This is a genomic window from Nocardia sp. NPDC050435, assembly GCF_040655395.1.
In the GTDB taxonomy this organism is placed as follows: domain Bacteria; phylum Actinomycetota; class Actinomycetes; order Mycobacteriales; family Mycobacteriaceae; genus Nocardia.
This window is the reverse complement of record NZ_JBFAJW010000010.1, coordinates 112,859-169,519: the sequence shown is the minus strand read 5'-3', so window position 1 is coordinate 169,519 and position 56,661 is coordinate 112,859. Positions and strand designations below refer to the sequence as shown.

54 protein-coding genes, 2 pseudogenes and 1 riboswitch (2 of these 57 only partly in view) are annotated in these 56,661 nt (G+C 68.8%); of the genes and pseudogenes, 30 read left to right on the top strand and 26 right to left on the bottom strand.

The genetic code is table 11. The annotated features are described in order from the left end of the window. Both AB0I43_RS29045 and AB0I43_RS29040 read left to right on the top strand, forming a co-directional pair. On the top strand, positions 1-309 hold the 3' end of the coding sequence (locus AB0I43_RS29045) for an NAD(P)/FAD-dependent oxidoreductase (protein ID WP_357432951.1). 1,149 nt of this gene lie to the left of the window's left edge; the window shows 309 of its 1,458 coding nt (coding positions 1,150-1,458); its start codon lies beyond the left edge, outside the window; it ends in the stop codon at positions 307-309. A gap of 219 nt (positions 310-528) precedes the next feature. Then, positions 529-2,109, top strand: a complete 1,581-nt coding sequence (locus AB0I43_RS29040) for an ATP-binding cassette domain-containing protein (protein ID WP_357433041.1) — start codon at positions 529-531, stop codon at positions 2,107-2,109. A gap of 22 nt (positions 2,110-2,131) precedes the next feature. Here AB0I43_RS29040 and AB0I43_RS29035 read toward each other — a convergent pair whose 3' ends face one another. Both AB0I43_RS29035 and AB0I43_RS29030 read right to left on the bottom strand, forming a co-directional pair. Continuing rightward, positions 2,132-3,025, bottom strand: coding sequence for an alpha/beta fold hydrolase (locus AB0I43_RS29035; RefSeq protein WP_357432950.1), 894 nt, complete (start codon positions 3,023-3,025; stop codon positions 2,132-2,134). Positions 3,026-3,129: 104 nt separating this feature from the next. Further along, positions 3,130-4,917 carry a hypothetical protein gene (locus AB0I43_RS29030; protein ID WP_357433040.1) on the bottom strand — a complete coding sequence of 596 codons (1,788 nt, stop codon included), beginning with the start codon at positions 4,915-4,917 and terminating at the stop codon, positions 3,130-3,132. 235 nt (positions 4,918-5,152) lie between these two features. Between AB0I43_RS29030 and AB0I43_RS29025 the strand changes: the two genes are divergently transcribed. From AB0I43_RS29025 to AB0I43_RS29010, 4 genes are all read left to right on the top strand, one after another. Continuing rightward, a complete protein-coding gene (locus AB0I43_RS29025; protein WP_357432949.1) occupies positions 5,153-6,532 on the top strand; it encodes an alpha/beta fold hydrolase in 1,380 nt (459 codons plus the stop codon). A gap of 107 nt (positions 6,533-6,639) precedes the next feature. Beyond that, a complete protein-coding gene (locus tag AB0I43_RS29020; protein WP_357433039.1) occupies positions 6,640-7,617 on the top strand; it encodes a hypothetical protein in 978 nt (325 codons plus the stop codon). A 410-nt stretch (positions 7,618-8,027) separates the two neighbouring features. Next, complete coding sequence (locus AB0I43_RS29015) at positions 8,028-8,684, top strand: HemK2/MTQ2 family protein methyltransferase (RefSeq protein WP_356981099.1); 657 nt, start codon at positions 8,028-8,030, stop codon at positions 8,682-8,684. Beyond that, positions 8,662-8,910, top strand: a complete 249-nt coding sequence (locus tag AB0I43_RS29010) for a CDGSH iron-sulfur domain-containing protein (RefSeq protein ID WP_356981097.1) — start codon at positions 8,662-8,664, stop codon at positions 8,908-8,910. Before AB0I43_RS29015 ends, AB0I43_RS29010 begins: the two co-directional genes overlap by 23 nt. Before the next feature lies 1 nt (position 8,911). On the opposite strand, the gene AB0I43_RS29005 is transcribed toward AB0I43_RS29010, so the two are convergent. Continuing rightward, positions 8,912-9,919 (bottom strand): iron-containing redox enzyme family protein, encoded by a 1,008-nt coding sequence (locus AB0I43_RS29005; RefSeq protein ID WP_357432948.1) that lies wholly within the window; start codon positions 9,917-9,919, stop codon positions 8,912-8,914. A 49-nt stretch (positions 9,920-9,968) separates the two neighbouring features. Continuing rightward, positions 9,969-10,205, bottom strand: a complete 237-nt coding sequence (locus tag AB0I43_RS29000) for a hypothetical protein (RefSeq protein ID WP_357432947.1) — start codon at positions 10,203-10,205, stop codon at positions 9,969-9,971. Positions 10,206-10,223: 18 nt separating this feature from the next. Between AB0I43_RS29000 and AB0I43_RS28995 the strand changes: the two genes are divergently transcribed. Then, on the top strand, positions 10,224-10,880 hold the full coding sequence (locus AB0I43_RS28995) for a hypothetical protein (protein WP_356981092.1): 657 nt from the start codon (positions 10,224-10,226) through the stop codon (positions 10,878-10,880). Positions 10,881-10,923: 43 nt separating this feature from the next. Here AB0I43_RS28995 and AB0I43_RS28990 read toward each other — a convergent pair whose 3' ends face one another. Continuing rightward, complete coding sequence (locus AB0I43_RS28990) at positions 10,924-12,855, bottom strand: acyl-CoA dehydrogenase (protein ID WP_357432946.1); 1,932 nt, start codon at positions 12,853-12,855, stop codon at positions 10,924-10,926. A 127-nt stretch (positions 12,856-12,982) separates the two neighbouring features. Here AB0I43_RS28990 and AB0I43_RS28985 point away from each other — a divergent pair, with 127 nt between their 5' ends. The 3 genes from AB0I43_RS28985 to AB0I43_RS28975 are packed head-to-tail and all read left to right on the top strand — an operon-like array spanning position 12,983 to position 16,193. After that, positions 12,983-13,618 (top strand): TetR family transcriptional regulator, encoded by a 636-nt coding sequence (locus tag AB0I43_RS28985; protein WP_357432945.1) that lies wholly within the window; start codon positions 12,983-12,985, stop codon positions 13,616-13,618. Positions 13,619-13,626: 8 nt separating this feature from the next. After that, a complete protein-coding gene (locus tag AB0I43_RS28980) occupies positions 13,627-14,556 on the top strand; it encodes an ABC transporter ATP-binding protein (RefSeq protein ID WP_357432944.1) in 930 nt (309 codons plus the stop codon). Continuing rightward, positions 14,553-16,193 (top strand): ABC transporter permease, encoded by a 1,641-nt coding sequence (locus tag AB0I43_RS28975; RefSeq protein ID WP_357432943.1) that lies wholly within the window; start codon positions 14,553-14,555, stop codon positions 16,191-16,193. Before AB0I43_RS28980 ends, AB0I43_RS28975 begins: the two co-directional genes overlap by 4 nt. A gap of 51 nt (positions 16,194-16,244) precedes the next feature. Here AB0I43_RS28975 and AB0I43_RS28970 read toward each other — a convergent pair whose 3' ends face one another. Beyond that, entirely contained in the window at positions 16,245-17,093 is an 849-nt protein-coding gene (locus tag AB0I43_RS28970; RefSeq protein WP_357432942.1) for a TIGR03619 family F420-dependent LLM class oxidoreductase, read from the bottom strand. 177 nt (positions 17,094-17,270) lie between these two features. Between AB0I43_RS28970 and AB0I43_RS28965 the strand changes: the two genes are divergently transcribed. Beyond that, positions 17,271-18,716, top strand: a complete 1,446-nt coding sequence (locus tag AB0I43_RS28965; protein WP_357433038.1) for a threonine/serine exporter family protein — start codon at positions 17,271-17,273, stop codon at positions 18,714-18,716. Positions 18,717-18,835: 119 nt separating this feature from the next. After that, positions 18,836-19,510 carry a biliverdin-producing heme oxygenase gene (locus AB0I43_RS28960; RefSeq protein WP_357432941.1) on the top strand — a complete coding sequence of 225 codons (675 nt, stop codon included), beginning with the start codon at positions 18,836-18,838 and terminating at the stop codon, positions 19,508-19,510. 1 nt (position 19,511) lies between these two features. Here AB0I43_RS28960 and AB0I43_RS28955 read toward each other — a convergent pair whose 3' ends face one another. The 4 genes from AB0I43_RS28955 to AB0I43_RS28940 all read right to left on the bottom strand — a co-directional run bounded on the left by AB0I43_RS28955 (position 19,512) and on the right by AB0I43_RS28940 (position 24,114). Continuing rightward, a complete protein-coding gene (locus tag AB0I43_RS28955) occupies positions 19,512-19,847 on the bottom strand; it encodes a hypothetical protein (protein ID WP_356981080.1) in 336 nt (111 codons plus the stop codon). An 85-nt stretch (positions 19,848-19,932) separates the two neighbouring features. Further along, positions 19,933-20,826, bottom strand: a complete 894-nt coding sequence (locus AB0I43_RS28950) for a nuclease-related domain-containing protein (RefSeq protein WP_357432940.1) — start codon at positions 20,824-20,826, stop codon at positions 19,933-19,935. Between the two features lie 100 nt (positions 20,827-20,926). After that, the gene (locus AB0I43_RS28945) at positions 20,927-22,363 is read right to left on the bottom strand and encodes a DUF2252 domain-containing protein (protein WP_357432939.1); all 1,437 of its coding nucleotides are present in this window, start codon (positions 22,361-22,363) and stop codon (positions 20,927-20,929) included. A gap of 77 nt (positions 22,364-22,440) precedes the next feature. After that, complete coding sequence (locus AB0I43_RS28940; RefSeq protein WP_357433037.1) at positions 22,441-24,114, bottom strand: GMC family oxidoreductase; 1,674 nt, start codon at positions 24,112-24,114, stop codon at positions 22,441-22,443. Between the two features lie 127 nt (positions 24,115-24,241). Here AB0I43_RS28940 and AB0I43_RS28935 point away from each other — a divergent pair, with 127 nt between their 5' ends. The 7 genes from AB0I43_RS28935 to gcvP all read left to right on the top strand — a co-directional run bounded on the left by AB0I43_RS28935 (position 24,242) and on the right by gcvP (position 31,347). Then, entirely contained in the window at positions 24,242-24,856 is a 615-nt protein-coding gene (locus AB0I43_RS28935) for a CDP-alcohol phosphatidyltransferase family protein (protein WP_357432938.1), read from the top strand. A gap of 87 nt (positions 24,857-24,943) precedes the next feature. After that, positions 24,944-25,342: a glycine cleavage system protein GcvH gene (gcvH, locus tag AB0I43_RS28930; RefSeq protein ID WP_356981073.1), complete on the top strand. Its 399-nt coding sequence runs from the start codon at positions 24,944-24,946 to the stop codon at positions 25,340-25,342. 171 nt (positions 25,343-25,513) lie between these two features. Beyond that, positions 25,514-25,999, top strand: coding sequence for a glycogen accumulation regulator GarA (gene garA, locus AB0I43_RS28925; RefSeq protein WP_356981071.1), 486 nt, complete (start codon positions 25,514-25,516; stop codon positions 25,997-25,999). Between the two features lie 70 nt (positions 26,000-26,069). Beyond that, entirely contained in the window at positions 26,070-26,813 is a 744-nt protein-coding gene (locus tag AB0I43_RS28920) for a MerR family transcriptional regulator (RefSeq protein WP_356981159.1), read from the top strand. 164 nt (positions 26,814-26,977) lie between these two features. Next, on the top strand, positions 26,978-27,451 hold the full coding sequence (locus AB0I43_RS28915; RefSeq protein ID WP_356981069.1) for a bifunctional nuclease family protein: 474 nt from the start codon (positions 26,978-26,980) through the stop codon (positions 27,449-27,451). Positions 27,452-27,622: 171 nt separating this feature from the next. After that, positions 27,623-28,183, top strand: coding sequence for a MerR family transcriptional regulator (locus AB0I43_RS28910; protein WP_356981067.1), 561 nt, complete (start codon positions 27,623-27,625; stop codon positions 28,181-28,183). Between the two features lie 76 nt (positions 28,184-28,259). Then, positions 28,260-28,360: riboswitch (glycine riboswitch) on the top strand. Positions 28,361-28,506: 146 nt separating this feature from the next. Next, a complete protein-coding gene (gcvP, locus tag AB0I43_RS28905; RefSeq protein WP_357432937.1) occupies positions 28,507-31,347 on the top strand; it encodes an aminomethyl-transferring glycine dehydrogenase in 2,841 nt (946 codons plus the stop codon). Positions 31,348-31,387: 40 nt separating this feature from the next. Here gcvP and AB0I43_RS28900 read toward each other — a convergent pair whose 3' ends face one another. The 10 genes from AB0I43_RS28900 to AB0I43_RS28855 all read right to left on the bottom strand — a co-directional run bounded on the left by AB0I43_RS28900 (position 31,388) and on the right by AB0I43_RS28855 (position 40,575). After that, positions 31,388-31,906 (bottom strand): TetR/AcrR family transcriptional regulator, encoded by a 519-nt coding sequence (locus tag AB0I43_RS28900; protein ID WP_357432936.1) that lies wholly within the window; start codon positions 31,904-31,906, stop codon positions 31,388-31,390. Positions 31,907-32,086: 180 nt separating this feature from the next. After that, entirely contained in the window at positions 32,087-33,694 is a 1,608-nt protein-coding gene (locus AB0I43_RS28895) for a VWA domain-containing protein (RefSeq protein ID WP_357432935.1), read from the bottom strand. A gap of 174 nt (positions 33,695-33,868) precedes the next feature. Then, on the bottom strand, positions 33,869-34,156 hold the full coding sequence (locus AB0I43_RS28890; protein WP_357432934.1) for a WhiB family transcriptional regulator: 288 nt from the start codon (positions 34,154-34,156) through the stop codon (positions 33,869-33,871). A gap of 15 nt (positions 34,157-34,171) precedes the next feature. Further along, positions 34,172-34,717 (bottom strand): HNH endonuclease, encoded by a 546-nt coding sequence (locus AB0I43_RS28885; RefSeq protein ID WP_357432933.1) that lies wholly within the window; start codon positions 34,715-34,717, stop codon positions 34,172-34,174. 306 nt (positions 34,718-35,023) lie between these two features. Further along, complete coding sequence (locus tag AB0I43_RS28880) at positions 35,024-35,560, bottom strand: DM13 domain-containing protein (protein WP_357432932.1); 537 nt, start codon at positions 35,558-35,560, stop codon at positions 35,024-35,026. Positions 35,561-35,601: 41 nt separating this feature from the next. After that, positions 35,602-36,738: an acyl-CoA dehydrogenase family protein gene (locus tag AB0I43_RS28875; protein WP_357432931.1), complete on the bottom strand. Its 1,137-nt coding sequence runs from the start codon at positions 36,736-36,738 to the stop codon at positions 35,602-35,604. 102 nt (positions 36,739-36,840) lie between these two features. After that, positions 36,841-38,130: an acyl-CoA dehydrogenase family protein gene (locus AB0I43_RS28870; RefSeq protein WP_357432930.1), complete on the bottom strand. Its 1,290-nt coding sequence runs from the start codon at positions 38,128-38,130 to the stop codon at positions 36,841-36,843. A gap of 2 nt (positions 38,131-38,132) precedes the next feature. Continuing rightward, positions 38,133-38,783, bottom strand: coding sequence for a TetR/AcrR family transcriptional regulator (locus AB0I43_RS28865; protein WP_356981050.1), 651 nt, complete (start codon positions 38,781-38,783; stop codon positions 38,133-38,135). Continuing rightward, a complete protein-coding gene (locus AB0I43_RS28860; RefSeq protein WP_357432929.1) occupies positions 38,780-39,829 on the bottom strand; it encodes an alcohol dehydrogenase catalytic domain-containing protein in 1,050 nt (349 codons plus the stop codon). The genes AB0I43_RS28865 and AB0I43_RS28860 overlap by 4 nt, the downstream gene beginning before the upstream one ends. Continuing rightward, on the bottom strand, positions 39,826-40,575 hold the full coding sequence (locus AB0I43_RS28855) for a glucose 1-dehydrogenase (protein WP_357432928.1): 750 nt from the start codon (positions 40,573-40,575) through the stop codon (positions 39,826-39,828). The genes AB0I43_RS28860 and AB0I43_RS28855 overlap by 4 nt, the downstream gene beginning before the upstream one ends. Positions 40,576-40,836: 261 nt before the next feature. Here AB0I43_RS28855 and AB0I43_RS28850 point away from each other — a divergent pair, with 261 nt between their 5' ends. The 3 genes and pseudogenes from AB0I43_RS28850 to AB0I43_RS28840 all read left to right on the top strand — a co-directional run bounded on the left by AB0I43_RS28850 (position 40,837) and on the right by AB0I43_RS28840 (position 47,014). After that, the gene (locus AB0I43_RS28850; RefSeq protein ID WP_357432927.1) at positions 40,837-43,014 is read left to right on the top strand and encodes a malate synthase G; all 2,178 of its coding nucleotides are present in this window, start codon (positions 40,837-40,839) and stop codon (positions 43,012-43,014) included. 301 nt (positions 43,015-43,315) lie between these two features. Next, positions 43,316-44,160: pseudogene (locus tag AB0I43_RS28845) on the top strand (IS5 family transposase). A gap of 709 nt (positions 44,161-44,869) precedes the next feature. Continuing rightward, the gene (locus AB0I43_RS28840; protein ID WP_357432926.1) at positions 44,870-47,014 is read left to right on the top strand and encodes a hypothetical protein; all 2,145 of its coding nucleotides are present in this window, start codon (positions 44,870-44,872) and stop codon (positions 47,012-47,014) included. Here the strand turns inward: AB0I43_RS28840 and AB0I43_RS28835 are convergent. Further along, positions 46,996-47,271, bottom strand: a complete 276-nt coding sequence (locus AB0I43_RS28835; RefSeq protein WP_357432925.1) for a hypothetical protein — start codon at positions 47,269-47,271, stop codon at positions 46,996-46,998. The genes AB0I43_RS28840 and AB0I43_RS28835 overlap by 19 nt on opposite strands. On the opposite strand from AB0I43_RS28835, the gene AB0I43_RS28830 reads away from it, so the two are divergent. After that, a complete protein-coding gene (locus AB0I43_RS28830) occupies positions 47,230-48,093 on the top strand; it encodes a hypothetical protein (protein WP_357432924.1) in 864 nt (287 codons plus the stop codon). The two genes, AB0I43_RS28835 and AB0I43_RS28830, sit on opposite strands and share 42 nt — an antisense overlap. Here the strand turns inward: AB0I43_RS28830 and AB0I43_RS28825 are convergent. Beyond that, positions 48,080-49,225, bottom strand: coding sequence for an MFS transporter (locus AB0I43_RS28825; RefSeq protein ID WP_357432923.1), 1,146 nt, complete (start codon positions 49,223-49,225; stop codon positions 48,080-48,082). The genes AB0I43_RS28830 and AB0I43_RS28825 overlap by 14 nt on opposite strands. Positions 49,226-49,409: 184 nt before the next feature. Here AB0I43_RS28825 and AB0I43_RS28820 point away from each other — a divergent pair, with 184 nt between their 5' ends. Next, a complete protein-coding gene (locus AB0I43_RS28820) occupies positions 49,410-49,559 on the top strand; it encodes a hypothetical protein (protein WP_357432922.1) in 150 nt (49 codons plus the stop codon). A gap of 201 nt (positions 49,560-49,760) precedes the next feature. After that, positions 49,761-51,020 carry a lipase family protein gene (locus tag AB0I43_RS28815; protein WP_357432921.1) on the top strand — a complete coding sequence of 420 codons (1,260 nt, stop codon included), beginning with the start codon at positions 49,761-49,763 and terminating at the stop codon, positions 51,018-51,020. 54 nt (positions 51,021-51,074) lie between these two features. Here AB0I43_RS28815 and AB0I43_RS28810 read toward each other — a convergent pair whose 3' ends face one another. The 3 genes from AB0I43_RS28810 to AB0I43_RS28800 all read right to left on the bottom strand — a co-directional run bounded on the left by AB0I43_RS28810 (position 51,075) and on the right by AB0I43_RS28800 (position 53,169). Further along, the gene (locus AB0I43_RS28810) at positions 51,075-52,268 is read right to left on the bottom strand and encodes a Cmx/CmrA family chloramphenicol efflux MFS transporter (protein ID WP_357432920.1); all 1,194 of its coding nucleotides are present in this window, start codon (positions 52,266-52,268) and stop codon (positions 51,075-51,077) included. An 81-nt stretch (positions 52,269-52,349) separates the two neighbouring features. Further along, the gene (locus AB0I43_RS28805; RefSeq protein WP_357432919.1) at positions 52,350-52,922 is read right to left on the bottom strand and encodes a TetR/AcrR family transcriptional regulator; all 573 of its coding nucleotides are present in this window, start codon (positions 52,920-52,922) and stop codon (positions 52,350-52,352) included. Positions 52,923-52,932: 10 nt separating this feature from the next. After that, the gene (locus AB0I43_RS28800; protein ID WP_357432918.1) at positions 52,933-53,169 is read right to left on the bottom strand and encodes a hypothetical protein; all 237 of its coding nucleotides are present in this window, start codon (positions 53,167-53,169) and stop codon (positions 52,933-52,935) included. A 25-nt stretch (positions 53,170-53,194) separates the two neighbouring features. Between AB0I43_RS28800 and AB0I43_RS28795 the strand changes: the two genes are divergently transcribed. After that, entirely contained in the window at positions 53,195-53,944 is a 750-nt protein-coding gene (locus tag AB0I43_RS28795) for a neutral zinc metallopeptidase (protein ID WP_357432917.1), read from the top strand. A gap of 77 nt (positions 53,945-54,021) precedes the next feature. On the opposite strand, the gene AB0I43_RS28790 is transcribed toward AB0I43_RS28795, so the two are convergent. Continuing rightward, positions 54,022-54,240: a hypothetical protein gene (locus AB0I43_RS28790; RefSeq protein WP_357432916.1), complete on the bottom strand. Its 219-nt coding sequence runs from the start codon at positions 54,238-54,240 to the stop codon at positions 54,022-54,024. A gap of 210 nt (positions 54,241-54,450) precedes the next feature. On the opposite strand from AB0I43_RS28790, the gene AB0I43_RS28785 reads away from it, so the two are divergent. The 4 genes and pseudogenes from AB0I43_RS28785 to AB0I43_RS28770 all read left to right on the top strand — a co-directional run. Further along, positions 54,451-55,074 carry an RDD family protein gene (locus tag AB0I43_RS28785; RefSeq protein WP_357432915.1) on the top strand — a complete coding sequence of 208 codons (624 nt, stop codon included), beginning with the start codon at positions 54,451-54,453 and terminating at the stop codon, positions 55,072-55,074. Next, a pseudogene (locus AB0I43_RS28780) lies at positions 54,965-55,528 on the top strand (ATP-binding cassette domain-containing protein); the annotation flags it as partial. The gene AB0I43_RS28785 and the pseudogene AB0I43_RS28780, both read left to right, overlap by 110 nt. Positions 55,529-55,601: 73 nt before the next feature. Further along, positions 55,602-56,051, top strand: a complete 450-nt coding sequence (locus tag AB0I43_RS28775; RefSeq protein WP_357433044.1) for a hypothetical protein — start codon at positions 55,602-55,604, stop codon at positions 56,049-56,051. Beyond that, positions 56,048-56,661, top strand: the 5' portion of a protein-coding gene (locus tag AB0I43_RS28770) for an ABC transporter permease (protein WP_357432914.1). The gene runs 130 nt beyond the window's last position; 614 of the gene's 744 nt are visible here — the first part of the coding sequence; it begins with the start codon at positions 56,048-56,050; the stop codon falls past the right edge of the window. The genes AB0I43_RS28775 and AB0I43_RS28770 overlap by 4 nt, the downstream gene beginning before the upstream one ends.

Sequence of the window (56,661 nt, the reverse complement as noted above, 5' to 3'; positions counted from 1 at the left end):
GACGCGGCGCGCGCGGGCCGGGAGGTGCACGTGGTCGACTACGAGATCGGCCAGGTCGCCGGCGCGAGTCAGTACGACCCGGACTATCGCGGTCGGGCCCGGGTGCTGATCGATCCGAGCCGCCAGGTGATCGTGGGCGCCACCTTCGCCGGACGCGGCGTGGCGGAGTTGCTGCACTCGGCGACCATCGCGGTCACCGGCGAGGTGCCGATCGATCGCCTCTGGCACGCCGTCCCGTCGTTCCCGACCATCAGCGAGGTCTGGCTGCGGCTCCTGGAAACCTATCGTGACCAGCGGCACTCGTCGTGAGCCGGTGCGCCGGTGCTACGGTGGTGCGGTGATCATGGAGGAAGTCGACAGACTCTAGCCGCCCAGTCGAAGGCGGCCTATCGATCATTCATCGAGTTATCCGAGGCTTTTTCGCGCCTTCGTCTGGCTCCGCACAGTTGCTGATCCTCGCGCCCGTCCGTGGCGCGGTACTTGCGGCCCGCTCGTTCGCGAGCAGGAAAGAGTCGACGAACCATGTCCATGAACGCTGCCATCACCCTGCGGAACCTGTCTTTCGAATGGCCGGACGGGAGCCCGGTGCTCACCGCGGTCGACGGCACCCTGAACACCGGGCGCACCGGCCTGATCGGCCACAACGGCGCCGGGAAATCCACGCTGCTACGGCTGATCGCCGGGCTGCTGACCCCCACCGCGGGCCGGATCGAGACCGCCGGCGAGGTGGGCTACCTGCCGCAGACGCTGACCCTGCGGCAGGACGAGACCGTGGCCCAATTGCTCGGTATCGCAGCAAAGCTCGCGGCGCTGCGCGCGATCGAAGTCGGTGCGACCGACCCGGCGCACTTCGAGACGATCGGCGACGACTGGGACATCGAAGCCCGCGCCGCCGAGGCGCTGCACGAAATCGGTTTCGGCGCAGCCGATCTCGACCGTCGCGTCGCCGAACTCTCCGGCGGGGAGGCGATGCTCGTCGCCACCACCGGGCTGCGGCTCGCGCGGCGGCCGATCACCCTGCTGGACGAGCCCACCAACAACCTCGATCGCGACACCCGGGCCGAGCTGGCCCGGCTGGTGGACTCCTGGCCCGGCACGCTGGTCGTGGTGAGTCACGATCTGGAAGTGCTCGAGCACATGGACGCCACCGCGGACCTGCACGGCGGCGCGCTGGAGGTGTTCGGCGGTCCCTACAGCGCGTGGCGCGCGCACGTCGACCGGGAGCAGGCGGCCGCCGCTCAGGCGGCGCGCACCGCCGAGCAGGCGTTGAAGGTCGAGAAGCGCCAGCGGATCGAGGCCGAGACCAAGCTCGCCCGGCGCGAACGCACGGCCCGCGCCACCCAGCAGCACGGCGGCATCCCGCGGATTCTGGCGGGCAACCGAGCCAGCCGGGCGCAGGCGTCGGCCGGGGCGATGCGCTCCACACTCGACGCGAAAGTCGGTGCGGCCCAGGAGATGTTGTCCGCAGCGGAGGCGCGGATGCGCCGCGAGGAACACATCCGCCTGGAGCTGCCGGACCCGCAGGTGCCCAGCGGTCGCCGCATCGCGGAACTGCGCTCCGGTGATCGCGCCTTCGTGATCCAGGGGCCGGAACGAGTCGCGCTGGTCGGCGCCAACGGATCCGGCAAGTCGACGCTGCTCGAGCAACTGCTGCGCGGCGACCCGGAGCGCGGTGCGCTGCTGACCGATCGGGTCGGGTACCTGCCGCAGCGATTGGACGGTCTCGACGAGCGGGCCGGCGCGCTCGACAATGTGCGCGCGGTGGCCGCGGCCACACCGCCCGGCGACCTCCGTAATCAGCTGGCCCGGCTGCTGCTGCGCGGCAGTGCCGTCGAACGGCCGGTGTCGACGCTGTCCGGCGGGGAACGCTTCCGAGTCTGCCTGGCCCGCCTGCTGTTCGCCGATCCGCCCGCGCAGCTGCTGATCCTCGACGAACCGACCAACAACCTCGACGTCGCCAGTGTCGATCAGCTCGTCGAAGCCCTGGCCGGCTATCGCGGCGCGCTGCTGATCGTCAGTCACGACTATCCGTTCCTGCGCCGGATCGGCGTCGAGACCGTGCTCGAGCTACAACCCGGCGGCCTGCTGCACCGGATCGAATCGCTTTAGGCGAGAAACGCTTTCGGCCGGATCAGGCCAGGCGGTCGAGCAGTTCGGCCAGTTCGCGGGCGCGGAAGACCACGTCGATGTGCCCGGCCTCCAGGCTGTGCACGTCGAACCGGTTGTCCGGGGTGAGCTGGTCGGCGTCCTCGATCATCTTCGTCGCCAGCGCGGGGGAGATGACATTGTCCTGGGTCAGGCGGAAATAGGTGCGCGGGATGCGGCCCCAGGTGGCGGCCTCGACGCGGCCGTCGGCGGCGCTCGTCTGGGCGCCGTCCTCGGGCTGCATCCCGTAGTTGAGCAGGGTGCGCAGCTGATCCAGCGTGCCGCCGGGCATCTGGGTGCGGCGGAAGTCCTCCAGCGCCAGGGGATCCGCCGAACGCAGGTTGAACCGGATGACGCCGCGCGAGAGCGGTTCCATGCCGAGGAACAGCGAGTGCGCCTGGCTGGGGACCGGAACGTCCTTCAGCGCCTCCGGCGTCTGGCTCAGCGCCATGGCGCTCGGCGCCGCCGCGGTGGACGGGCAGAACGCGGACAGATAGACGATCCGGTCCACCTGCTCGGGGATGGCGTTGCCGACCAGACCCGCCGTGACGCCGCCGAGGCTGTGCGCGACCAGGATGACCGGGCCGTGACGGCGGGCCCGGCGCACCGCCTCGACGACGTGAGCGACGTTGTCCTGCACCGTGATCGCGCCCAGCGGCGAGGGCTCGGCGCTGAACGCGGCCAGGTCCTGGGCCTGATAGGACTGCGGAATCGAGGCTTCGAGCCCGTGCCCCGGCAGGTCCAGCGGCAGGCTGCGGTGACCGAGCAGGGCCAGCTCACGGACCACCGGCGTCCAGTAGAAACCGTTGCTGGTCAAGCCGTGGACGAACACGAAGGTGGGAGCGCCGGTGGCGGGCAGGCGGCGATCAGGATCGGACACGAATCCCCCAGGGGAGAGAACGATTGACGCTGGGCCCGGTACCGCGCCCCACGATAGCCGACGGGTCCGGCCGCGGAACCGAATCGCCGATAATCACCGACCCGCTAGCGAGCGCTGGTCCGGAACGGTTCGGTCGGTGCTCCGAGATTCGGTGTGCCCAAAAGAGATTCGGAGGAGAGCGCATAGATGCCGTCGTTGGTCAGCAGCCAGACCAGCTTGCGGTCGTACTCGACGTACACGCCGTGCGTCGGGTTGCTGCGCGCCCAGTCCTCGGTCTCCGGGCCGAACGTGGGCGGAGCGAAGTACCCGGCGATCTTCGGATCTCGCGGGTCCGACACATCGAAGAACTGGGCTCCGGCGTTGTAGAAGTCGTAGATCAGCAGGCCGTCGCGCGGGTCGCCGGGGGAGGTGTAGTAGCCGCTGCGCTTGGGGCCGAAACTACCGCCGCGCTGGCAGAAATCGGTCACTTTCGCCTCCGCCGGCGGCGTCGGCCGGGGCAGCCGGTCGACGATCCGCGGCGCGGCGGGATCGGAGGCGTCGATCTGGAAGATGTCCTTGTAAGGCTCGTAGCAATCCTCCGACAGCGGATAGCCGCTGAGATAGACCATGCCCGTGCGTTCGAACTGCGAGACATCGACATTGTCGGCCTCGGTGCCCGACACCGACATCGGGATGTCGAGATGGCCGACCTCACGCAGATTCGACGGATCGGAGATGTCCAGGATCGACAGGCCGAAACCGCCCATCGCCGCGAAACCGTATTTGCCGCCCTGCTCGATCGGCGTCGGGATGTAGAGCGGATTGCGCGACCCCATCCACGAGGTCCGGTTGCCGCAGCGCGGATTGGCGCGGTAGGCCGCCTCCTCGCCGCGCACCATGCCCTCGCGATGCCAGGTGTCGAGCAGGCGCGGCCGCGCCGGATCGGCCATGTCCCAGGCCTGGAAACCGTTGGCGTAGAGGTAGGTCGGGTACTCCTGCGACGACCAGTCGTCGCTGGGCGCGGTCGAGAGGAACATGTACCGGCCGCCGTCCCAGTGCGGCACGTCCAGCGAGCCCGAGCCCTGCTGCGGCTTGCCGAAGTCCGGCGCGAGCGGGTCCCGCTGGGTCTCGTCGGTGCTGACCGTGGCCAGCAGTTCCCAATCCCGTTTGCGCGGGCCGTTGAGTTTGTAGACCTTGAAACCCTTGAGCTGGGTGTCGGCGCGCGCGGCGGCCACCCCGGCGGCGGCACTGTACTTGCTGTGCTCGGGGGTGTCGCCCAGCCAGAACGGGACCTGGCGGCGCATCTCGAAACTCTGGACCATGATGTAACCGCCGTAGCGCTCGCTCCACTGGATCGTCGAGGCGCCCCAGAAATCGCCTGCGGCCCAGTCTTTTCCGGCGACGGCCTCATCGTTGCCGGTGACCCCGGTCAGATCCGAGCGGGACAGCGATTCCACGACCTGTACGTTCCGGACATCGGTGATGTCGTAGACCCGGGCCTCGCTGCGGTCGTACTGGAACATGTAGCGGCGGCCGTCGAAGTCGACGATGTTCTGCCAGGAATGGAACGGGTCCGGCGTGAACCGCTGACCCGGGTAGTGCGCCTCGACGGTCACGTTCGCGGACTTGTAGGTGTTCGGGTCATAGCCGCCGGTCGCGGGAAACAGGTCCTCGCCGCCGCCGGGGAACGGGTGCTGCTCCTCCTCGTTGACGTAGGTCGACGACGGATGCAGGAACGACCCGTCGTTCTGCATGCCGTAGGAACCGGGATCCACCGCCGAGGGCCGGCGGTCGGCGCACGCCATCGCGATGTTCGCGTCGCCTGCGGTCGCGCGGTCCTCGGTCATCCGGGCGACCACGACGCCGCCTGCCACGGCGACCACTACCAGTCCCGCTGCCCATCCTTTTCGCATTCTCACGACAACGAGTCTGGTCGGCGGTGACCTGCGAAAACTCCTCCCGCGGGCCCCCGCTGCGCGCCGGAATCCGGCCGCGAGGCTCTTGCCGCGGCGCCGACGGGATGCTAGGAGCCCGGCGTGGGCGCGCGAACTCGCCACCCTCGGATGCCATACTGCGGGGCGCTGATGGCGCGGCACTCACCGCGTGCAGACCGTTGAGGGGAATGGGATGCGTTTTCGAGTCTGGGCCGTGATCGCAGTCCTCGCGTCGGCCGGAGTGACCGGTGCGCCGGCGTCGGCCGAACCCGAGGCCGGGTTGCGCTGGGGTCCGTGCCCGGAGGAGGCCCGCGCCACCGCCGCGGAATGCGCCGAAGTGTCGGTGCCGCTGCACTATTCGGACCCCGGGGGCGCGCGGATTCCGCTGACGATCAGCCGGATCGCGGCCGCCGGCCCGGCGCGCGGCGTGCTCTTCGGCAACCCCGGCGGACCCGGCGGTGACGCGCTCGGCTTCTGGACACAGCTGAACCAGCGGGTGCCGCAGTTGCGCGCCGCGCAGTTCGATCAGGTCGCGGTGCAGCCGCGCGGCCTGCGCTGGTCGCAGCCGCTGGACTGTTCCTCGCCGCTCGACGGCCTCCCGCTGACCTTCCAGCTGACCTGCGACAGCCACCACCCCGGCTACGCGCGCACCATCACCACCGAGAACATGGCCCGCGACCTGGACCAGGTGCGCCTGGCGCTGGGGGTGGAGCGCGTCAGCTTCCTGGGCGTGTCCTGGGGTACCTACCTCGGCGCCGTGTACGCGACCCTGTTCCCCCAGCACACCGACAAACTGGTGCTCGACTCCAATGTCGACCCGGATCGGCGCTGGGCCGAACAGTTCGCGCAGATCCCGGCGGGAGTGTCGCGCCGGCTGGCGGAATTCACGGAATGGGCTGCCACACAGGACGGCAGCTACGGCCTGGGCGACACGGCCGCGGCCGTCCGCGACCAGTGGAACCGGCAGGTCGCCGCGCAGGGCGGCGGCATGGACGCGCCGACCCTGGCCGCGACCACCTTCGCCGCCTACTCCCGCAACTCCTGGCCCTACCTCGCCCAGGGCATGCGCGAGTATCGCGACGACCCGAGCCGGACCCGCTTCCTGGACTTCCTGGCCAAGCCCGCCCTCGCCGCGCACGCCACCTCGGGGTGGACCCGCGACGCCGTCGAATGCAACGAGGACGGCCGCGTCGACGGCCTCGCCCTGCTGCACAGTCTCGCCACCCTCGGCGGCACCGACCCCTACGTCCAGCAGGAATCGCTGCTGCGCACCGGCGCCGCCTGCCTCGGCTGGCCGGGCACCACGGCGCGGATCCGGGTCGACGGCAGCGCGCTGGCCGTGCGCCCGCTGCTGGTGCAGAGCCACCACGACCCCGCCACCCAGGCGAGCGGCGCGGTCGCCCTGGCCGCCGCGACGGGTGGCACCGTCCTCTGGGTCGACGGCGGCGACCACGCCCAGTTCGGCCGCCGCAATCCCACCGTCGACGACACCGTCCTGGAGTACCTCCGCTCCGGAACCGTCGCCCACACCACCGCGCCCGAACCCCCGCTCATCACGCCGAGCCCCCCGGCCGAGGTCCCGGCGGGGCGCTGAGGAGTAGGCCGAAAGTCCCGGGCGGATCAGGACCATCGGCCGATGCCGGGAGGGTGCCCGGCCCGGCACGATGGGTCCGTATCCCCGATGCGGAAGGACGGCCGGTGATGGAGGGCGCTAACCCCGGGTTCGACATGATCAGGGCGGCGATCGGGCTGGCGCAGCGAGCGCCCTCGGTACACAATTCGCAGCCGTGGCGCTGGCAGTGGATGAACGACGAACTGCATCTCTACGCCGATACGGCCCGGCATCTGTCGGCCACGGATCCGCAGCAACGGGCCATGGTCCTCAGCTGCGGCACGGTACTGCACCACATGCAGGTGGCGCTGTACGCCCTGGGCTGGAGCAGCGCGGTGGAGCGGCTGCCCGATCCCGAGGTGCCCGAGCATCTCGCACGCCTGCGGCTGGCTCCCCGCGAACCCACCGCGGCCGATATCGACATGGCCGCCGCCATGCTGAATCGGCGCAGCGACCGCCGCCGATTCCGCTGGGGCGAGGTCCCCGATTTCTATCTCCGGGCCGCCGCGCAATTCGGCACGCGTTTCGGCGCGACCGTGTCGACGGTGTCGCGCACGGACCATCCCGCGCTCAGCGCGCTGATCCGCCGGGCCGCGCGGCAGCACGAGGAGGATGTGCTCTACCAGATCGAACTCGCCGAGTGGAGCGGTCGCCGCGGGGCGCGCGAGGGCGTACCTGCTCGTAACACCGCCGCCGTGCACGCCGACGACGCCCTGCCCGGCCGCGCGTTCATGGACCCGGTCCTGCTCGATCCCACCGCCGCCCCGGACGCCGCGACCTGGCTCATGATCTCGACCATCGCCGACGATCGCTCGGCGCAACTGCGCGCGGGCGAGACCCTGAGCGCACTGCTGCTCGCCGCCACCGACCTCGGCCTCGCGACGTGCATCCAGACCGAACCACTCGGCCTGCCCGAACTGCGCGAGGAGATCCGGTTCGAGATGTGCGACGGCTCCTACCCGCAGGTGATGGTCCGCGCGGGTCTGACCACGCACGCGGCCCCGCTGCCGGAGACGCCGCGGCGTCGGCCCGAGGACGTCCTGGCCTACGCGCTGCCGCAATCCTGACCGCGCAGCGCCGTGACCACGTGAAGCGGGTTGTGGACCGGCGTCGGCACTGCGGCGGTCATGGTGGCGGCGGGCTTCGCCGGAATCCACAAGCCACGGCCGCGGCCCGCCAGCGCGGCCGGCTGCTCGGCGGCACTGCCGAGATCCGACACAACGTCGCCGAGGCGCGCGGGAACACGGAGGTGGCTGCGCGTGAGTAACAGGTATGCGGTGCGTCACTCGAGGTTGGGAATCCAGGCCCGCAGATCCCCGGACGGTGTCGAACAATTCAGCACGTCCTGGGCAACCACCGGTCCGGACCAATCGCCCGCCCTGACCGGTGTCGGAGCGCGGTCGTTCGCCCAGTTCGCCGCGCCGATGGTCCCTGCCCGGAATGTTTCGATCTTGCGGTCCGCGGTATCCCGCGTCCGATGCGACTCCTACGTGCGCCGGGCGTATACCGCCCGCAAACCGACACCTGGCTGCTGGCCCGGGCGGCCGCCGATGTCACCTGGCCCGGCGACGCGCGAGTCCTGGACCCGTGCACCGGCACCGGTGCGCTCGCCCTGACCGCCGCGCGCGCGGGCGCGGCGCAGGTCGCCGCCGTCGACGTCTCACGGCGTGCGCTCCTGAGCGCCCGCGCCAACAGCTGGCTGCACGGCCTGCCGATCGAGCTGATCCACGGCGACTTCGCCCAGGTGCTGCAAGGCCGGACCTTCGACGTCGTGCTCGCCAATCCGCCCTATGTGCCCAGCGCCGGCCCGGTGCCGACCCGCGGTGCGGCTCGGGCCTGGGACGCGGGCTGTGACGGGCGGGCGATCCTGGATCAGCTCTGTGCGGCGCTGCCCGATCTGCTGGCGCCCGGCGGTGTCGCGCTGATCGTGCAGTCCGAGCTGTGCGGCTCCGAGCACACGCTGCGCCTGCTGCGCGAGAACGGCCTGAAGGCGGCGATCGTCGACCGCGAGACGATTCGCTTCGGCCCGGTCTTGCGCAGGCGCGCATCATGGTTGGAGGCGGCCGGTTTCATTCCGGCGGGCTGCCGCGACGAGGAACTGGTGGTGATCCGTGCGGACCACATCGAACGCTGAAACCGCCTCAGGGCCGGAATCCGCTGTCGCCGAACGAGACCGGCGGCGCGTCACCCTCGTGGCGGGCGGACCCGCGCTGATCGAGGGTCCGGTCGAACTGGTCACCGAGGACGGCGCCGTGCACACGTCCGACCGCTTCCTGGTGGCCGTGTGCATGTGCAAGCGCAGCAAGACTTTTCCGTTCTGCGACACCAGTCACCGCAAGCGTGTCCGCGCCGTGGAGTAGCTCAGGCGGCGGGCAGTTCCCGCCGCAGCGAACTGCGGCCCTGCCGCCAGCTCCGTTCCAGCACGTGCTCGCCGAAGCGATCGCCGAGCAGGTTGGCCGCCTGGATGCCGAAGACCACCGACTCGGTCAGCTCCGGTTCCGCGGCCAGCAGCGCGCCGACGACATCGCGGCGCAGCACCTGCTCGTGCACGGCGTCGGCCTCGACGTGCTCGCTGTAGAACCGGACGCAGGCCGGATCCGCGCCCAGCCGCTCCAGCGCCTGCACCATGCGCCGGGAGCCCGGCGGTGAGGTGATCTCCACCTGCGCGAACTGCCCGACCAGCGCGCCGCGCAACGCCCGGTGCAGGCCGAACAGCGACATCATGTTCACCTCGGCCAGCATCGGCGCGGGCACCACGTCCAGGTAGCGCAGATAGCCGCGATCCAGCCCCGCCCCGGCCAGGAGATCGCCGAACAGCCGGGCGTGCACCCGCTCGCCCCGGCCGCCGCCGAACTCATCGAACTCGACGGCCACCACCGCGGCCTTGGCCTGACCGTGCAGGCGCGGGATCACCCAGGCCTGCGGGTCGGCCTCCTTGTGGTGGAAGATCGACCGGTGTGCGAAGTATTCGCGCAGCTGCCACCACTCGCCGTCGGTCAGCAGATACTGGCTCAGCCCCGTCGGCTCGAGCGGTTCGACCAGGAGCTGATCGAGTTCGGCATCGATGTCGTCGCCCCCGGGAACCGCCTCGCGCAGCGCGGCCAGAAACGGCCGCTCCAGCTCCGCCCGCAGGCGCAGCAGCTCGGGATCCCACTCCCAGCCCGGGTGCACGGCCTCGAAGCCGCGGTAGTGCAACTCGTAGCAGGTGTGCAGCGCGAGCTGGAGATCCTCGCCGAAGGGATCCGCGGCCACGCCGCCCGGCAGGGCGGCCGTGCCCGGCTCCCCGCGCAGGGCGGCCACCACCGCGTCGGACAGGTCACCGCGCGGTTCCGGGAGATAGGACAGAGCCGTATCGCTGAGGCCGGTCATGATCAAGGGGTACCCCCTCGGCGAGGGTTAATCCAGCTCGGCCCGGAAACTAGCCACGCCGGAACAAGCGCCGCAGGCGCGCCCGCAGATCCTTCGCCTCGGCGACCGGCGCGGCCTCGGCGGCCTCGGCCTGCGCGGCCGTGGCCTGCGCGTATCGCACGTGCAGCTGCTCACGAACCTGGTCCGGGGTGTAGGCGCGGCGGCGGCGCTCGGCCCGCACAACCACCACCCCGGTCGCGACGACGCCGGCCGCACCCGCCAAACCCACTGCCTTCCACCACCTCATACCGCCTAGGCTACGGGCATGACGGGGACGAGCATCAGCCTGGACCACGCGCTCGAGCTGACGAGAACCGGCGACATCTGGCTGTTCCGTGGGCATTCGACGGCCGACCGGGCGATCCGGATGACGACGAACAGCCCGGTGAACCACGTCGGCATGTCGGTCGTGCTGGACGACATGCCGGCGCTGATCTGGCACGCCGAACTGGGCCAGTCGCTGCCGGACATGTGGACCGGCGGCAAGCACCGCGGCGTCCAGCTGCACAACCTGCGCGACGCCGTGCTGGTGTGGGCGCATCGCTACGGGCAGCGGGCCTGGCTGCGCCAATTGAACCGTCCCGCAACGCAGGAGATGGAGGACGGCCTGCTGCGCACCATCGCCCGGCTGGACGGCACGCCGTTTCCCTCGACCGCGGGCCTGGCCGGGCGCTGGCTGGTGGGCCGGGCGCGCATCCCGCGCCGCCGCGCCCGCCAGGCCGAAGCCCGGCAGCTCGAAAGCGCCTACTGCGCCGAGATCGTCGCCGCGACCTACCAGGCGATGGATCTGCTGCCCGCGAACCGCAGCCCCAATTGGTATGACCCGGGCCGATTCTGGAGCGGCGACGAGTTGCGCCTGGGCAACGGCTACGAGCTCGGCGGCGAGATCGAGGTGCGCACCCCGCCCCCGGAAAGCGCGTGACCGCACCGCCCGGAGGCGGTGCGGTCACGAAATCGGTTCCGGCTCAGTCGCGTTCGTAGACGCTCGCGTCACTCAGCATCGCCGACCGCAGCATGACCTCGGGCACGCCGAGCGCCTCGATCATGGTCAGTGCGTGCGGGCGCAGCCGGTCGACCAGTTCGTTCACGCCGCGGCGCACCGCCTTGGCCCGCTCCACGGACATGAAGCGGTGGATGATGAACCAGGCCGAATGCTCCTCCAGCAGGGAGTAGACGTACAGGTCGCAGACGTCTTCGGCGAGCGCGCGGGCCGCCGGATCCTCGATGTCGGCGATGCCCTCGATGAACGCCTCCAGCACCAGCCGGTCGATGTGCGCGGTGCCGGCGGTGAGGATGTGGTCCTGGGCATTGTTGAACGCCTCGAACGGGTCGGTGTCCTTGGCCCGTGCCCGCAGCCGGTGCGCGGCAGTGCGCACCAGGTAATCCTCGCGGTCGGCGAACAGCTTGAGCTGCACCGAGCGGCGGGACAGATCGGCCTCGTCCACGGTTTCCGCGCTGCGGTCGCTCAGTGTCTGGATCATCTGGCGCACGCCGGAGCGCTTGCGCACCACGTCACCGGCCATGGTGGCGGCGAAGCGCACCCAGCCCAGCGCGTCCAGATCGCGGACCTCGTCGGAGTAGGAGGTGAGCAGTTCCTTGGCCACCAGCTGGGTGAGCACCACGTTGTCGCCCTCGAACGTGGTGAACACATCGGTGTCGGCCTTCAGCGTGACCAGGCGGTTCTCGGTGAGATAGCCCGCGCCGCCGCAGGCTTCGCGGCACTCCTGGATGGCGGTGGTGGCGTGCCTGGTCTGCGCGACCTTGAGGCCGGCGGCCCGCTTCTCCAGCGCGCGCTGGGCGCTGGGATCCAAATCCTGACCCGTCTGCACCAGATGCATGCGGCGCACCAGATCGTTCTGCGCGAACGCCAGCGCCCAGGACTTCGCGACCAGCGGCAGCAGTCGGCGCTGGTGGCTGCGGTAATCCAGCAGCAGCGTTTCCTTGCCGGTGTCGGGGTCGGAGAACTGGCGGCGCTCGAGGGCGTAGCGCACCGCGATGCTCAGCGCGACGCGCGCGCCCGCCGCGGCGGCTCCGCCGACGCTGACGCGCCCGCGCACGAGCGTGCCCAGCGTGGTGAAGAAGCGGCGGCTCGGGTTCTCGATCTCGGAGCTGTAGGTGCCGTCGGGGGCCACGTCGGCGTAACGGTTGAGCAGGTTCTCGCGCGGAATCCGCACCTGATCGAAGACGATGCGGCCGTTGTCCACTCCGAGCAGCCCGCCCTTGAGGCCGTCGTCGATGGTGGTGACGCCCGGCAGGTCGGCGCCCTGTTCGTCGCGGATCGGCACCAGCAGGCAGTGCACGCCGCGGTTCTCGCCGCCGGTGATCAGCTGCGCGAAAACCGCTGCCATGCGGGCGTGTTCGGCCGCACCGCCGATGTAGTCCTTGCGCGCCGACGGGGTCGGGGTGTGGATCACGAATTCCTGGGTGGCCGGATCGTAGGTGGCGGTGGTCTCCAGGTTCGCCACGTCGCTGCCGTGCCCGGACTCGGTCATGGCGAAGCAGCCCAGCAGGTCCAGCGAGAGCAGGCGGGTGATGTGGTCGCGGTGGCGCTCGGTGCCGAGGTTCTCCACCGCGCCGCCGAACAGGCCCCACTGCACGCCCGCCTTCACCCACAGCGACAGGTCGGCGTAGGCAAGCATCTCCAGGCCGGTGACGGCCGCGCCGGGTTCGCTGGTGCCGCCGTTCTCCCGGCGGAAGCCGCGCTCGGCCAGGCCCAGGCCCGAGATCACCTTCATCTGGTCCAGGACGCGGGCGCGGGCGGCTTTGTAATCGAGGTAGGGATCGCCGGTGAACCGTTCGTCGGCGAGCTGGAGCCGGGCTTCTTCCCGGACCGCCGCCCAGGGCCCGTCGAGGGCCGCGCGTAGGTGATCTGCCGTCTTTTCGCCGCCGTCTGTCATGACTCCGACATTAGCCCCGCTTCGGACAGATATTCACGATGAAACCCTTGTCACACATTGAACACGTGTTTAGTATATTGAACATGTGTTTAGCCAACAGCCCGTTCCGCAAAGATCCGCCGCTCGCATGACCGCCTCGGACTTGTCGACGGCCGCCCGCATCCGCGACGCGGCGATCGAGGTCTTCGGTGATCAGGGCTTCGCCGTCGGTGTCCGCGCCATCGCCGCCGCCGCCGGTGTCTCGCCCGGTTTGGTGAATCACCACTTCGGTTCCAAGGAGGGCCTGCGCGCCGTCTGCGACGACCGGGTGCTGGAACTGATCCGCGACAAGAAGGTCCAGACCATCACCGCCGAGAACGTCGGCAAGGGCATGCTCGCCGCCCTGGCCGAGGTCGAGGAATACGGCCCGCTGGTCGCCTACATGGTGCGCAGTCTGCAAGCCGGCGGCCCGCTGGCCGCGTCGCTGTTCGAGCACATGGTGTCCGACGCCGACGCCTACATCCAGGCCGGCGTGGAGACGGGCACGATCAAGCCCAGCCGCGACCCGGCCGCCCGTGCCCGCTACCTGATGCTGCTCAACGTCGGCGCCACCGTGCTCTGGATGCAGATGCGCGAGCAGCGCGGCGAGAAGCGCGACTACCGCAAAGCCATTCGTGAGCTCACCGAAGAGCTCACCCCACCCGCCCTCGAGTTCTACACCCAGGGCCTGCTCACCGATCCCAGTCTGCTGGAGACGGTGCTCCCACCAAAACCTGAAAAATAGGAGGACCGATGTCCGAGGTCATCGAAGTCCACGATCTGGTCAAGACCTTCGGTCACGTCACCGCCCTCGACGGCCTGAATCTCTCGGTCGCCGAAGGGGAAATCCACGGTTTCCTCGGCCCCAACGGGGCCGGAAAGTCCACCACCCTCCGGGCGCTGCTCGGCATCCTGCGCGCCACCTCCGGGCAGGCCCGGCTCTTCGGCCGCGACCCCTGGGCCGACGCCGTCGCGCTGCATCGTGACATCGCCTACGTCCCGGGCGATGTCACGCTCTGGCCGTCGCTCTCGGGCGGCGAGACCATCGATCTGATGGCCCGCATGCGCGGCGGGATCAACACCGAGCGCCGCGCGGAGCTGATCGAACGCTTCGACCTGGATCCGAAGAAGAAGGCGCGCACCTACTCCAAGGGCAACCGGCAGAAGGTCGCGCTGGTCTCCGCGTTCGCCTCCGACGTCCCGCTGCTGCTGCTCGACGAGCCGACCTCGGGCCTGGATCCGTTGATGGAGCAGGTCTTCCGGGAATGCACCCGGGAGGCGCAGCAGCGCGGCAGCACCGTGCTGCTGTCCAGCCACATCCTCTCCGAGGTCGAGGTGCTCTGCGATCGGGTGACCATCATCCGCGCGGGCCGGACCGTGGAGAGCGGGTCGCTGGCCGACATGCGGCATCTGTCGCGCACCTCGATCACCGCCGAATTGCTAGGCGACCCGGGCGATCTCGGTCGTATCCCGGGCGTCGAGGACATCGAGCGCGACGGTTCGACACTGCGCTGCCAGGTCGACGGGGAACACCTGGGCGAGCTGATCCGGGTGCTCGGCGACACCGGCGTGCGCAGCCTGACCAGCGCGCCGCCGACGCTGGAGGAGCTGTTCCTGCGGCACTACCACGTCGACGGCGAAGCGCCGGCCGGCCGCACCTCCGGAGAGAAGGTGCGCGCATGAGCACCGCCGTCGCCGAACGCCCTGCCGCCCCGGCCTTTTCCGGTGGCTCCTCCGATCTGGCGGGCACCGGCAAACTGCTGCGCCTGTATCTGCGCCGGGACCGCGTCGTGCTGCCGCTGTGGTCGGTGCTGTTCGGTCTGCTGCCGCTGTTCTATCTGACCAGCACCGAGGCGGCCTACGAGGGCAAGCCGGGGGAGGTGCAGAGGTACGCCGACAGCATCGACAGCAGTCCGGCGCTGCAGGCCATGTACGGCCCGCTCTTCGGCCACGGGATGGACACGGTCGCGCTGTGGAAGGCGGGGCCGTTCTTCGCGATGATCGCCATCGCCACCATCCTCACCGTCATCCGGCACACCCGGGTGGAGGAGGACACCGGCCGGGCCGAATTCCTCGGCGCGACCAGCGTCGGCCGCTACGCGGGCCTGACCGCGGCCCTGCTGATGACGTCCGCTGGGTGCGTGGTCACCGGCGTGCTCTGCGCGCTCACGCTGCGCTCCGGTGATGTCAGCACCGCGGGCTCGGTGGCCTTCGCCGCCACGCTGGCCGGTTCCGGCCTGGCCTGGGCCGGGTTCGCCGCGCTGGCCGTGCAATTGGGCAGTAGCGCCCGCATCGCGCGCGGCATCGCACTGGGCACGCTCGCCGGAGCCTTCGCCGTGCGCGCCATCGGTGACGCCGGAAACGGTGTGCTGTCCTGGCTCTCGCCGCTGGGCTGGTGTATCCAGGTTCGTCCGATCGCCGAGATCCGCTGGTGGGCACTGCTTCCGGTGCTGGCGTTCGGTGTGGTGAGCGTGGCTCTCGGCTACGCGCTGCTGCGCCGCCGCGATCTGGGCTCCGGCTTGGTCGCCGAACGGCCGGGCCCGGCGGCCGTGGCGCCCGCGCTCGCGGGTGCGCTGGGGCTGGCCTGGCGTTTGCAGCGCGGTTCGCTGCTGGCCTGGGCGGTCGGCTTCCTGCTCTACGGCCTGCTGATGGGCGGCGTGGTCAACGGCATCGGCGACATGATGGACGAGGGCACCAATATCGCCGACATCGTCACCAAGGCCGGCGGCAGCGACATTCTGCAGGACGCGTTCGTCACGCTCGGCACGACCATGCTCGCGCTGGCGGCCGCGGCCTACACGATCTCCGCGACGCTGCGCCTGCACGACGAGGAGTCCAGTCAGCGAGCCGAGACCCTGCTCGCCGGATCGGTCGGACGGGTGCGCTACGCGGTGAGCCACCTCGGTTTCGCGCTGCTGGGCGCCGCGGGGCTGATGCTGATCGCGGCGACGAGCATGGGCGTGGTCTACGGCATCATGGCCGGTGACGTCGCGGGCAAGCTCGGCGACACACTCGGCGCGGCGCTGGTCAACGTGCCCGCGGTCTGGGTGGTCACCGGCATTGCCGTGGCGATCTACGGTCTCGCGCCGCGGTTCACCCCGGTGGTCTGGGGCGTGCTCAGCGCCATGCTGGTCCTCTACTTCCTCGGCGCGCTGGACGACAGCCTGCCCGGCTGGCTGGTGGACTTGGTCCCGTTCACGCACTCGCCGAAGTTGCCGGGCGGCGACTTCGCCGCGCAGCCGATCCTGTGGCTGCTCGGCATCGCGGCGGCGCTGCTGGCCACCGGCCTGATCGCCTTCCGCAGGCGCGATCTGCGCTGAACGCGCGACACCGCCCGGGCCCCGCGAGGTCCGGGCGGTGTCGGGAGTTCGTCAGGAACCCAGGCCGAGCTTGCCCGCGAGCTTGCCGAGATAGCCGCGCACCACGTCGGCGTCGCGGTCGGGCATGCCGAAGACCACCTCGGTGACGCCGAGGTCTGCCCACTGCGCGAGCTGCTCGGCATTGTGCGGACCGGCAAGGGCGATGATCTCGGGGGAGCCGGTGCGGCCCTGCTCGTTCCAGATGCGGTGCAGCAGTTCGATCTTGCCGCTCAGCTCGCCCTCGGTCGGGGTGGTGATCCAGCCGTCGGCGTTCTTGGCCAGCCAGGTGAACGACTTCTCGCCGCCGGCCGCGCCCAGGTGCACCGGGATCGTCTTCTGCAGCGGCTTGGGCCACGACCAGCTCGGCCCGAAGTTCACGAAGTCGCCGGCGAAGCTGGCTTCCTCGGTGGTCCAGATGGCGCGCATCGCGTCCAGGTGTTCGCGCAGCACGGTGCGGCGCTTGCCGGCGGGCACGCCGTGGTGGGCCAGCTCGTCGGTGTTCCAGCCGAACCCGACGCCCAGGTTGACCCGGCCGCCGGACAGGAAGTCCAGCGAGGCAAGGGTTTTCGCGAGCGTGATCGGGTGGTGCTCGGCGGGCAGCGCGACCGCGGTGGACAGCGTGATCCGCTCGGTCACCGCGGCGGCGGTGGCCAGCGCGACCCAGGGATCCAGGGTGCGCAGGTAGCGGTCGTCGGGCAGGGTGGCGTCGCCGGTGGTGGGGTGCGCGGCGGCCCGCACGACCGGAATGTGCGTGTGTTCGGGAACGTAGAACGAATCGAAACCTGCACGTTCCGCGGTCGCCGCCGCGTCCGCGGGGGTGATCCCTCGATCACTGGTGAACAACACGATTCCGTACCGCACGTAGGCGCTCCCATCTCCAAAACTGAAACAAGTTCTACCACGGTTGTCGGTTCGGGTGCACGCCTTCGACTACCTTCGATGCTCATGGGTTTGGAAATGGCCTCGGGAGGAGAGGAACTACAGGTGCCGGCCGACCGGAGAGGCTGGCGTAACCGATTGCGGCCGCGCCGCGCTCACATTCCGGTGGTGAGCCAGGCGGTCGGCGTGCTCGTCGGCGACAGACAGGCGACGGTCGACACGATCGTGGCCGCGCCGACGCCGCTGCAGCCGATCGATCTCACCGACGACGCCCGGGTGGCCGAGGTGCTCGATCTGGCCGTCCGCGTGGGCGAGGTGGTGCTGGCCTCGGGCACCGGCGTGATGGACACGACCAATCAGGTGCGGTTCATCGCCGCCACCTACGGCCTGGCGCGCTGCGACGTCGATGTCACCTACGACGCCATCCGCATCTGGGCCGATCGCGGGCCGATGCTGCCCCCGGCCAGCAGCATGCGCGTGGTGCGGCAGCGTTCGCTGGATTTCACCCGCCTGGCCGCGGTCGACCGGCTCACCCGGCGCATCCGCACCCAGGTGGTGCCGCCCGAGGACGCCCGCGCCGCCCTGGACGACATCACCAGGGCCGATCATCCCTACCACCGCTGGACGGCCACCCTGGGCTGGTCGCTGCTGGCCGCCTCGATCGCCGCGCTGCTCGGCGGCAACCTGCTGGTGGCCGCGGTCAGCTTCCTGGCGACGGCCGCGATCGACCGGACCAACCGAGTACTCAACCGATTCGGCCTGCCGTTCTTCTTCCAGCACATGGTCGGCGGCGCGATCGCCGCGGCGCCGGCGATCCTGCTGGCGACCATCGCCGAACCGCTCGGCATCTCCACCAATCCCACCCTGATCATCGCGGCCGGAATCACCGTGCTGCTGTCGGGTCTGCAACTGTTCGGCGCGGTGCAGGACGCGATCACCGGCGCACCGATCACCGCCACCGCGCGCATGCTCGAGGTGGTGATGATGACCGGCGGCATCATCGCGGGCATCGCGCTCGCCCTGCGCCTGGGCGAGGCGCTGGGCGCGACGGTGCCCTCGATCGATCTCACGGCCGGACGCGACATCACCGACCTGCCGGTCAAGATCCTGGCGGGTGCCGTTGCGGCGCTGGCGTTCTCGCTGGCCTGCTACGCGGAGCGGCGCGCGCTGGCGGCGGCCGCGCTCGGCGGCGCGGCGGGCATCATCGTCTACCTGGCGGTGCAGTACATCGGGTTCGGCGCGGTGGTGTCCTCCGGTGTCGCCGCGACGGTGGTCGGCCTGGCCGGTGGTCTGATGGCGCGCCGGGCGCTGACGCCACCCCTGGTCGTCGCGCTCGCGGGCATCACCCCGCTGCTGCCCGGCTTGAGCGTCTATCGCGGCCTGTACGGGTTGCTCAACGATCAGCTGATCCTCGGGCTGAATCAACTGATCGGCGCGTTCGGCGTCGGCTGCGCGCTGGCCGCCGGGGTGACGCTGGGCGAGTGGTTCGACCGCACCCAGTTGCGCCCGCAGATCCTGAGCCGCTTCGGGGCGCTGCGCCGTCCGATCGTGGTGCGCGTCGCGCGCCGCCCGCGCCGGGCGCGGCGCGGGCCGTCCGCCCAATGATCGAAGCGATTCCACCGAAAGTTGGATTCCGGTGACGGCGCCGAGTCGGTATGGTCGAGTGAGTTAGGGTAACCAAAGTCGGTTGCCGCGGCGGTAGGTGATCGGTGAGGTGGTTCGTGGTGCAGCAGGAAGTTTCCGAGACAGAGCCGTTTTCGGCCCAGATCCGGAGCGCGACCGCGGTCCAGCACGAGCAGGCCGAGAACGCCTCGTTCATCAGCGACATGCTCGGCGGCGGGCTGCCGATCGATTCCTACCACCGCTACACCGGCCAGCTGTGGTTCGTCTACCGCGCGCTGGAGGCCCGCTGGGACACCCTGGCCGACGATCCGATCGCCGGCCCGTTCATCCGCCCGGAGCTGGCCCGCACCGCCGAGCTGGAACGCGATCTCTCGGCGCTGATCGGCCCGCACTGGCGCGACGAGGTCGAGGCGCTGCCCGCCACGGCCGCCTACGCGGCCCGGATCGACGAGTGCGCGCGCGAGTGGCCCGCCGGATACGTCGCCCACCACTACACCCGCTATCTCGGTGATCTGTCCGGCGGGCAGGTCATCCGCGGCACCGCGGAAAAGCTGTGGGATCTGCCGCGCCGCGGTGACGGCGTGCGCTTCTACGTCTTCGACGGCATCAGCAATCCGGCGGCGTTCAAGCGCGAATACCGTTCGCTGCTGGACGAACTCCCGCTGGACGACCTGGACCGCCGCCGCGCCCTGGACGAGGCCCAGCGCGCGTTCGCGATGAACACCGCGATGTTCGTGGAGCTGGCCGCCGAATTCCCGGCCCGCAAGCCCTCCTGATTCAGTACTGGGTGCGCCACTCCCGGCGGCGGGCTTCCCGCGCCGCCGAGAAGGCGGCGCGCTCGTCGGCGCGATAACGGCCGGTGCCGGTGCTGCCCAGCAGCATCGCGCCCTGCCGGCGCGGCCCGCGCCGGGCCAGCCGCTCGCGCGCTTCGCGCCGCTCGGCCACCGCGCGCTCGTGCCGGATGACGTACACCAGCCGGGCCGCGGCGACGACCAGCAGGATCAGCACCGCGTAGGTGAACACATCGCGCACCGCCTGGATCAGGCTTCCCGCGAGCAGCAAGAACATGAACACCCCGGCCACCACGGCCCACCACGGCGTCTTCCCAGACATATAACGCTCCTCTCCCGCATCCACCGTACGTGCGGGAGAGCCACGGCGACAACGAATTCCAGTGGGCTACACAGCCAAGGGGGCTTTAGGGGCCGTAGGTGAGCAGCGCGGCGAGGATGAACCACAGCACCCAGGCGACCGCGACGAGCATGCCCAGCATCAGCGCGACGCGCATGAAACCGCGGCCGATGTTCACCTGTCCGGACTCCGCCGGATACAGCTTCCAGGGGCTGTACCAGGGCGCGACCACGACCCGGCGTTCGCGCGCGGCCTCGCGTTCGGCCTCTGCCATCTCCTCGGCGTAGGCCTCGGCCTGCGCCTGCTGCGGCCCGCCGTGCCAGAGCGTGATGTCGATCGGGCCCAGGAAGCCCTCGGCGAGCAGATCCTGCGGCGCGGGCAGATAGGGCAGGATGCCCATGGCCCGGAAGGCGACCGCGACGTCGTTGGCGGTCCACAGATGCTTCTCGGACTCGGTGAGCGCCTCGAAGTACTCTTCCAGACCGGTCGGATCGTTGCCCAGGACGACATCGAAACTCGGGTCGCTCCAAGCCTGTTCGACGCTCAGCTGCGCCCCGCGCAACGGGACCACCAGGGCCACGCCGTGCACGGCGCGCTGCCCGAGCCCGCGCGCGGCCAGCCAGTTCTGCAGCGCGAAGGTGTGCTCGCGCGACTTCTCCAGCAGGGTGCGCCGATCCCGGCCCTCGAAGACGGCGGGTTCCTCGTTGATGGTCCACGGGCCGTTGAGCGGAATCTCCAGCACGCCGTCCTGGCGGGCGACCAGCGCCTCGGCCTCGATCACCACGCAACTGGTCGGGGTCCACACCACCGCGTCGAACTGGTGCAGGCGATCGGAGTGGAAGAGGCTGCAATTGATCGTCGCCACGCCCTTGGGGTTGTCGGGCTCCTTCCAGGTGCGCAGCCAGTCGATCAGCGCCCGTTCGGCATTCGTGCCCGCCGGATTCTGGACCCGTACCAGCATGGTGACCGCCCTTCAGTCTCTATTCACGGAGCGCGCGACACCCCAACGCTCACAATACGAGCCGCGCGGCCCGCCGGGGGCCGCGCCGGGCCCGGCGTGTTCAATCCTGCGGCACCTCGGCGGCCACCTGCCCCGACCGCACCGCCGCCACCAGCTCGGCGTGATCACGCTCGGTCCGATCGGCGTAGCGCACCGCGAACGCGGCGACCGCCTCCTCGAAGCGCTCGTCGCCGTCCAGGTAGCCGGCGGTCAGGCGCGGATCCAGCGAGCGGGCGTGCGCGCGGGCCAGCAGCGCGCCCGCGAGCCGGCCGTAGTCGTCCAGATCGTCCCCGGACAGCGTGGCCGGGTCGATGCTGCCCTTGAAGTTGCGGAACTGGCGCACGATGAATGGCAGCGACTCGGGCGAACCGTCGTGCGGATTCGGCAATTCCACCGAGGTCCAGCCCATCAGGATGTCGCTCTGCGCCTGCACCAGTCCCGCGGCGCGCACGATCCGCTCGCCCTCGTGCCGCGCCGCCGGCACCGGCAGGAACGGCGCCAGCGCCGAGGGAATGGACTGCTTGAGCTGCAACACCAGCACCTCGCCGTCGTTGCCGTGCAGCAGCGCCACATAGCTGTGCAGGCCGACGCTGCCGGTGCCGACGATCCGGAAAGCGATGTCGGACACCGCGAATCGGGCCAGCAGGTGCGCGCGCGAGTCGCGCAGGGTGCCGGCGTAGCGTTCCAGTCCGTCGATCACCGCCTCGGCGACGCCGTCGCCGATCCGGGTCAGCACGGGCGGATCGTCGATGAATCGGTGCTTACGGATACCGGTTTCGTGGTCGTCGATGTGGGTCCACTTGGCCGCGACCTTGGCGCTGGTGTTCTTGCGAGCCTTCTTCGCGGCCTTCTTGAAGTTGTCGAGCAGATCGTCGGCCTTGGCCTTGCCGATCACCGATTCGTCGGGCAGCGCCGTCCAGGCCTCCAGGAAGTGCAGGCTCGCCAGCTGGTCGGCCTCGAGCCGGTAGGCGCGGGCGGCCTCGAGCGCGGCGCGCCGGCAGCCCTCGGCGTCGACGCCGGACTCGCGCCCGGCCAGCACCAGGCTCGCCGCCAGCCGCTCCAGGTCCCACTCCCACGGCCCGGGCACGCTCTCGTCGAAATCGTTGATGTCCATCATGATTTCGCCTTGCGGCGTGCCGAACAGGCCGAAGTTCGCGGCGTGCGCGTCGCCGCAGATCTGCGCCGTCAGGCCGGAGACCGGGCCGCGGTGCAGGTCGGCCGCCATCAGACCGGCCGCGCCGCGGTAGAAGGTGAACGGGCTCGAGATCATCCGGCCCACGCGCAGCGGCACCAGGTCCGGCAGGCGGTTCGCGTGCGCGGCCCGCAGGAAAGCGAGCACGTCGGGCCGGTCCGCACCGGTGGCCTCGCGATCACGCGCGGTCACGGGAGTGGCGTCCCGCAGGGCGCGCCCGCGGGCGCGCACCTCCGGCTCCGAGACGTAGGTGCGTAGATCGACATCACCGGGGAGCGGGTGGAGTTGGTGGACACTGTCTGACACAACGGATCACGCTAGCGCGCGCGGGGCACGGTGGCGGTGTCGTTCCGGTCACGCCGGCGAACCGGAACGACCGCGATTCAGGCCGGGCTGATCGGCAGGCGCAGCGCGCCGGGCGCGGCCGCGGGCACGGTCGGCCGCTTCGGCGCGACCGGGCTGATCCGCTGATACGCCCCGCCGAGCTCCGGACGCGGGTCGGCCTCGCCGTGGTTGGGCCAGAACGCCATCGCGCGCTCGGCCTGGGCGGTGATGGTCAGCGACGGGTTCACCCCGAGGTTGGCGGTCACCGCCGAGCCGTCGGCCACGTGCAGGCCCGGATGGCCGAACACCCGCTGGTACGGGTCCACCACCCCGGTGTCCGGATTCTCGCCGATCACGCAGCCGCCGATGTAGTGCGCGGTCGCGGGGATGTTGAACACATCCATGACCAGGCCGTGGGTGTCGCCGTCGACCTTGCCGGCGAAGCGGCGCCCGACCTCGTGCGCCAGCGGGATCCAGGTCGGGTTCGGCTCGCCCGTACCGGCCTTGGTCTTGAGCTGTCCGCGCTTGCGGAAGGAGGTGAGCGAGTTGTCCAGCGACTGCATGACCAGCAGGATCACCGACTTCTCCGAGGCGTGCCGGGCATTGAGCGAGCGCAGGAACACCAGCGGATGGATCAGGATCGCCAGCAGGAACCGCAGGAACCGGAACGCGCCGCCGTCCACGATCGGCACCGACATCGGGAACAGCGCGTTCTGGCCCTTGCCGTAGTGGCAGACCTCGATGTGGGTGTCGGCCTCGGGATGGATCGAGGAGGTGATCGCGATGCCCTCGGCGAAGTCCTGCCGAGTGCGGCTCACCACATTGAGGATCGCCTCGGAATTACTGCGGGTGAGTTCGCCCAGCCGGGGCGAGAGCCCGGTCAGCACGCGCTCGTCGCGCATCTTGTGCAGCAGCTTCTGGGTGCCCAGCGCGGCGCCGGCGAAGACCACCTGGGCGGCGGTGAAGGTCCTGGGCTGCTTACGGATCCAGCGGTCGGGGCGGGCGGTGTCCACGGCGTAGCCGCCGCCGGGCAGCGGCCGCACCGCGGTCGCGGCGGTCAGCGCGTGCACCTGGGCGCCGGCCTGCTCGGCCAGGTAGAGATAGTTGGTGGGGGTGGTGTTCTTGGCGTTGTGCGGGCAGCCGGTGAAACATTGCGCGCAGTGCACGCAGCCGCGCCGGCGCGGGCCGACGCCGCCGAAGTACGGGTCGTCCACCTCGGTGCCCGGATCGGCCTCGTTGAAGAAGACGCCGACGTTGGTGGCGTGGAAGGTCTCGCCGACGCCCATGTCCTCGGCGATCTCCCGGATCACCTCGTCGGCGGGGGACAGGCGCGGATTCGGCGCCACCCCGAGCATGCGTTTGGCCTGGTCGTAGTACGGCGCGAGCTCGGACTTCCAGTCGGTGATGTGGGCCCACTGGCGGTCGGAGTAGAAGTTGGGCAGCGGCTCGTAGAGGGTGTTGCCGTAGATCAGCGAGCCGCCGCCGACGCCCGCGCCGGAGAACACCGCGCAGTTGCCGAGAATGCTGATGCGCTGGGTACCGGTCATGCCCAGGCGCGGCGCCCAGATCGACTTGCGCACATTCCAGTTCGTGCGCGGCAGATCGCCCGCGGTCCAGCGGCGGCCCGCCTCCAGCACCCCGACCCGATACCCCTTCTCGGTCAGCCGCAGCGCGCTCACGCTGCCGCCGAAACCGGAACCGATCACTACCACGTCGTAGTCGAAGTCGGGCATGACGTCCTCTCGCTCAGCCAATCGTTCTGAGATGGTTGCACGCCCGTCCTCTCACCGATAGAGATGTTCGGCCACGACTGGCGTGCCTGGATGGCGTCGCGGGGGTGCGGTGCGGAATGCTCGGAGCGTGACAACCGAGCCCACCGGTGTCCGTGCGATCCTCGCCGATCGCATCGTCACCGTCCCGAACGTGCTGAGCGTGATCCGGCTGGCCGGCGTGCCGCTGCTGCTGTGGTTGCTGCTGGTGCGGCACGCCGATGGCTGGGCGTTCGCGCTGCTGGTGGCCAGCGGCGTCACCGACTTCCTGGACGGCAAGCTCGCCCGCCTGCTCGACCAGTCCTCGCGGCTGGGCGCCCTGCTCGATCCGCTGGTGGACCGGTTGTACCTGGTCGCGACGCTGCTGGCCTTCCCGATCCGCGGCCTGATCCCGTGGTGGCTGGTCGGGGTCCTGATCGCCCGGGAACTGATCCTGGCGCTCACCCTGACCGCCTACAAGCGCCGCGAGCTGGATCCGCCGGAGGTGATCTACCTGGGCAAGGCCGCCACCTTCGCCCTCATGTCCGCGCTCCCGTGGGTGCTCGCGGGCGAAATGGATTGGCCCCTGGCCGGTTTCGGACATGCTTTCGGGTGGGCGTTCCTGGTCTGGGGTGCGGCGGTGTATGTCTGGACCGGCATTCTCTACACCGCCAAGGCCCTCGCCGTCGCCCGCGCGATACCGGCGCGGGCGCACCCGACCCGATAGCGCGGGCTTTACCCACCCCGCCGACTACGCGGGCCAGTCATCCCCCATTAGAGTTACGTGCAACCAAGCAAAAGGAGAGGACGGCCTGTGACCGATCTGCCCGACGATCTGCGCTACACCGAGGAGCACGAGTGGGTGCGCCGCGTGGGCCCCACCCGGGTCCGGGTCGGCATCACCGATTACGCCCAATCCCAGCTCGGCGACGTGGTGTTCGTGCAGCTGCCCGAGGTGGATACCGACGCCGCCGCCGGTGACGGCATCGCGGAGGTCGAGTCGACCAAGAGCGTGTCCGACATCTACGCTCCCTTGGCCGCGAAAATCGTTGCGGTGAACCAGGTCCTGGTCGAGGAACCGGAAACGCTGAACACCGACCCCTACGGGGACGGCTGGATGTTCGAGCTGGAGGTCGAAGACGCCGACGCACTCGACAAGACACTTGCCGAATTGCTGGATTCCGCAGGTTATCAAGGAGTTATCGGGGCCTGAAGGTCCCTTCCCAGTTCTCCCTGCACGGGTACGCCCTGGCAGGGTACGGTCAATGCCAATAGTTCCGCCGGGGTCCCGACTCCGGTGTACTACCGACTCGAGCCCCGTGTCCGGGTCGGAGATGGCATCACCTGTGTGCATGGATAATCAGGTTCGAGGAGGAGAGAAACGGTGAGCGAGAACCAAGGCCCGCATTACCAGGAGACCGCGGCCGAGACGACGTCGGTCTTCCGCGCCGATTTCCTGAACGAGGCCGACGCGTCGCGCTCCGCAGAGGCGACCGGCGAGCAGCCGGTGCAAGGGGTTGAGGGTCTGCCGGTTGGTGCTGCCCTCTTGGTCGTCAAGCGCGGCCCGAACGCAGGCTCGCGGTTCCTGCTGGACCAGCCGACCACTTCGGCCGGCCGCCACCCCGACAGTGACATCTTTCTCGACGACGTCACCGTCAGCCGTCGGCACGCCGAGTTCCGGCAGGACGACGACACGTTCCAGGTGGTGGATGTGGGCAGCCTGAACGGCACCTACGTCAACCGCGAACCGGTGGACTCCTCGGAGCTGCAGAACGGCGACGAAGTGCAGATCGGCAAGTTCCGGCTCGTGTTCCTCACCGGGCCGCGCGCGCAGTCGACCGATTCCCAGGCGGGTGCGGGCAGCTTATGAGAACGGCAGCGCCGACGATCGCTACGGGATCGGCGCTGTGACGGGAGCGGCGCAGTGGGCTCGCGGCGGGATGTCGATCGGCTCCGTGCTCGACCTGCTGCGACCGGACTTTCCGGACATCACCATCTCCAAGATCCGGTTCCTCGAGGCAGAGGGGCTGATCCGGCCCGAACGCACGCCGTCGGGCTACCGCAGGTTCTCGGTCGCGGACACCGAACGGCTCAGATTCGTGCTGACGGCCCAACGCGACCAGTACCTGCCCTTGAAGGTGATCAAGGAACAACTCGAAGCGATCGACAAGGGTGCGGCGACGCTCGGTGTGCGGGAAGCCCGCGCCCGGGCGTCGGCCGTCCCGGCGGACGCCGAGGTCCGGCTCACGCCTCCGCGCAAGCTCGGTGTCGTGCCCGGTGAGGTCTCGCCGGAGGAGTTGCGCTTCGACCATGAAATCCGGCTCACCCGAGCCGATTTGATGGCCCAGGCCGAGATCGACGAGGCTTTCCTCAACGATCTGATCCGCGCCAACCTGATCGTGCCCGGCGCCGCGGGATACTTCGACGCCGACGCGGTGACGCTGGCGCGCACGGCGCGCGCGATGTCCGAATTCGGGTTGGAGGCACGGCATCTGCGGGCGTTCAAATTGGCCGCGGACCGCGAGGCGGCGCTGGTCGCGCAGATCGCGGCGCCGATCGCCAAGAGCCGGGATGCCGGTGCCCGGGCGCGGGCCGAGGAAACCGTGCGGGAACTGGCCGCACTGTCGCTGACCTTGCATACCTGCCTGGTCAAGGCCTCGGTGCGCAACTCGCTCGGCAACTGAGGGCGTACGCCTGATTACCGAGTCCCGCATTCCACCATGGCAACACGCCGATTTCGGCTGTGCACACCGATCGCAGAGGTGCTCCGAGTTCGCTTAGACTCGGTGATACGGCGAGCCCCGCAGTGGTCATGCCGGGCGGCCGGCGAGTATGGGAGGCGTGTTCGATGAGTGAAATGCGGGTCATCGGCATTCGTGTCGAGCAGCCACAGAATCAGCCCGTGCTGCTGCTCCGCGAAGTGTCCGGTGATCGTTATCTGCCGATCTGGATCGGGCAGGCCGAGGCGACGGCGATCGTGCTGGAGCAGGAGGGGGTGACCCCGATCCGGCCCCTGACGCACGATCTGATCAAGACGCTGATCTCCAAACTGGGGCATACCCTCAAGGAGGTACGGATCGTCGATCTGCAGGAGGGCACCTTCTACGCGGATCTGGTGTTCGAGAGCGGTCTGCGCATCTCGGCCCGGCCCTCGGATTCGGTTGCCATCGCCTTGCGTGTGGGTTGCCCCATCTACGCCGAGGAACCGGTGCTGGAAGAGGCCGGTCTGGTCATGCCGGACGAGAAAGAGGACGAGGTCGAGAAGTTCAAGGAGTTCCTCGAATCGGTCTCTCCGGACGACTTCAAAGCCACGGACAGTTAGAGCATGCTCCCGGTAGGGCCGGGAGTCTGAACCACTGGTCGAGACTTTAACCGCGCGTCGCGCTTGGTCGGACGGTCGTGCTGCCGGGAGAATCAGGGGAGTAACCTCGATTGTTGGGCGGGCCGCCGAGTCGTCGGATGAAGGCGCGGCGTCGAAGTAAGGGAGTGGTCAGTGGCAGAGCAAACGCAGGATGATGTCGTACAGCCTGGCCTGTTCCCGGACGACTCGGTCCCTGACGACCAGTACGGTTACCGCGTCCCCAGTGCCTGCCAGGTGGCCGGAATCACCTACCGGCAACTCGACTACTGGGCGCGCACCGGGCTGGTCGTACCGTCCATCCGGGGCGCCGCGGGGTCGGGCTCGCAGCGGCTGTACTCGTTCAAGGACATCCTGGTCCTCAAGATCGTGAAGCGGCTGCTGGACGCGGGCATCTCGCTACAGAACATCCGGATCGCCGTCGACCACCTGCGCAGCCGCGGCGTGCAGGATCTGGCCGGCATCACGCTGTTCTCCGACGGCACCTCGGTCTACGAGTGCACCTCGGCCGAGGAAGTGGTCGATTTACTGCAGGGCGGACAGGGCGTGTTCGGTATCGCCGTCAGCGGGGCCATGAAGGAGCTCACCGGGGCCATCGCCAACTTCCCGGCCGAGCGCGCGTCCAGCGTCACCGAGCGCCCCGAGGACGAACTGTCCTTCCGGCGCAAGGCGAGGATGAACCGCAAGATCGGCTGACAACGGGCCGTGACGCAGCAAACAGGGACCTGATGACACGGATTTCGCGACGCACCACCTAAACTGGGCGGTGCGTCGCCGCCGTGCGGGAGAGTCCCGGTCTCGATTCGAGGCTGGGCGCCGAAGGAGCAGCACCTCCCCGTCAATCTCTCAGGCAACAGGGACCGTACGGGCTTCGGCGCCTCTGGAAAGTGGTGACTTCGTGTCGCCCGCCCATGGGGAAAGGGACGACCACTCCCGAATCTCTCAGGCTCCAACGACAGAGGGGGAGGGCAGGACCTCGTCGACGATGTTCGTCGACCCGCCCCGACCTTGGAGCCGCCGTGATCCCGACCCGTACCTTCGCCGACCGCCATATCGGTCCTGATCAGGGCGAACTCGCCACGATCCTGCCCGTCGTCGGCGTCGGGAACCTGGACGAACTCGCCGGTCGCGCCGTCCCCGCCGGCATCCTCGACGAGATCGCCGGCAACGGGCTGGACGCGCTGCCGCCGCCCGTCTCCGAGCACGAGGCCCTGGCCGAACTGGCCGCGCTGGCGCACTCCAACACCGTGGCCACCACCATGATCGGGCTGGGCTACTACGACACGCTGACCCCGCCCGTGCTGGTGCGCAACCTGCTCGAGAACCCGGCCTGGTACACCGCCTACACCCCGTACCAGCCGGAGATCTCGCAGGGCCGCCTGGAGGCGCTGCTGAATTTCCAGACCATGGTCTCCGAGCTGACCGGCATGGAGGTGGCCAACGCGTCGATGCTGGACGAGGCCACCGCGGCCGCCGAGGCGATGACGCTGTTGCAGCGGGCCAACCGGAAATCCAAGTCGGTGCGCCTGCTGGTGGACGCCGATGTCTTCCCGCAGACCCGCACGGTGCTGCAGACCCGCGCCGAACCGCTGGGCATCGAGATCGTCGAGGCCGACCTCGCCGAAGGCGTTGTGCCCGAGGGGGATTTCTTCGGCGTGCTGCTGCAGCAGCCGGGCGCCTCGGGCCGGATCATCGACTGCGCGCCGGTGATCGCGGCCGCGCACGAGCGCGGCGCGCTGGTCGCGGTCGGCGCCGACCTGCTGGCGATGACCTTGATCACGCCGCCCGGTGAGCAGGGCGCCGACGTCTGTTTCGGCACCACGCAGCGCTTCGGCGTGCCGCTGGGCTTCGGCGGCCCGCACGCGGGCTACCTCGCGGTGCAGTCCGCGCACGCCCGCCAGCTGCCCGGCCGCCTGGTCGGGGTCTCGGTCGACGCCGACGGCAACACCGCCTACCGGCTCGCGTTGCAGACCCGCGAACAGCACATCCGCCGCGAGAAGGCGACCTCGAACATCTGCACCGCCCAGGTGCTGCTGGCCATCGTGGCCGCCATGTACGCGTCCTATCACGGTCCGGAGGGCCTGCGGAACATCGCGCGCCGGGTGCACGGGCACGCGCAGTGGCTGGCCGCCGGGCTCGGCGACGCGGTCGTGCACCAGAGCTTCTTCGACACCGTGCTGGTCCAGGTGCCCGGTGGCGCGGAGGCCGTGGTGGCCAAGGCCAAGGGCGCGGGCATCAACCTGCGCCTGGTCGACGCCGACCACGTCGCCATCGCCTGCGACGAGGCGACCACCGACGGCCACGTCGTCGCGGTGCTGGACAGCTTCGGCGCGGAGGTTCCGGTCGGCCCCGAGGGCGCGCTGTTCCACGGCCGTCCGCGTCCGCACATCGAGAACCGCACCTCGCCGTTCCTGACCGCCCCGGCCTTCACCCGGTACCACACCGAGACCTCCATGCTGCGCTACCTGCGGTCGCTGTCGGACAAGGACATCGCGCTGGACCGCAGCATGATTCCGCTGGGCTCGTGCACCATGAAGCTGAACGCCACCGCCGAGATGGAGCCGATCACCTGGCCCGGCTTCAGCCGCGTGCACCCCTACGCGCCGGTCGAGGACGCGCCGGGCCTGCGGCAGCTGGTCACCGATCTGGAGGGCTGGCTGTGCGCCGTCACGGGCTACGACCGGGTGTCGCTGCAGCCCAACGCCGGCAGCCAGGGCGAGTACGCGGGCCTGCTGGCGATCCGGCGCTACCACCTGGATCGTGGTGACGCGCACCGCGACACCTGCCTGATCCCCTCCAGCGCGCACGGCACCAACGCCGCCTCGGCCGCCATGGTCGGCATGCGGGTGGAGGTCGTGAAGTGCCGGGAGAACGGCGACGTCGACCTGGACGACCTGCGCGCCAAGATCGCCGATCACGCCGAGCGGCTGGCCTGCATCATGATCACCTACCCGTCCACGCACGGCGTCTACGAGCACGAGGTCGCCGAACTGTGCGCGCTGGTGCACGAAGCGGGCGGCCAGGTCTACGTGGACGGCGCGAACCTGAACGCACTGGTCGGGCTGGCCCGGCCGGGCAAGTTCGGCGGCGATGTCAGCCACCTGAACCTGCACAAGACCTTCTGCATCCCGCACGGCGGCGGCGGGCCGGGCGTCGGCCCGGTCGCGGTGCGCGAGCACCTGGCGCAGTACCTGCCGGGCAACCCGCTCGAGGCCGGCTCGCACGCGGTGTCGGCGGCCGAATTCGGTTCCGCCTCCATCCTGCCGATCACCTGGGCCTACATCCGGATGATGGGCGCGGACGGCCTGCGCCGGGCCACCCTGACGGCCATTGCCTCGGCGAACTACATCGCCAAGCGGCTCGACGAGCACTTCCCGGTGCTCTACACCGGCGACAACGGCATGGTCGCGCACGAGTGCATCCTGGATCTGCGCGAGATCACCAAGCGCACCGGCGTCACCGTCGACGATGTGGCCAAGCGGCTGGCGGACTACGGCTTCCACGCCCCGACCATGAGCTTCCCGGTCGCGGGCACCCTGATGGTGGAGCCGACGGAGTCGGAGAACCTGGCCGAGATCGACGCGTTCTGCGATGCGATGATCGCGATCAAGGGCGAGATCGATCAGGTCGCCGCCGGCGTCTGGCCGGTCGAGGACAATCCGCTGCGCGGCGCCCCGCACACAGCCGAATGCCTGGTCGGCGAGTGGACGCACCCGTACAGCCGCGAGACCGCCGTCTACCCGCGCGGCCTCGGCCACGCCCGCGCCAAGGTCTGGCCCGCGGTGCGCCGCATCGACGGCGCCTACGGCGACCGCAACCTGGTCTGCTCCTGCCCGCCGCTCGAGGACTACGCGAACTGACCACCGCGGCCCGCCTCACACCGAGGCGGGCCGCCGTGGGTCAGAGGATGCCTGCCCGGGCGGCGGCCAGGGCGGCGTCGGCGGCTTTGGCCGCGTCCTCAGGGGCGACGGGTTCGTGGGTGACGAAGAGGCGGTAGTAGATCGGCGCGAGCGCGAAACGGATGAGTTCGTCGGCGTCGACGGTGCCGGGCAATTCGCCGCGGGCGACCGCGCGTTCCACCACGACGACGGATTGTTTGCGCCGGGCGGCGGTGAAGTTCTGCATGGCGGCCGCGGCGGCGGGGTGCTGCATGCCCGCCACGATGAACGCGCACCCGACCGCGCTGCCGTGCGGGCTGGCGAACCCGGCCCGCAACGCCTCGGTGAGCGCGCGCAGATCGCCGGCCAGCGTGCCGGTGTCGGGCACCGGGATGGGCTCCTCGGCCGCCAGCTCCAGGGCATCGGCGACCAGGCCCTCCGGGCTGCCCCAGCGGCGATAGATCGAGGTCTTGTGCACGCCGGAGCGTTTGGCGACGTTCTCGACCGTCAGGCCCTCGTAGCCGCGTTCGGTCACCTCCACCAGCGTCGCCTGCCGGACCGCATCCCGGACACGCGCACTACGCCCCCCGGGGCGGCGCTGGGTTTCCACAAACAACTCCCACTGGCAAATCGGATCACAGTAATTGAAGGTTGAACCCTTCAGCCGTGGCAATTCTCGCTCCCCAGTTGCCCGGGGCCGAAATCGGGTGCCGCGCGGGCGCTACGGCGTCGTGAGCGCCTGCACCATGGCGGTGCCGAAACTGAGATCGTTCGAGGTGGCGAGCCTGGTGTAGGTGCCGCCGGTCTGCTCGGCGACGCCCTGCAGGGTCTGGGTGCCGGGTCCGCCGACGACGATGACATCGATCCGCACGGGTTTGGCTTTGTCGACCGCGGCGGTGATGTCGGCGAGCAGCTTCGCACCGGTGATCGTGGAATCGTCGTCCGGGCCGTCGGTGATCAACAGGATCGAATTGGTCTTGCCCGCCACATAATTGGCGATCGCGCTGCGATAGGCGGCCAGCAGCGTCGGATAGGCCTGATCAGTGCGGGACTCGGCGGCCTTGACGGTGCCGAGCGCCGCGCCGACGGCGGTGCGCTGGTCGTCGGTGAGCGTCTTGGTGGGTGCCAGCACGTCGTAGGGGGTGGTGCCGTCGAGATTCTTGGCGAAGGCCCACACGCCGAGACCGAAGTCGGGCGGCATCACGTTCATGGTCGAGCGCAGCGCGCCGATCACGGTGGCGAGGCGGGTGGCCGAGCCGTCGATGGTCGACATCGACGACGAGGTATCCAGCAGCACGGTGGACTGCACGCCGAGCACGGGGTTGGCCAGCGTCGCGCCGACCTTGGCCAGGGCCGCGCGGTTCGCGCCGGCGCCGGTGACCGGGGGCGTGACGGCGAAGCCGGCCGAGGTGAAGAACTGCGCCTGCTCGGGTGCGCGCAGGTACTCGGTGAAGACGCTGGCGATCAGATTCTGGGTCTGATCCACCCAGGGGCCCGACATCAGCGCGGCCGGATGATCGGCGACCGGCGCGGCGCCGACCGGCCGGAAGACGGCCACGTTGCCGTGCGCGCGCACCTGCTGCTCGGTGGCGGCGACCGCGTGCACGGCGGCCTTCGCGGGCTGCGGGTCGGCGATGGTGTTCAGGGCGGAGCCCAGGTCGGCCTCGGGTGCGCCCGCGGCCAGGCCGGAGACCGCCGACACGGCCTGACCGGATTGCGCGGCCGCTTCGGTGAGCGGATCGGTGCCGGTGGTCGCCGCGGCGACCGTGGTCGCGGCGGCCAAGGCGGCGTCGCCGGTGGGCAGGGCCAGTTTCAGGCCGCCCCAGTTCGGCAGGCCGACGGTGTTGAGCGAACCCTGTTGCAGGCGTGGCAGATCCGCCCAGGTGGTCTGTGCCGTCTCCAGCGCCTGGCGCAGGTCCTCGGGGACGGCGAGCACGATCGGGCTGGCCGCCAGCGGCACCGGGTCGCCCTCGATCAGACCGGGGACGCGCGCGGATTCGATGGCCCGCGAGGAATCCGGGATCCACAGCGCGGGCTGCGGCCCGAGCACTCCGTTCCAGGCGCCGTCCGCGGTGAGCCCGGCCACCATGTCGGCCGAGGGCCGCGCCGTCACCACTACTTTCGCGCAGTGGTCGCGCACCTGTGGTTTGGTCTCGTTGTACTTGCCGGCGATGGCGCGCACCGGCGCCTCGAGATCGGGATCGACGGTGACGAACAGCGTGGCCTCGCCCTCGACACACCCCCCGGCCGCCGTGCTGTTCTCCTGCGCGGCCCGGTCACTGACCTGGAACCACGCGAAAATCGCCCCGGCCAGCAACAACACGGCCACCACTGCGATAACCGGACCTTTGCTGACGCCCCGGGACCTGGTTCCGCTGCGATGTGTGCCCACGGCGCACAGTCTATGGTCACACGCGTTTCGGCGGGCGACCGGTCAGCGGTTGGCGCGGGCTGTCCGCGCGCGTGCTGTGCGCGCGAACAGCCCGGCCCGCCGCGAGCGCCCTCACTCGCGGATCATCCGGCCACGATCGAACTCGTGGCCGCCCCAGACGCCGGATTGTCCGGTGCCGGCGGCGAATTCGGCGCAGGCCTGCCGGATCGGGCAGCCCGCGCAGATGCCGCGCGCGTATTCGAAGTCCTCCGACGGGTACGGGAACCAGGCGTCGTGGTTCGAGTCGCCGCGGCAGGCGGCCCGGTGCCAATCCGCGGTGTCCGAGAGGGGGAGCAGGTCCACCAGGCTCGGTTCGGTGACGTCGGCGGCCGCGCGACGCAGTGCGGTACGGACGCTCATATCCTTGCTCCTTTCTCAGGCGGTAGCCAGGTCCTTCCAGATCCGGCGTTGGCGTTTGGCCAGGTGGTCGGGCGCCTTGGGCATCCATAGCAGCCGCATGCCCGCTTCTTCCGGCGTGCGGTCGGCCTTGACCGAGTTGCACGGGCCGCAGCAGGCGATCAGGTTGCTCCAGGTGTTGGGGCCGCCGCGGCTGCGCGGGCGGATGTGGTCCACCGTGCGGGCCCACGCGGCGCAGTAGCCGCAGCGGTGGCGGTCGCGGCGCAGCACGCCCGCCAGGGTGGCCCGGCTTTCGTCGTGCACCAGGACGCGGTGCTCGATGTAGACGTAGCGCAGCAGCCGAATCGTCTCCGGCAGTGCGATTTCCAGCTGCCGGGACCGGATCGGGAAGTGCGGGTCGCGATCGGCGATCGCTTCGGCGGCCCCGCTCAGCAGCAGCACCACGGCGCGGTCGGCGCTGATCTCGTCGAGCGCCTCGAAGGAGGCGTTCAGGACCAGCACCGGCCGGTGTATCCAGTTGTCCGCGGTCACCGCCGTCGAGTCGGCGGCATGAAGAAATGCCATGGGGCTCACCATGTTTCGTGAAGAATGGACGTGATTCGGGAAAGCTGGGCGGGTCTAGCGACCGGCCTGGAGGAGAACGGGGCGGGAATCACTGATCCGCCGTTCACGCATGCCGATCGGGGGCTTATTCGCCGAATACTTCATCTCGTGCGTGTGCACAGGCCGTCTCCTCCTTCCTCGAAAGTCCAGAAGATCACCCCGCCGATCGGGGTGATCATCGTCTGTTTCCATGGTGGCACACAGCACCCGCCGTTGTCGGCCCATTTATTTCGCCGCACGGGGGTGCTGTCTCGAATATGTTGTTGTTCAGGCCCTTTCCAGGGCCGCGGCGCCGAAGGAGACGTTGAACCGGTCGCACCAGATGGCGACGCTGGTGTACTTCGACAGGTCGGTGCCCGCCGGGACGGCGTAGTTCTGGTCGCCCTTGTTGCCCTCGAGCTTTCCCAGATCCAGATGGGCGCCGTCGTCGAAGACGCCCCACCCGTCGCGGCCCTCGAGCACCGGCGCGTCGGTGAGCCAGACGTGCAGATCGGGGCCGTCGGAGGTGTCGAGCTCCTCCAGGCGCAGCACCCGGCCGCCGTCGGGCAGTTCGAGAAGCACCACGCTGCCGGAGGTGGTGTGCTCGTGGGAGATGAATCGGCCGATCGACAGCGGCCGCGGAATCCGGGGCGGCGCGTCCGCCCCGGCTCCGGGCACCGGCGTCGGGGCGGCCTCCTGAACCGTGGTGTCGGTGAACAGCTTCCACGGCTGGAACACGGCCAGGCCCGCGCCCAGCGTCAAGACGAGCACCGCCGCGACAAGCAGGGCGGTTCTCTTCCGCGGTCGTTTCCGCGCGAACGCCATGGAGTCCATTGAACCGCGCCGCGCCCGGGCCCGCCAAAAAATCAGCCGAGGGGGCTCTGGCCGAGCACCACCCGTCCGGTGAACTGGGTCTGCTTGGCCCGGGGCAGCGGATGGAACTGGCAGCCGTGGATGTCGCGGTAGTGCATCTCCAGCGCACAGGTGCGCGAGTAGCCCAGTCCGCCTACGGTTTCGATGGCCAGCCGGACGGTCTCGACGAGCTTCTCGGTGGCCACGGTCTTGCGGCTCAGGGTCCGCGCGGCGTAGTCGTCGGTGTTGGCGAAGCGCAGGTTCCGCGAACCGGCGAACATGGCCTCGATCAGATCGGCGGCCGTGGTGTGGGCGTTGATCATCTCGCCGGCCAGCTGATAGACGTGCGCGTCGGTACGCCCACGGGTCAGCGTTGTGGCCAGCTCGACCGCGCTGTCGGCGACGCCCAGATAGGCGGCCAGCACCAGCGGGAGCGCCGCGCCGATCACGACGTTGAGCAGCGGCGGCCAGACATCGGCCGGGCGGGCCAGCGAGATGGCGGCATCGGGCACGAAGACATCGTCGAGCACCACGGTGTGCGAGCCGCTGGCGCGCAAACCCAGTGTGTTCCAGGTCTTCTCGATCCGCACACCGGGCGCCGACAGCGGGATCGCGCAGTGCAGCGCCTGCGCGCCGCCGGGGGCCTCGTCCCAGCGGAAGCTGGTCACCAGCACGGTGCCGGCCTCGCAGCCGCTGGCCGGAGCCTTGCGGGCGTGCACCCGGTAGCCGCCGTCCACCCGGACCGCGCGTCCGTTGGAACCCACCCAGTCCGAGGCCCCGGTGCTCACCAGGATCGCGCCGCCGGCGACCTTGCCGAAGACGGCGCTCGCGTCCTGACCGCTGTTGTGCCGCCACACCTGGGTGGCGACCAGGTGCGAATGCATGGCGAAGGCGACGGCGGTGGACGCGTCGTGGCGGCCCAGCTCGCGCAGCGCCGCGCCGAGTTCGGCGTGCGTCGCGCCGCCGCCACCGAACTCCACCGGCACCAGCGCGGCGACCAGTCCGCTCGCGCGCAGCTGCTCGAAGGCGGCGGCATTGATCGCACCGGACCGGTCGCGCTCGGCGACCTCGGGACGCAGCGACTCACCGATCGAGCGGGCGCGGGCCACCCAGTCGACGGCGGTACGGGAATCAGCAGTGGTAGTCGTCATGCCCGGGAGCTACGGCCACCCCGCCGACCTCGGTTCACCCGCGCCAGCGCCACGCCCGAGATTCACCCCTAGGGTGGGCAGGGGTGCACCCTGCCCACCACCTCAGAGGTTGCCGACGACGTGCTCGAGGCGGTCGGCCACCAGCTGCCGGGCCTGCTCGCGCAGGGCGGGGCGGAAACCGCTGGGGTAGACCGGGTCGCCCGGGGTGTAGGTCTTGAGGATCTCCTTGGCGAGGGTGATCTTGTGCACCTCGGTCGGGCCGTCGGCGATGGCCATGACCTGGGCGTAGTTCATCATGTCAAGGAACGGCAGGTCGGTGCTGACGCCGATCGCGCCGTGCAGGTGCATGGCGCGCTGGGCGATGTCGTGCATCACCTTGGGCATGGCGACCTTGATGGCGGCGATGTCGTGGCGGACCTTGCGGTAGTCCTGCTCCTTGTCGATGCGCCAGGCGGTGCGCAGCACCAGCAGCCGGAACTGCTCCATCTCGATCCAGGCCTCGGCGATCTTCTCCTGGGTCAGCTGCAAGCCGCCCAGCACGCCCTTGCGCATCGGACGCGACACCGCGCGCTCGCACATCATGTCGAACGCCTTGCGCACCATGGCGACCGTGCGCATGGCGTGATGGACGCGGCCGCCGCCGAGCCTGGTCTGGGCCACGACGAAGCCGAGGCCCTCCGCGCCCAGCAGCGCGTCGGCGGGCACGCGGACATCGGTGAAGCGCAGGTGCCCTTCGTTTTCCGAGAAGCCGGGCACCGTGAAGTTGCGCACGATCTCCAGGCCGGGGGCGTCGGCGGGCACGATGAACATCGACAGCCGCTGGTGCGGCGCGGCCTCCGGATCGGTCACCACCATGACGATGTGGAACGAGGCGAACTCCGCGGCCGAGTTGAACCACTTCTCGCCGTTGATGACCCACTCGTCACCGTCGCGGACCGCCAGGGTCTTGAACGCCGTCGGGTCCGAGCCGCCGGTAGGCTCGGTCATCACATAGCAGGACCCGATCTCGCCGTCGAGCAGGGGCTGCAGGTACTTGGCCTTCTGCGCGGGGGTGCCGAAGTGCGCGAGGATCTCGGCGTTGCCGGAATCGGGCGCCTGGCAACCGAAGACCAGCGGGGCCCACTTCGAGGTGCCGATCACCTCGTTGAGCAGCGCGAGCTTGACCTGCCCGTAGCCGGGGCCGCCGAGTTCGGGCCCGAGGTGGCAGGCCCACAGGCCCTGCTCCTTGACCTTGTCCTGCAGCGGCCGCATCAGCGCGCGGATCTCCGGGTTCTTGCGGTCGTAGGGTTCCGGGTAGATGAGGTCGAGGGGTTCCACCTCGGTCCTGACGAACTCCGCGACCCAGTCCAGTTTCTTCTGGTACTCCGGATCGGTGTCGAAATCCCAAGCCATGGCTAGCCTTTCATTGGTTCGGTGGTGATGCCGTCGAGGAAGGTGGTGGCGAGCAGATCGGCGATCTCGCCGGGGGAGTGGTTGCCGTCCGGCCGGTACCAGACGGTGATCATGTTCAGCATGCCGAGCAAGCTGTTGGTGAGGACGTGGTCGGCGGTGCGCAGCAGTCCGGCGGCGTGGCCCTCGTCGAGCACCCGCTGCCAGCAGTCCTGCACGTCGTCGCGCAGATCCTGCAGTTCCACGGCGCGCTCGCCGGTCAGCGCGGTGACGTCGCGCAGCTGGATCGCGACTTCACGCCGGTGCGCGATGATCAGGCCGACGTAACTGTGGATCAGCTTGTGCAACTTGGTGATCGGGTCGTGGCCGGAGGCGGCGATGGCTTCGGCGTCGGTGCGCATGAGCTGGATGTAGTCGCGCAGGATCTGCCAGAGCAGCTCCTCCTTGGAGCCGATGTGGTAGTAGAGCGCACCGCGCTGCACGTTGGCGCGCTCGCCGATCTCGGCGACGCCGGTGCCGTGGAAACCCTTGTCCGCGAACAGGTCCACGGCGGCGGCGACGATCCGCTCGCGGGTTTCGGCGGCGTTGGATTCCGAGGCGGGCGGGCGGCCGCGCCGCCGCGCGGGCGCGCCATCGGTGGTCCGCGACGCTGTCATGACCACGGGTCCAGGACGATTTTGGAGACCCCATCGGCTCGATCGGCGAACAGCTTGTAGGCCGCCTCGCCCTCCGACATCGGCATGCGATGGGTGACAACGACTTCCGGGCGCAGCCGCCCGGCCGCGGTGAGCCGCAGCAGGGGCGGCAGCTCGTACTGGATCGAGCACAGTCCAATGTGGAACTCGAGTTCCTTCACCTGCGCCAGCGGCAGGTGCATCGGATAGGCCGCGTTCTGGCTGACGCCGATCACGCTGACCCGCCCGCGCGGTCGCACCGCGCTGATGGCCAGCTTGATGGTGGCGTCCGCGCCGACCGCTTCGATCGCGACCTCCGCGCCGCCGTCCAGCAGGTCGCGGATCGCGGCCTTCGGATCGTCGGATTCGACCGGCTCGGCGCCCAGTTCGGCGGCCCGGGCCCGGCGCTCGGCGACCAGATCGACCCCGAGCACCCGCGCGGCCCCCATGGCGAAAGCCGCCTGCACCGCCATCAGGCCGACCGGGCCGAGCCCGATCACCACCACGGTCTCGCCGGGGGCGATGCGGGCGCGGCGCGCCCCGTACCAGGCCGTGGGCGCGTTGTCGGTGAGCACGATCGCGGCCTCGTCGGACACCGCCTCGGGCAGGCGTACCAGATTGCCCGTCGCGTGCGGCACCGCGAGGTACTGCGCCTGCGCCCCGGCCAGCGCGCCGCCGAGGCCGTAGCAGACATCGATCGGCAGCGGCTGCCGCTCGCAGCCGCCCACCAGGCCCCGGCGGCAGCTCGCGCAGTGGTCGCAGCCGGCCGAGGCGGGCACCAGCACCCGGTCGCCGACCGCGAATCCGTGTGCCTCGGGACCGATTTCGACGATCTCACCGGCCGCCTCGTGCCCGACGCCGTAGCCGGTGCCCGGCACGAAGCCGTGGCCGCCGTAGATGTGCAGATCGCTGCCGCAGATCCCCGCCGCGGTCACCCGGACGATCGCGCCGTCGCGGCCGGGCAGGACCGGATCGGGCACCTCGCTGTAGGCGATCTGCCGAGGGCCGGCGTAGGTGAGTGCTTTCATCGCCATCCTCCGTCGAGCGTGAGTGTGGAACCGGTGCAGAAGGCCGACGCCTCGGTCGCGAAATACAGTGCGGCGCCGACGATGTCGGCGGGCTGCCCGATCCGGCCGAGGGCGTTGTGGCCGCTCATGTAGTCGACCATCTCCGGTGTCCAGGCTTTGGCGATGTCGGTGGCGAACGGCCCGCACTGGATGGCGTTGACGCGCACCCTGGGCCCGTAGGTCCGGGCCAGGCCGGTGGTCAGGTTGTTCAGCGCCGCCTTGGCCGCCGCGTAGGGCACGGCCATGGGCTCGGGGTGGGTGGCCTCGATGGAGGAGATGTTGAGGATGCTGCCGCCCGCGCCGGCGGCCATCCGCGCGCCGATCAGGGCCGAAAGCCGGAACGGCCCTTTGAGATTCACGCCGATGACCTTGTCGAACATGGCCTCGGTGACCTGATCCAGGCTCGGATACAGCAGCGACATGCCCGCGTTGTTGACCAGCACGTCGACCCGGCCGAATTCGGCGTAGGCGGTCTCGACGAGTTCGCCGCACTGATCCCAGTCGCTGACGTTGCAGGCCACGGCGAGGGCGCGCCGCCCGTGTTTCGCCTCGACCTCCGCGGCCAGTTCACGGCAGCCGTCCAGTTTCCGGCTCGCGATCACCACTTCCGCGCCGGCCGCGGCGAAGGCCAGGACCATCTCGCGCCCCAGGCCCCGGCTGCCGCCGGTCACCAGGACTGTTCGATCGCGTAACGGTTGGTCCGTCATCCGGTCTCCTGTGCCAACTAATGTTCCGATCAGTACATTAAATCGGGCAGGGGTTAGAATCAAGGGGGTGACCGGCCGACCGCCGGAGTCGCCCAGGCCGCAGCCCGAGATCTCCGGTGCTCACGCGGTCGAACAGTCGGATGGCGGCGGAACAGATTGGCTGCCGATTCTGTTGACCCTGCGCACGGTATGACCTCTACCGGCGGGTAACATTACGAGCGTCTTATTTAAACCGGTTCTTCTCGACAAGTGAGGCATGAGATGACAGAGCGGATTCAGGTCGGCGGCCTACAAGTGGCCAGCGTTCTCCACGATTTCGTCGAGAACGAGGCGCTTCCCGGCACCGGCGTAGATTCCGCGGCGTTCTGGACGGGCGCCGAGCAGGTCATCAACGATCTCGCCCCGCGCAACCGCGCCCTGCTGGCCGAGCGCGACGAGATCCAGGCCAAGCTCGACGCGTGGCACGCCGCGAACCCGGGCACCGGCTACGACCAGGCCGCCTACAAGACCTTCCTGACCGAGATCGGCTACCTGCGCCCCGAGCCGGCCGATTTCCAGATCACCACCCAGAACGTCGACGACGAGATCGCCGTGCAGGCCGGCCCGCAGCTCGTGGTGCCGGTGATGAACGCGCGCTTCGCGATCAACGCCGCCAACGCGCGCTGGGGCTCGCTCTACGACGCGCTCTACGGCACCGACGCCATCTCCGAGGAGAACGGCGCCGAGAAGGGCACCGGCTACAACAAGGTGCGCGGCGACAAGGTCATCGAGTGGGGCCGTAACTTCCTCGACGATGTCGCCACCCTGATCACCAGCTCGCACATCGGCTCCACCTCGTACACGATCGTCGACGGTGAGCTCGAGGTCGGCCTGGAGGACGGCACGTCGATCGGCCTGGCCGACCCGTCGCTGCTCGTCGGCTACCTGGGCGACCCGGCCGCGCCCACCTCGGTCCTGCTCAAGCACAACGGTCTGCACATCGAGATCCAGATCGATGCCGAGTCGCCCATCGGGTCCACCGACACCGCCGGCGTCAAGGACATCGTGCTGGAGTCCGCGGTCACCACGATCATGGACTTCGAGGACTCGGTCGCCGCGGTCGACGCCGAGGACAAGACCGTCTGCTACCGCAACTGGCTGGGCCTGATGAAGGGCACCCTCGCCGAAGAGGTCAGCAAGGGCGGCAAGACCTTCACCCGCACCATGAACCCCGACCGCGTCTACACCGCGCTCGACGGTTCCGAGCTGGTGCTGCACGGCCGCTCGCTGCTGTTCGTGCGCAACGTCGGTCACCTGATGACCTCCGACGCGATCCTCGACGCCGAAGGCAACGAGGTGCCCGAGGGCATCCTCGACGGCCTCATCACCTCGCTGGTCGCCAAGCACGCGCTCAACGGCGACACCGAGCTGAAGAACACCCGCAAGGGCTCGGTCTACATCGTGAAGCCGAAGATGCACGGCCCCGACGAGGTGGCATTCGCCAACGAGCTGTTCGGCCGCATCGAAGAGGTCATCGGCGTGCCCGCCAACACTCTCAAGGTCGGCATCATGGACGAGGAGCGCCGCACCACGGTGAACCTGAAGGCGTGCATCAACGCCGCGTCCGAGCGCGTGGTGTTCATCAACACCGGCTTCCTGGACCGCACCGGCGACGAGATCCACACCTCCATGGAGGCCGGGCCGATGGTCCGCAAGGCCGACATGAAGTCCCAGCAGTGGATCCTGTCCTACGAGGACTGGAACGTCGATACCGGTCTGGCCACCGGCCTGCCCGGCAAGGCGCAGATCGGCAAGGGCATGTGGGCCATGCCCGACCTGATGGCCGACATGCTGGCGCAGAAGATCGGCCACCCCAAGGCCGGCGCCAACACCGCGTGGGTCCCCTCGCCGACCGCGGCCACCCTGCACGCCACGCACTACCACCAGGTGGACGTGTTCAAGCAGCAGGCCCAGCTCGCCAAGGCCGGCCCCCGCGCCACCGTCGACCAGATCCTCGAGATCCCGCTCGCCCAGGACACCAACTGGACCGACGAGGAGAAGCGCCAGGAGCTGGACAACAACTCCCAGGGCATCCTCGGCTACGTCGTGCGCTGGATCGACCAGGGTGTCGGCTGCTCCAAGGTGCCCGACATCCGCGACGTCGGCCTGATGGAAGACCGTGCGACCCTGCGCATCTCGAGCCAGCTGGTCGCCAACTGGCTGCGCCACGGCGTCGTCACCGAGGACGAGGTCCTGGCCAGCCTGCAGCGCATGGCCCCGGTCGTCGACAAGCAGAACGCCGGCGACTCCAACTACCGCCCCCTGTCCCCGGACTTCGACGGCAGCATCGCCTTCCAGGCCGCCAAGGAGCTGGTGTTCGAGGGCACCAAGCAGCCCAACGGTTACACCGAGCCGATCCTGCATCGGCGTCGGCGTGAGGCCAAGGCTGCTTGGAAGTGAGTGCATGAAAAGTAGCTCCTAGCAGCACTTTTTGTCTTGAGGCCCTGCACTGAAGTTTCGGTGCGGGGCCTCTATCGTCGCTGGAGAGCGGCTCATTTCAGCACTGGAGATCCGGGCCGATACCGGCAAATCACCCTGAAACGGCGACAAAACGGCCACGTAAAGTGCAGCCCGCGCTTGTCGCGCGAACCCGGCTACCAGCGCGAATGCGATGGCATCGGTGACGTGACGAGTCTGTGGGGGGCCAACTAGGTTCTGTCCTGTAAATCGTTGTAGCAGTTGGTGTTAACTGTCCGCTGTGGTGAGCCGCGGTGAATTGACCGATCGAGCATGGGCTCGGATCGAGCCCATGCTGCCGGTGTCCGGGCGTGGTCGACGCTGGCGTGATCAGCGGCAGGTGATCAACGCGATTCTATGGAAACTACGAATCGGTGCTCCCTGGCGTGACCTACCCGAACGATACGGCCGCTGGAAAACAGCTCACGAGCGGCTGCGGATGTGGACCGCTGATGGGACCTGGCAGAAGATCCTCGATCACGTGATCGTCAAGGACGACTCGATCGGGCAGGTCGAATGGATCATCAGCGTCGACTCCACGATCGTGCGGGCCCATCAGCATGCTGGCGGTGCCCGGAAAAAGGGGGCTCGGTCGTGGTCGACGGAGAAGCCCTCGGCCGGTCCCGTGGCGGACTGACTACCAAGATCCCCCTCGCGGTCGACGGGCGCGGCTTGCCGATGAAAGCCCTGCTGACACCTGGTCAGGCCGGGGGCAACCCGCAACTGCTGCCGCTGCCGGACAGTATCCGGGTGGCCCGCACCGGGCTGGGCCGGCCACGGACCCGACCCGAGACGGTCATCGCGGACAAGGCCTACTCCCATCCCTCGACCCGGGACGCGATGCGCCGCCGGCGGGTTCGGTTCGTCAGCCCTGAACGCGCCGACCAGATCGCCCGCCGGGTGGCCAAAGGCTCACGCGGCGGGCGGTCACCAGCCTTCGATGCAGAGCTGTACAAGCAGCGCAACCTTGTCGAGCGATGTTTCAACCGCCTCGAGCAATTCCGAGGCCTGGCCACTCGTTATGCCAAACGCGCTGCCTACTACCAGGCCGAACTCTCCATCGCCGCTATCGTCCTCTGGCTCCGATGACTTACAGGACAGGCCCTAGCTGCATATCGGGCAGATCGAGCGCGACTGCGCCTTACTTTCGCGAGGTCAGATCGGTTGCCGCTGAGGCATTCTCGGGCGATTGCCAGTGGTAGGTCAGGAGGTATGCGGACTTCTTCCGGAGGCGAGTATCCCGCCTCACGATCGGTGTCCGGAAGGCCGAGGGAACCTCACACCCCTTGTTTCTTGATGTGGTGTCACAAATAGGAGGTGCGGTGTTCCGGGCGGGTCACAACACTTGCGCTGCGAAATGGCCTGTGGCTCTGAGGCATTCGCTCCAAACGTATGGGTGAGTTATTTCACGATTAGCGATGACTGCGGTTTGAAACAGGTCGGTCGTGCAACGGTTGGGGCACGGTGATCATTTCGTGATGTGCCGAACGGAAGGGGATTCACGATGAGGCGACCACCCGGTCCGCAACCAAAACGCGGTCGACTATCCATCAGAGCATCGCTGCTGGTAGGTGCCATAGTCTGTGCCTTGGCGGTGCCGATTCCCGCCGCCACGGCCGACCCGACAACCACACCCACCAGCCCCGCCCCGCCCACCGCTCCGGCGACCTCGACACCAATCCCGCCACCATCGGCCCCACAGACCTCGAGCACCAATTCGACCGCGCAGCGCACCCCTCCTCCAGCGCCACCGACATCCACCCCCAGCAAACCTGCTCCGAGTACCTCGGCCCCGCCGGTGACGTCGACCTCGCCGGAGCCGGTGGCTTGTTCACCGCAAGACGAGAAGCGCAAGCCTGAAAAATGGTCTCCGACAAAGAATCCGAACAAGAATGTCACCCCGGGTCAGATGCGGTCGGACTGCGAGGAAATCCCCGAAGGGTTCACCAAGGAACAGGCCGACGAAGCCGAAACCCTGGAAGCCGCAGCCTTGACCAAAGAACCCGCACCCGATGGTCAACCACGCCCGATGGCCGCGCCGAACTGCCAGGTGTATTGGCCGGCACCGTATGAGGTGTGTGGCGCGATCCGCGACAAGTACAACGAGCTCGGGGGTCCGAACAGCTTCCTGCTATTTCCGACCACCAACGAGCTGACCAACCCTGATGGGCATGGCAAACGCACGGTGTTCCAGAACGGCCCGATCTTCTGGTCGCTCGACGGCGGAGCTCACCCGATAGCCAACCACTTCTTCGCCGCATGGCAGCGCAATGGCTGGGAAGGCGGAGTACTCGGATATCCGACCTCTGATGAGATCGTCAATCCCGACAACATCGGTCGCCGTCAATATTTCCAGGGCGGTACGATCTACTGGAAGCTCAACGAGGCCTACTACGTCGCCGGGAGAATTCGTGACAAGTGGGGCGAAACGGGTTGGGAAACCAGCTATCTCGGCTACCCCATCAGTGATGAGACCGCTACAGCCGATGGCGCGGGACGGTTCAACAAGTTCGAACATGGCGTGATCTATTGGTCACTGCCGACCGACGCGCATCCGGTATCGGGCGGAATCCGCGACAAGTGGGCCACAACCAATTTCGAACGAGGACCATACGGCTACCCCACCTCGGATCAGCGCAAGCGAGGCTCGTCGTGGGACCAGGATTTCCAAGGCGGCACCCTGTCGTGGCCGACAACCACCGTCGAAGGAAACGACACCGATTGGGCCGAGGATTTCATCGACGACAACAACTGCCCCGGCTGCGGAGACGATGCGCGCATCGCGGTATCCGGACCGGCCAAGGTCGACGTGCCGAATGAACCGTGGCCAGGTGCCGGCCTCAAAGCTGCTCCCGGTGAACTCCCGTCGTGTGAGCAGCTCGCACCGGACCCTTCGCGCGAACAGGCCCCTGCCTGGTGCCGGCCCTCAGCACCTTCGAATGAGCCCGGTCTGCGCGTGCGGACCGAGTGGACAACCGCCCTGCAGCCGTTCTGCAACAAACAGCCGGCAGGGCAGTGGAGCGGAGACCGCATGTACCAGTGCATGTGGCGGGAGGACGTCGCCTACATCGTCAATAAGAACAACCCCCAAAACCGACTCGGTATGGTCAAATACGTGGAGGAGTACGAGCTCCGCACAGCCTGGAACCGGACCGATTGGCACGCTCGCTCGGCGATCCACTTGATGCAGGTTTCCGGCGCCGCGACCGAGGCGACTTACCGGGGAGAGGCTGTCTGCACCAGTTCTGGAGCGACCTGTAGCTCGAACGGCGCCGGGGACTTCCACAACGAGCCGATCGCCAACCTCGACAAAGTGGTCGACTACACCCAGAGCATGCCTGTCGGTGCCGGTGGCCTCGCCAACGCAGCGCCCTTCTACCGCTTCACGTTTGTGTGGTACGACGAGACGTTCCCGTTCTCATCCCGGTTCGCGACTGTGCGATGCGACGGTCAAGCCGGCCGCAACAGCGTGGGCTGCGCTGTGCCGGGTGCCGCGGCAATTTGGGACGTGCGCCCTCGCAACGTGCCCGAATTCGCTCAGCACGTCCGCAACGCGCAAATCAGCGGTCTGCCCGGCGAGCCCGGCGGCACCCCCCTCACCCGAACCACCAACGAAACCACCATGACTCAGAACCGCAACGCCACCTGCAACACAATCCCAGGCCCGCGCCCGGCAGGTAAGGACTGCGATGAGTACGCGTTCGCCTCGACCAATCAGGGCGGAAACAACGGCGGCGGAACGCTGCGGACCTACAACAACTGCAACGTCGGTCACGGTACGACTTCTCTCGACCCCCTGAGCCCCGCCTACCTCGGTCCGAATGGCGCGAGCATGTGCTTCATCGATAGTCGCCAGAACCGTCGCGCCGGCGGCATCACTTCGTGGTTCTACGTCAAGAGCCGTGTGCTCGACGGAGACCCCTTTTACGTGAAGGCAGGATGATGACCCAGCAGACTGGAACAGTCTTCGCCGATCACTCCCAATTCACCCTCGGCGCAGTCGATGCCGACACCCTCGAAGTCACCGCCGGAGGCCAACTCCTCGAATGCGGGCCCGGTTTCGTCACGGTCATCACCGGCGTCGCCTATGGTCCGGTCAACCTCGTCATCGAGATACTCGATACCGAGCCCGGCTCCGACGAAGACGAGGACTGGGAAATGGTCGAGGAAGCCACCGTCGAATCTCGTTCCGAGCTGCACGTGATGCGCCTGGACGGTGAACTCGCTGCAGGGTTCTCACCGTTGCCGCCGGGCGCCTATCAGCTACGAGCGAGCGCTCGCGGCCGGAACCGTCAGCGGGGGATGGAGGTGAGCGAACCGACCGAAGATCATCGCCTGCGCCTGTGGGCGAGTACAACCTCGGTTAACCCGCAGGCGGTCACCGCGGTCAAGCTCGACCAGCTCGCCATCGGCCCGATCAACCCACCCCCGCAGCTCGACCAGTCCTACGTCCACGTGCACGCACCCGACGGAACCATTGTGAAGGTGGCGGCCTACAGTCCCGAAGCCGAAGCCGCCCGCGCCATCGCTCGCAACTGGGGTGGGCGGCCCCCGAGTCCGGCTCTGGCGCAGTTGATTCCCGCGTTCTATATCTCCGGATTCGACCGCGACATCCTGGACCTGATCGAGGCACTCGATCCACGACGGCAACGCGAGTTCGCCTACTGGTGTGCCCGCATCGCCTTCGAACACGCCGGGCTACCTGCAATCGACTGGGCTCAGCAGGGACTAGCTGCCCTGGGAACCGACCAGAGCCCGCCGCCGGAGCTCGAGCATTACCCGGTCGCGATCAGCCGGATCGAGTACGACCCGCGGGTACCACTGACCACCGTCTCGGGTGTGCCCGGATCCGCCGAACTTATTCAGCAATACCAAGCCTTCTCAACCTATTTCGCGGCACGCGACCGAAGCGATCCCCTGCACGCCGCCGTCGAGGCCTACGAGGCCGCCGCCCGCACCTTCGGCATGGGCTATTCAGACCTTGTCGCCGCAGCACGACGCGACTTCTTCAACAACTCCTGACACACCCACGGCCCCGGCCCGTCCTCGGACGAGCTGGGGCCGCTCTGCATACCGGGCGCCGCGCCGCCGGTGCCGTGATAGCCGTGCTGCGTATGTTGCTTCCGACGCCGTTGTCGTTTCGTCCGTTCTCGGACCGATCTGACCACCGCCGTGTCTTCTGCTCATCACCCAAGCGGCGCGCCATGGATTCGGCACTGCTGCTTTGCCGGTGATTGCGTTGACAGATTTGGGCAGCGCGAAGTCGCGAAAATCGAATGCCGCCAGCCGCGCACCCATCGCGATACTGACGAACGGGTTCACGAATCCCGACAGCGTCGCCGACCACCACCCATGCGACCCCGGGTGCGGCGCCGGTCCCGACCAGCAGCACGCCGCCGCTCGCCCAAGCGAGGCGGAACCGGCCCGGAAACCCCGCCTCCGGGCGCAGCTCGGCTGAGGTCAAGAAACCCACCCCCTGGACGCCGAAAGCGATAGCGAGCGAGAGATGTTCCCGCAACACCGACCACGCGCTCACCTTCCTCGACGCTTTGCCGGCGATCGGGTTGCCGTTTCTGCTGGCCCGCCACTTCGCAGATTCCCTGCCAGCGCCGCGATCCCGGCAGCGGTGAGCAGCCACGCGTATTGGGCCGCACCAACCCCCGGGTACCGCCTCATTTGACCTCGTCCTCGTCGACGCCGACACCGTCCGGGGTGTGGTGGCTGTGCGCGCCAACCACACCAGCGCGCCTGCCGAGACGGCGAAGGTCGCAGCGTCGGCAGCAAACAGGACATCCAGCGGCGCGGCGACCCGTACGACACCGGCCAACGCAGGGCCTGCGATGCGCGCGATCCGGCCGGTCATATCCATCAACGCCACCAGATCCGCGCGTTCGTGTTCGGCGACGAGCTCCGGGGCCATCGACCCCCACGCCGGATCGAACACCGCCCCGCAGATCCCCAGCAGTGCGACCAAGACCAGCATCGTCGGTGTTCTGCCCAGCGACCACCACACCAACACCGCCGCGGCCAGCCCGGATCGAATGATGTCCACCCCGGCCAGGATGGGAAACGTCGCGACGCGGGCGACCAACCGGCGGCCGAAGATGCCGATCACGACGAAGGGGACCGACCCTGCGATCGCTACCAACCCCATGGCGATGGGGCCGCCTGGAATGGTCCACGCCGAGAACCCTGCGCTCCACCCGCGCGACCCGCGTCGCCGAGAAGTACGACCTTGCTGCCGCGCGCCTCATTCTCGGGCACGAGGTCGACTCTCCTGTCACGGGACGACACTGTGTCCCGAGCGTGCGTGGAGTTGTCGATCTCGTTGATGCTCGATGAGTGCCTCCGTCGGCCTGATCAAGTCGGCCACAAACCCGCCGGTGGTGGGCGATAGCGGCAGGTCAGGATTGGTGAACAGCCCGGACGCCTATGCCGAGCCGATTCTGCATCGGCGTCGGCGTGAGGCCAAGGCCGCGTGGAAGTGAGCTTGCTGGAAAAGTAGCTTCTGACAGCTCTTTTCGGCTCGAGGCCCCGCATCCGGAACATCGGATGCGGGGCCTCTTTCCGGTTCGGCTCGTTATCGCGATCGAGAGATGTATTGTTGCTGCCTTCAGGGGAATTCGCGGGAGGCATTTCCCGCCGGGGGAGGGATTCGGGGCGTGGGAAATGCTATATCGGCGCGGAGCGTGGTCGCGCGCGTTCGATTGCGTTCGATTCTGATCGCGGTTTCGGTCGTGCTGTGCGTGTCCGGTACTCCCGTGGCGGTCGCCGGCCCCGATCCGCGACCCGCTCCGCAGCATGACCCGTTCTATACCCCACCGGCGGAGTGGAGTTCGACGGCGCCGGGCGCCATCTTGAATTCACGCCGCGTCGAAGTGGCCTCGCTGGGGCCGCAGGCGCAGGACGCCGATGCCTGGCAATTGCTGTATCGAACGACCGATACCGCCGGGAAACCCGTAACGACGGTGACAACGGTGCTGCGCCCGCGAACCGGACCAGTCAACGGATTGATCAGTTACCAGGTTGCTCAAGACGCCTCGGCCCCGCAGTGTGCTCCCTCGTTCGCACTCCGCCAGGGAGCGCCCGACAAGTACGACGGCTCACTGGATCTCATCCAGATCGAGCAGATGTTGTCCGCGGGTCACTCGGTTTCCGTACCGGATTGGGAGGGGCCGCTGGGGGCGGCGTTCTCCCCGGGGCAGCCGGGGTACGCCGTGCTCGACGGCGTGCGCGCGGCCGAGGCTTTCACGCCACTCGGCCTGTCGGGCATCGACACACCCGTTGTCGTGGCGGGCTACTCCGGCGGGTCGTTCGCTACCGGGTGGGCCGCTCAGGTTCAACCGGCGTACGCGCCCGAAATACGACTGGTCGGTGGTGCCCTGGGTGGTTGGACGGTACCCATCGCCCCCTATCTGGAGTCGCTCGATTCCGGTCCGTTCTCCGGTTTCCTGCCCTCGCTGCTGCCGGGCATGATGCGCGCCGATCCACATCTGGCGGAGGTTTTCAACAGGTACCTGACCCCTACCGGGCAAGCGCTGATGACCGCGGGTGACAGCAAGTGCCTGACGCCGAACATTTCCCAGCATGCGTTCCTGCGCATGGACGACTTTCTGACAGTTCCCTTTTCGGAGGTGTTCGCGCAGGTGCAAGCGTCGTTCGGCGACGTGGACTTCGCCACCGCGGTACCGGCCGCGCCGCTGTTCCTCTACAACGCGGTGCATGACGAGATCCTCGATATCGCCCTGGCGGACCAGGCGGTGACGCGATGGTGCGCGGCTGGCGCGCAAATTACCTATACCCGCGACCTGTTGAGTGAGCATGTTGTTCTCGCCATCACGGCGACGTCCGCGGTCCTGCGTTGGATCCAGGACCGGATGGCAGGGCAGGCCGCGCCGAGCGGCTGCTCGACGAGCACGGTGTCATCCATGTCGCTCGGTGGTGCGTAGCGCCATCGGTTCGAGGCCCCACCCGGGACATCGGGTGGGGCCTCGGTCGCGGATTCAGCCGACGAGGACCGGCTCGGCCGGCGTCGTCGTCGGCGTGGGGCCGCGGCTGCGCAGGTGTCCGGCGGCCACGGTCAGCAAGCCCAGCGCGGACATGCCCGCACCGACCCAGGCAGTGGAGCGATAGCCGAATCCGGCGGCGACGGCGAGACCGGCCAGCCAGGGCGCCATGGTGTTTCCCACGTTGAACGCCGAGGTCACCAGGGCGCCGCCGAGGGTGCGGACCTCGCCGAGGTGGGCGTACACCCGGGCGTTGACGGCCGGGTTGGTGGCCAATCCGCACAGGCCCATCAGGAATACGAGGGCGATCACCGGCAGCGGATGGCTCGCCAGCACCGCGATGCCCACCGAGCAGAGCAGGACGCCGCTCGCTCCGAGGTAGAGGGTGGGGAAGGGGTGGGCGTCGGCGACGCGGCCGCCGATCCCGATCCCGATCAGCGCGCCGACGCCGAAGAGGGCCAGTACCACTGGAACCCAGCTCGCGGTCAGTCCGGTGTCGGTGGTCAGCATCGCCCCGAGGTAGCTGAACGAGGCCATCATCGAGCTGAAGATCAGTGCGCTGGTGCCGTAGACGATCCACAGTCCGGGGTTGGCGAGGCTACGGATTTCGTCGGTGAATCTCGGCAGGGCCGTGCGGGTTTCGCCCGGTGCGGTGCGCAGACTGTAGGCCACGCCGATCGCGGCGAGGGCGGCGAGCACGGCCACCGTCCAGAACGCCGAACGCCAGCCCAGCTGCTGACCGATCACCGTGCCCAGCGGGACACCGAGCACCGTCGACACGGTGATTCCGCCGATCACGATCGACAGCGCCCGTCCGGCCCGATGTGTGCCGACCAGGTCGACGGCGGTGACGGCGGCGACGCCGAAGAAGCCCGCGCAGGCGATCGCGCCGATCAGTCGCGTGGCGAACAGCAGCGGATAACCGGTGGCCACCGCGCCCAGCACGTGCGCGGCGATGAATACGGCGAGGAAGGTGAGCAGGGCGCGGCGTTTGGGCCAGCGCAGCGTCGCCATCGCCAGGACGGGTGCGCCGATCACCATGCCGATGGCGTAGGCGGAGATCAGCAGGCCCGCGTCGGGCACCGAGACGCCCAGATCGCGCGCCATGTCGGGCAGCAGCCCGGACAGCATGAATTCGGATGTGCCCTGCGCGAATATCGCGAATCCGAGCACGTAGATGGCCAACGGCATGGTGCAGCCTTCCGCATCAGTTTTGTATCAAACGGTCCATAACGCGGGCATGAGTCAGCGCCCGCGTGCGGGTGGGGTGTTTCAGAACGCGCTGAGCGCGTTGGTGGCAATGGCTTCCAAGGTGGCGCGGTCCGCACCGCCGCGTGCGGCGACCTGCATTCCGTTGATGGTGGCGATGATGAAATGCGCCAATCCGAGCGGATCGCGTTCGGCGGCGATCTCACCCCGGCGCTGGCCGGCCTGGAACGCCGACCGCAACGTCTGCACCCGCATGTCCTGATCGTGTCGCAGGGAGCGTGCCACCTGCGGATCGCGCGGAGCCAGCTCGACCATCGAGTTCACCACGAGGCAGCCTGGTGGATCCTCGATCTCCTGCCCGATCACGCGCCACAGCAGTGCGCGCATCTTCTCCCGGACCGGAGTGTCGCCGTCCATCAGGTGCAGGACCGGGGCGTTCTTCTCGTCCATGTAGCGGCGCAGCGCCCGGTCGAACAGCGCGGTCTTGGATTTGAAGGTGTTGTAGATGCTGCTGCGGCCCAGGCCGGTGGCCGCGCACAGGTCGGCGGTGGAGGTGGCTTCGTAGCCGGACTCCCAGAAGGTCCGCATCGCCGCCTCGACCGCCCGGTCCTCGTCGAAGTTTCTCGGTCTCGCCACATCGAGGACACTAGCACAGTTTTGGACCGAACGATTCAATACTGCTCCGGTAGGCGCTGTGATAGACAAGGGCGGTGAAGTTCGTGTGGGGGGCTGTTCTTGTCGTCGCTGTGATTTCCGGTTGCGGTGTTGCCGACCGAAGTACCGCAGGCCACCCGGCGGCGGCATCGAGCTCCTCGAGTCCGCAGTCGACGAGCAACTCGCCCAGTTCCACCACGACGACCTCCACCAGAACGAGTTCGCCCACGCGGACTCCCAGCACAAGCGGGCCGGTGAACAACGATCCCGACCTCGGGTACAACCCCGTTCTCACCCGCGAGGGTGCCGGCATCAGCGCGGTGAACTGCCGCCTGCCCGCCTGGAGCGCCGATCAGGTTGCGGCCGAAGCGTTCTACCGGGCGGCCATCGAATGCCACAATGATTCCTGGCGCCCCGCCCTCGCCGCCTTCGGCATCACCCTGACCCCGCCGTCGCTGTGGTCAGGCGCCCGCGGCGCGGACTACACCGGCGCGTGCGGCGCGAACGCGACCGGGCGCGAAGCGTTCTACTGCCCGGCGAACCGCGAGATCGTGATGCCCTACGACACGATGAAACCCATCACCGGCTACGGCGTCGGCTACGCGCTGGCGGTCCTCTCCCACGAGTACGGCCACCACCTCCAGCAGATCACCGGGATCATGCCCGCCTTCCAAGCCCGCGTCGCCGCCCTCGACTACGCCGACCCCGCCGTCGACCTGCTCAACCGCAGACTCGAACTCCAGGCCTGGTGCTTCTCCGGAATGTTCTACGGCACCAACACCGGTCGCGGCTCGATCACCCCTGACCTCACCGAACAGGCCGACGACAACAACGGCGGCGCGGGCGACCGCCCCGGCGAACGCCGCTTCCACGGCACCTCCGAAAACGTCACCAACTGGTTCGCCTGGGGCCAGCATCCCTCCCTCGACCCGAACGCCGCGGTTGAACCCTCGATGTACGAGTGCAATCCGTGGGCGGCGCGGGATGCCGGTTGGCTCGAGTAGCTCGTTCCGCGCCTGATCGACGAGGTCAGCCGATTTCGCGAGGCTCGACCGCACGCTCTCGGAGCGTATAGGTGTCCTCACCCGCCGTCCGACACCTCGGGATAGAAGACCCGGTCCGCCGCCAGAAGTACTGCTGCGGCAGCGATTTCGCGATCATCGCCATCGAGCAACGGTAGAACGTCTCCGGCATGGAATATCGGCAGATGCAAGGCGCCGCGCTGGTGTGCTTCGATCAGGCCCACTATCAGAGACCGGGGTAACCGGGGTGGGGCGACTCGACGGTCGGGCGCGCTCATGCCAGTGAGTGTGCCCGCGTGCACCGACAGACGAACTGATGCTGCCGGGCCGAAAGTAGAGGCACGACCTCACGCCGATGAGCGAACACTCGAATCGGGAAAGGCTGCCCCGGTTTCGAGGAGGTTGCGTTGTGCACAGGGTGTCATTGGCTCTGCGATGGCGGTTGGCTCCGCAGATTCGATGACGCGCTGGACGGTAGGGTTGCGGCGGTGAACAATCCAGGGGGAAGCCCGCACTATCCGAATCCTTCGCAACAGCCCGACAGTTTCTATGGCGGTGCGCAACAACAGTTCCCGCCGGGGTATCGCGACCACGGCGGTTACGGTGCCTCGCAGTACTCGAACAGCATGGTTGGTGGGCCGTACGCCGGGTGGGCTGCTCGGGTGGGTGCCACAGTTCTCGATGGCCTCATCATCGGAATTCCGGCCGGGATCCTGTTCGGCCTCGCCTACGCCACGGGGTTCGATTCGGGAGACAGCTATCTCGTCGCGCAGGTCGACGGCACATTCGAGCGGACGACCGTTGGAGGTGGCATCGATGGGGTCGGCATGACGCTGATGGCGGTCGCGGTCCTGGTCGCCTTGGCTGGATCCGTGCTGTTGATCTACCGGGAGGGTGCCACCGGCCAGACCCCCGGCAAGGCGCTCCTCGGCATTCGCTTGATCAGCGAATCTACCGGTCAGCCCATGGGTTTCGGGGCGGCGCTGGGGCGCAAGTTCTGCCATGTCGTCGATTCGTCTGCCTGCTACATCGGTTTCCTGTTTCCGCTGTGGGACGCCAAACGTCAAACCCTGGCCGACAAGATCACCAGCAGCGTGGTCGTGCGCACCTGATGGGCATGTACTACTCGAGAGGGATACCCGGAAACCGCTCCGCGGCGGGATGTGCCGACCTCCTCGGTTTTCTAGCGTTGACGGGGTGATCGAGGCAGAGAGTTTGACGAAGGTTTACGGTGCGACGACTGCGGTGGCGGAGCTGACGTTCCGAGTCGCGCCGGGGGTGGTGACCGGATTTCTGGGGCCGAATGGGTCCGGTAAGTCCACCACGATGCGGCTGATTCTCGGTCTCGATCGGCCCACCAGCGGGCGAGTTCTGTTGAGTGGTAAGCCATATCGGGAGTTGATCGAGCCGTTGCGCGTGGTGGGCGCGCTGCTGGACGCGGCGGATGTGCATGGCGGGCGCAGTGCGCGCGAGCACGTGGCGATGCTGGCGGCGAGCAATCGGATATCTGCTCGCCGGGTTCGGGAGGTGCTCGACGCCGTGGGGCTCGGTGGGGTGGCGGATCGGCGGGTGCGGGAGTTCTCGTTGGGGATGCGGCAGCGGCTGGGGATCGCGGCGGCGTTGCTGGGGGGATCCGGCGGTGCTGATTCTGGACGAGCCGATGAACGGTCTCGATACCGGGGGCATCCGGTGGTTGCGCGGGTTGTTGCGGTCCATGGCGGACGAAGGGCGGACGGTGTTGCTGTCGAGCCACGTGATGAGCGAGATGGAACTGGTGGCCGACCATCTGCTGGTGATCGGCGCCGGACGGCTGCTCGCCGACGAGCCGGTCGCGGATTTCGTCGCCCGTCACAGTGCGCCCGTTGTGCGTGTCCGGAGTCGCGAGCTTCCCGCGCTGTTGGGAATAATCAAGGCGGAGAGCGAAATTCGCGATGGAGTCGGCCTCGTGCACGGCATGCCGCCGCGTGAAATCGCGCGCATGGCGATGACTCACGGCATCTTGCTCGACGAGCTGGCACCCGTCCACGCCTCGGTGGAGGACGTCTTCACCCGGCTCGTGGGACAGCACGAAATCCGGGAGACGGCGTGACAGCCGCGCAGGTGCACGCCGAGCTGATCAAACTGCGCTCGCTCCGTTCGCTGTGGCTGCCGCCGGCGGCGGCACTGCTGCTGCCACCGCTGACCGCAGTGATCGTCGGGCTGACCGGCAGTATGGAAGCCGGCGACACCGTTCTCGGCGGGTCGCTCACCGGCGCTCCGATGGCTTTGACCGTTATCGCCGCGTGGGGCGCACTCGTCGTCACCACCGAGTTCGGTTCCGGGACGATCCGCCCGGTACTGGCCGCGACACCGCAGCGTGGCGCGCTCCTGCGGGCGAAGGCGGTGGTCGTCGCGGGCGTGGCCGCGCTGGTTTCCTCGGTGTCGATCACCACCGCCTGGCTGATCGGCGGCGTCGCCATCGATTCCGCGAAATATGCTGCGGGCGAACCATTCCCGGGGCTGATCGGGATCTACTGCTGCTTCCCTGCGGTGGCGCTGCTCGGTCTCGCGGTCGGCGTGGTGTTGCGCAGTTCGGTCGGGGCGGTCGCGGCGGTGACCGCGCACCTGGTGCTGCCGCAGCTCACCGCGGCACAGGTGCTCGGGGATCTGCACAAGTGGGTCACGGTCATCGCGCCCAGCACGGTCGTAGCCAAATTGGC

Bases quoted from the DNA above. Each gene is read 5' to 3' on its own strand.
- AB0I43_RS28995 (WP_356981092.1), top strand. From the start codon at position 10,224: ATGACGGGGACGAGCATCAGCCTGGACCACGCGCTCGAGCTGACGAGA.
- AB0I43_RS28950 (WP_357432940.1), bottom strand. From the start codon at position 20,826: ATGCTGGTACGGGTCCAGAATCCGGCGGGCACGAATGCCGAACGGGCG.
- AB0I43_RS28880 (WP_357432932.1), bottom strand. From the start codon at position 35,560: ATGGCGTTCGCGCGGAAACGACCGCGGAAGAGAACCGCCCTGCTTGTC.
- AB0I43_RS28865 (WP_356981050.1), bottom strand. From the start codon at position 38,783: ATGACAGCGTCGCGGACCACCGATGGCGCGCCCGCGCGGCGGCGCGGC.
- AB0I43_RS29015 (WP_356981099.1), top strand. From the start codon at position 8,028: ATGCGACTCCTACGTGCGCCGGGCGTATACCGCCCGCAAACCGACACC.
- AB0I43_RS28890 (WP_357432934.1), bottom strand. From the start codon at position 34,156: ATGAGCGTCCGTACCGCACTGCGTCGCGCGGCCGCCGACGTCACCGAA.
- AB0I43_RS29020 (WP_357433039.1), top strand. From the start codon at position 6,640: ATGGAGGGCGCTAACCCCGGGTTCGACATGATCAGGGCGGCGATCGGG.
- AB0I43_RS29030 (WP_357433040.1), bottom strand. From the start codon at position 4,917: ATGCGAAAAGGATGGGCAGCGGGACTGGTAGTGGTCGCCGTGGCAGGC.
- AB0I43_RS28915 (WP_356981069.1), top strand. From the start codon at position 26,978: ATGAGTGAAATGCGGGTCATCGGCATTCGTGTCGAGCAGCCACAGAAT.
- AB0I43_RS29005 (WP_357432948.1), bottom strand. From the start codon at position 9,919: ATGACCGGCCTCAGCGATACGGCTCTGTCCTATCTCCCGGAACCGCGC.
- AB0I43_RS28985 (WP_357432945.1), top strand. From the start codon at position 12,983: ATGACCGCCTCGGACTTGTCGACGGCCGCCCGCATCCGCGACGCGGCG.
- AB0I43_RS28830 (WP_357432924.1), top strand. From the start codon at position 47,230: ATGGTCGAGGAAGCCACCGTCGAATCTCGTTCCGAGCTGCACGTGATG.
- AB0I43_RS28875 (WP_357432931.1), bottom strand. From the start codon at position 36,738: ATGACGACTACCACTGCTGATTCCCGTACCGCCGTCGACTGGGTGGCC.
- AB0I43_RS28855 (WP_357432928.1), bottom strand. From the start codon at position 40,575: ATGACGGACCAACCGTTACGCGATCGAACAGTCCTGGTGACCGGCGGC.
- AB0I43_RS28955 (WP_356981080.1), bottom strand. From the start codon at position 19,847: ATGTCTGGGAAGACGCCGTGGTGGGCCGTGGTGGCCGGGGTGTTCATG.
- AB0I43_RS28810 (WP_357432920.1), bottom strand. From the start codon at position 52,268: ATGCCGTTGGCCATCTACGTGCTCGGATTCGCGATATTCGCGCAGGGC.
- AB0I43_RS28980 (WP_357432944.1), top strand. From the start codon at position 13,627: ATGTCCGAGGTCATCGAAGTCCACGATCTGGTCAAGACCTTCGGTCAC.
- AB0I43_RS28975 (WP_357432943.1), top strand. From the start codon at position 14,553: ATGAGCACCGCCGTCGCCGAACGCCCTGCCGCCCCGGCCTTTTCCGGT.
- AB0I43_RS28860 (WP_357432929.1), bottom strand. From the start codon at position 39,829: ATGAAAGCACTCACCTACGCCGGCCCTCGGCAGATCGCCTACAGCGAG.
- AB0I43_RS28920 (WP_356981159.1), top strand. From the start codon at position 26,070: ATGTCGATCGGCTCCGTGCTCGACCTGCTGCGACCGGACTTTCCGGAC.
- AB0I43_RS28990 (WP_357432946.1), bottom strand. From the start codon at position 12,855: ATGACAGACGGCGGCGAAAAGACGGCAGATCACCTACGCGCGGCCCTC.
- AB0I43_RS28870 (WP_357432930.1), bottom strand. From the start codon at position 38,130: ATGGCTTGGGATTTCGACACCGATCCGGAGTACCAGAAGAAACTGGAC.
- AB0I43_RS29040 (WP_357433041.1), top strand. From the start codon at position 529: ATGAACGCTGCCATCACCCTGCGGAACCTGTCTTTCGAATGGCCGGAC.
- AB0I43_RS28825 (WP_357432923.1), bottom strand. From the start codon at position 49,225: ATGGGGTTGGTAGCGATCGCAGGGTCGGTCCCCTTCGTCGTGATCGGC.
- AB0I43_RS28885 (WP_357432933.1), bottom strand. From the start codon at position 34,717: ATGGCATTTCTTCATGCCGCCGACTCGACGGCGGTGACCGCGGACAAC.
- AB0I43_RS29000 (WP_357432947.1), bottom strand. From the start codon at position 10,205: ATGAGGTGGTGGAAGGCAGTGGGTTTGGCGGGTGCGGCCGGCGTCGTC.
- AB0I43_RS28850 (WP_357432927.1), top strand. From the start codon at position 40,837: ATGACAGAGCGGATTCAGGTCGGCGGCCTACAAGTGGCCAGCGTTCTC.
- AB0I43_RS28940 (WP_357433037.1), bottom strand. From the start codon at position 24,114: ATGCCCGACTTCGACTACGACGTGGTAGTGATCGGTTCCGGTTTCGGC.
- AB0I43_RS28790 (WP_357432916.1), bottom strand. From the start codon at position 54,240: ATGAGCGCGCCCGACCGTCGAGTCGCCCCACCCCGGTTACCCCGGTCT.
- AB0I43_RS28820 (WP_357432922.1), top strand. From the start codon at position 49,410: ATGAGTGCCTCCGTCGGCCTGATCAAGTCGGCCACAAACCCGCCGGTG.